This window comes from uncultured Maricaulis sp. (assembly GCF_963975345.1).
Lineage (GTDB): Bacteria > Pseudomonadota > Alphaproteobacteria > Caulobacterales > Maricaulaceae > Maricaulis.
Map to the genome: position 1 here is coordinate 55,630 of NZ_CAXBGE010000010.1, position 56,655 is coordinate 112,284.

General features: G+C 61.9%; 53 protein-coding genes and 1 tRNA gene (2 of these 54 cut by a window edge). 25 read left to right on the forward strand and 29 right to left on the reverse strand.

Annotation, left to right across the window (positions count from 1 at the left end; translation table 11 throughout):
- From AAC029_RS11715 to petA, 4 genes are all read right to left on the reverse strand, one after another.
- A protein-coding gene (locus AAC029_RS11715; RefSeq protein WP_339747906.1) for an S-methyl-5'-thioadenosine phosphorylase crosses the window boundary here: on the reverse strand, positions 1-327 show its beginning. Its footprint begins 549 nt before the window's first position; 327 of the gene's 876 nt are visible here — the first part of the coding sequence; its start codon is at positions 325-327; its stop codon lies beyond the left edge, outside the window.
- Between the two features lie 80 nt (positions 328-407).
- Positions 408-1,211 carry a cytochrome c1 gene (locus AAC029_RS11720; RefSeq protein ID WP_339747909.1) on the reverse strand — a complete coding sequence of 268 codons (804 nt, stop codon included), beginning with the start codon at positions 1,209-1,211 and terminating at the stop codon, positions 408-410.
- Positions 1,212-1,224: 13 nt separating this feature from the next.
- Positions 1,225-2,523: a cytochrome b N-terminal domain-containing protein gene (locus AAC029_RS11725; RefSeq protein WP_339747912.1), complete on the reverse strand. Its 1,299-nt coding sequence runs from the start codon at positions 2,521-2,523 to the stop codon at positions 1,225-1,227.
- Positions 2,520-3,146 carry a ubiquinol-cytochrome c reductase iron-sulfur subunit gene (gene petA, locus AAC029_RS11730; RefSeq protein ID WP_339747915.1) on the reverse strand — a complete coding sequence of 209 codons (627 nt, stop codon included), beginning with the start codon at positions 3,144-3,146 and terminating at the stop codon, positions 2,520-2,522. The genes AAC029_RS11725 and petA overlap by 4 nt, the downstream gene beginning before the upstream one ends.
- Positions 3,147-3,327: 181 nt before the next feature.
- On the opposite strand from petA, the gene AAC029_RS11735 reads away from it, so the two are divergent.
- The 5 genes from AAC029_RS11735 to AAC029_RS11755 all read left to right on the forward strand — a co-directional run bounded on the left by AAC029_RS11735 (position 3,328) and on the right by AAC029_RS11755 (position 8,050).
- Positions 3,328-3,774: a TrmH family RNA methyltransferase gene (locus tag AAC029_RS11735; protein ID WP_339747918.1), complete on the forward strand. Its 447-nt coding sequence runs from the start codon at positions 3,328-3,330 to the stop codon at positions 3,772-3,774.
- Between the two features lie 324 nt (positions 3,775-4,098).
- On the forward strand, positions 4,099-5,388 hold the full coding sequence (locus AAC029_RS11740) for a DEAD/DEAH box helicase (RefSeq protein ID WP_339747921.1): 1,290 nt from the start codon (positions 4,099-4,101) through the stop codon (positions 5,386-5,388).
- Between the two features lie 75 nt (positions 5,389-5,463).
- Positions 5,464-6,375: an oxygen-dependent coproporphyrinogen oxidase gene (gene hemF / locus AAC029_RS11745; protein ID WP_339747925.1), complete on the forward strand. Its 912-nt coding sequence runs from the start codon at positions 5,464-5,466 to the stop codon at positions 6,373-6,375.
- A 74-nt stretch (positions 6,376-6,449) separates the two neighbouring features.
- Complete coding sequence (locus AAC029_RS11750) at positions 6,450-7,262, forward strand: AraC family transcriptional regulator (protein WP_339747927.1); 813 nt, start codon at positions 6,450-6,452, stop codon at positions 7,260-7,262.
- 77 nt (positions 7,263-7,339) lie between these two features.
- Positions 7,340-8,050 carry a CPBP family intramembrane glutamic endopeptidase gene (locus AAC029_RS11755; protein ID WP_339747930.1) on the forward strand — a complete coding sequence of 237 codons (711 nt, stop codon included), beginning with the start codon at positions 7,340-7,342 and terminating at the stop codon, positions 8,048-8,050.
- A 64-nt stretch (positions 8,051-8,114) separates the two neighbouring features.
- Here the strand turns inward: AAC029_RS11755 and AAC029_RS11760 are convergent, their stop codons facing one another.
- From AAC029_RS11760 to AAC029_RS11775, 4 genes are read right to left on the reverse strand one after another with little or no spacing between them, the layout of a single operon-like run.
- Positions 8,115-9,353, reverse strand: coding sequence for a CCA tRNA nucleotidyltransferase (locus tag AAC029_RS11760; RefSeq protein ID WP_339747932.1), 1,239 nt, complete (start codon positions 9,351-9,353; stop codon positions 8,115-8,117).
- Complete coding sequence (locus AAC029_RS11765; protein ID WP_339747935.1) at positions 9,350-9,670, reverse strand: DUF6111 family protein; 321 nt, start codon at positions 9,668-9,670, stop codon at positions 9,350-9,352. The genes AAC029_RS11760 and AAC029_RS11765 overlap by 4 nt, the downstream gene beginning before the upstream one ends.
- A gap of 3 nt (positions 9,671-9,673) precedes the next feature.
- Entirely contained in the window at positions 9,674-10,291 is a 618-nt protein-coding gene (locus AAC029_RS11770) for a CoA pyrophosphatase (RefSeq protein WP_339747938.1), read from the reverse strand.
- Positions 10,278-10,853, reverse strand: coding sequence for a DUF1285 domain-containing protein (locus tag AAC029_RS11775; protein WP_339747940.1), 576 nt, complete (start codon positions 10,851-10,853; stop codon positions 10,278-10,280). Before AAC029_RS11775 ends, AAC029_RS11770 begins: the two co-directional genes overlap by 14 nt.
- 82 nt (positions 10,854-10,935) lie before the next feature.
- On the opposite strand from AAC029_RS11775, the gene AAC029_RS11780 reads away from it, so the two are divergent.
- From AAC029_RS11780 to AAC029_RS11815, 8 genes are all read left to right on the forward strand, one after another.
- Positions 10,936-11,934, forward strand: coding sequence for a MoxR family ATPase (locus tag AAC029_RS11780; RefSeq protein WP_339747943.1), 999 nt, complete (start codon positions 10,936-10,938; stop codon positions 11,932-11,934).
- Positions 11,935-11,938: 4 nt separating this feature from the next.
- Positions 11,939-12,835: a DUF58 domain-containing protein gene (locus AAC029_RS11785; protein WP_339747945.1), complete on the forward strand. Its 897-nt coding sequence runs from the start codon at positions 11,939-11,941 to the stop codon at positions 12,833-12,835.
- Positions 12,835-15,600 carry a DUF4159 domain-containing protein gene (locus AAC029_RS11790; RefSeq protein ID WP_339747947.1) on the forward strand — a complete coding sequence of 922 codons (2,766 nt, stop codon included), beginning with the start codon at positions 12,835-12,837 and terminating at the stop codon, positions 15,598-15,600. Before AAC029_RS11785 ends, AAC029_RS11790 begins: the two co-directional genes overlap by 1 nt.
- On the forward strand, positions 15,597-17,651 hold the full coding sequence (locus tag AAC029_RS11795; protein ID WP_339747950.1) for a hypothetical protein: 2,055 nt from the start codon (positions 15,597-15,599) through the stop codon (positions 17,649-17,651). The genes AAC029_RS11790 and AAC029_RS11795 overlap by 4 nt, the downstream gene beginning before the upstream one ends.
- Before the next feature lie 159 nt (positions 17,652-17,810).
- Entirely contained in the window at positions 17,811-18,512 is a 702-nt protein-coding gene (locus AAC029_RS11800) for a pirin family protein (RefSeq protein WP_339747954.1), read from the forward strand.
- Between the two features lie 68 nt (positions 18,513-18,580).
- Complete coding sequence (locus AAC029_RS11805; protein ID WP_339747956.1) at positions 18,581-18,784, forward strand: hypothetical protein; 204 nt, start codon at positions 18,581-18,583, stop codon at positions 18,782-18,784.
- Between the two features lie 119 nt (positions 18,785-18,903).
- On the forward strand, positions 18,904-19,425 hold the full coding sequence (locus AAC029_RS11810; RefSeq protein ID WP_339747959.1) for a hypothetical protein: 522 nt from the start codon (positions 18,904-18,906) through the stop codon (positions 19,423-19,425).
- A gap of 134 nt (positions 19,426-19,559) precedes the next feature.
- Positions 19,560-19,931, forward strand: coding sequence for a hypothetical protein (locus AAC029_RS11815; RefSeq protein WP_339747962.1), 372 nt, complete (start codon positions 19,560-19,562; stop codon positions 19,929-19,931).
- Positions 19,932-19,938: 7 nt separating this feature from the next.
- On the opposite strand, the gene queE is transcribed toward AAC029_RS11815, so the two are convergent.
- Both queE and queC read right to left on the reverse strand, forming a co-directional pair.
- Entirely contained in the window at positions 19,939-20,568 is a 630-nt protein-coding gene (gene queE / locus AAC029_RS11820; RefSeq protein WP_339747965.1) for a 7-carboxy-7-deazaguanine synthase, read from the reverse strand.
- Positions 20,565-21,284: a 7-cyano-7-deazaguanine synthase QueC gene (gene queC / locus AAC029_RS11825; RefSeq protein ID WP_339747968.1), complete on the reverse strand. Its 720-nt coding sequence runs from the start codon at positions 21,282-21,284 to the stop codon at positions 20,565-20,567. The genes queE and queC overlap by 4 nt, the downstream gene beginning before the upstream one ends.
- Positions 21,285-21,318: 34 nt before the next feature.
- Between queC and cutA the strand changes: the two genes are divergently transcribed.
- From cutA to AAC029_RS11845, 4 genes are all read left to right on the forward strand, one after another.
- On the forward strand, positions 21,319-21,651 hold the full coding sequence (cutA, locus tag AAC029_RS11830) for a divalent-cation tolerance protein CutA (RefSeq protein WP_339747971.1): 333 nt from the start codon (positions 21,319-21,321) through the stop codon (positions 21,649-21,651).
- Positions 21,652-21,836: 185 nt separating this feature from the next.
- Positions 21,837-22,202, forward strand: a complete 366-nt coding sequence (locus tag AAC029_RS11835) for a UrcA family protein (RefSeq protein ID WP_339747974.1) — start codon at positions 21,837-21,839, stop codon at positions 22,200-22,202.
- On the forward strand, positions 22,199-23,257 hold the full coding sequence (locus AAC029_RS11840) for a helix-turn-helix domain-containing protein (protein ID WP_339747977.1): 1,059 nt from the start codon (positions 22,199-22,201) through the stop codon (positions 23,255-23,257). The genes AAC029_RS11835 and AAC029_RS11840 overlap by 4 nt, the downstream gene beginning before the upstream one ends.
- A gap of 140 nt (positions 23,258-23,397) precedes the next feature.
- On the forward strand, positions 23,398-24,222 hold the full coding sequence (locus AAC029_RS11845; RefSeq protein WP_339747980.1) for a sterol desaturase family protein: 825 nt from the start codon (positions 23,398-23,400) through the stop codon (positions 24,220-24,222).
- Between the two features lie 75 nt (positions 24,223-24,297).
- Here AAC029_RS11845 and AAC029_RS11850 read toward each other — a convergent pair whose 3' ends face one another.
- From AAC029_RS11850 to AAC029_RS11865, 4 genes are all read right to left on the reverse strand, one after another.
- Positions 24,298-24,558 carry a hypothetical protein gene (locus tag AAC029_RS11850; protein ID WP_339747983.1) on the reverse strand — a complete coding sequence of 87 codons (261 nt, stop codon included), beginning with the start codon at positions 24,556-24,558 and terminating at the stop codon, positions 24,298-24,300.
- 130 nt (positions 24,559-24,688) lie between these two features.
- Positions 24,689-24,765: transfer RNA gene (locus tag AAC029_RS11855), tRNA-Met, on the reverse strand.
- Between the two features lie 91 nt (positions 24,766-24,856).
- Positions 24,857-26,914: a methyl-accepting chemotaxis protein gene (locus AAC029_RS11860; protein WP_339747986.1), complete on the reverse strand. Its 2,058-nt coding sequence runs from the start codon at positions 26,912-26,914 to the stop codon at positions 24,857-24,859.
- A gap of 132 nt (positions 26,915-27,046) precedes the next feature.
- Positions 27,047-27,343 carry an energy transducer TonB gene (locus AAC029_RS11865; protein ID WP_339747989.1) on the reverse strand — a complete coding sequence of 99 codons (297 nt, stop codon included), beginning with the start codon at positions 27,341-27,343 and terminating at the stop codon, positions 27,047-27,049.
- Between the two features lie 354 nt (positions 27,344-27,697).
- Between AAC029_RS11865 and AAC029_RS11870 the strand changes: the two genes are divergently transcribed.
- Positions 27,698-28,777 carry an Ldh family oxidoreductase gene (locus tag AAC029_RS11870; RefSeq protein WP_339747992.1) on the forward strand — a complete coding sequence of 360 codons (1,080 nt, stop codon included), beginning with the start codon at positions 27,698-27,700 and terminating at the stop codon, positions 28,775-28,777.
- Here AAC029_RS11870 and AAC029_RS11875 read toward each other — a convergent pair.
- From AAC029_RS11875 to AAC029_RS11890, 4 genes are all read right to left on the reverse strand, one after another.
- A complete protein-coding gene (locus tag AAC029_RS11875; RefSeq protein WP_339747995.1) occupies positions 28,762-29,244 on the reverse strand; it encodes a thioesterase family protein in 483 nt (160 codons plus the stop codon). The genes AAC029_RS11870 and AAC029_RS11875 overlap by 16 nt on opposite strands.
- An 81-nt stretch (positions 29,245-29,325) precedes the next feature.
- A complete protein-coding gene (locus AAC029_RS11880) occupies positions 29,326-29,727 on the reverse strand; it encodes a hypothetical protein (RefSeq protein ID WP_339747998.1) in 402 nt (133 codons plus the stop codon).
- 39 nt (positions 29,728-29,766) lie between these two features.
- On the reverse strand, positions 29,767-31,197 hold the full coding sequence (gene lpdA, locus AAC029_RS11885; RefSeq protein WP_339748000.1) for a dihydrolipoyl dehydrogenase: 1,431 nt from the start codon (positions 31,195-31,197) through the stop codon (positions 29,767-29,769).
- Between the two features lie 84 nt (positions 31,198-31,281).
- Positions 31,282-31,824 carry a 2'-5' RNA ligase family protein gene (locus tag AAC029_RS11890; protein ID WP_339748002.1) on the reverse strand — a complete coding sequence of 181 codons (543 nt, stop codon included), beginning with the start codon at positions 31,822-31,824 and terminating at the stop codon, positions 31,282-31,284.
- A 350-nt stretch (positions 31,825-32,174) separates the two neighbouring features.
- Between AAC029_RS11890 and AAC029_RS11895 the strand changes: the two genes are divergently transcribed.
- Entirely contained in the window at positions 32,175-32,627 is a 453-nt protein-coding gene (locus tag AAC029_RS11895) for a peptidase S1 (RefSeq protein ID WP_339748004.1), read from the forward strand.
- A gap of 75 nt (positions 32,628-32,702) precedes the next feature.
- On the opposite strand, the gene AAC029_RS11900 is transcribed toward AAC029_RS11895, so the two are convergent.
- From AAC029_RS11900 to gap, 3 genes are all read right to left on the reverse strand, one after another.
- Positions 32,703-33,749 (reverse strand): class I fructose-bisphosphate aldolase, encoded by a 1,047-nt coding sequence (locus AAC029_RS11900; RefSeq protein WP_339748007.1) that lies wholly within the window; start codon positions 33,747-33,749, stop codon positions 32,703-32,705.
- 121 nt (positions 33,750-33,870) lie between these two features.
- Positions 33,871-35,082 (reverse strand): phosphoglycerate kinase, encoded by a 1,212-nt coding sequence (locus AAC029_RS11905; protein ID WP_339748010.1) that lies wholly within the window; start codon positions 35,080-35,082, stop codon positions 33,871-33,873.
- Positions 35,083-35,106: 24 nt separating this feature from the next.
- Positions 35,107-36,117: a type I glyceraldehyde-3-phosphate dehydrogenase gene (gap, locus tag AAC029_RS11910; RefSeq protein ID WP_339748013.1), complete on the reverse strand. Its 1,011-nt coding sequence runs from the start codon at positions 36,115-36,117 to the stop codon at positions 35,107-35,109.
- A gap of 278 nt (positions 36,118-36,395) precedes the next feature.
- Between gap and AAC029_RS11915 the strand changes: the two genes are divergently transcribed.
- Positions 36,396-37,604 (forward strand): NAD-dependent epimerase/dehydratase family protein, encoded by a 1,209-nt coding sequence (locus AAC029_RS11915; protein WP_339748016.1) that lies wholly within the window; start codon positions 36,396-36,398, stop codon positions 37,602-37,604.
- A gap of 295 nt (positions 37,605-37,899) precedes the next feature.
- The gene (locus tag AAC029_RS11920) at positions 37,900-38,751 is read left to right on the forward strand and encodes an acyl-CoA thioester hydrolase/BAAT C-terminal domain-containing protein (protein WP_339748018.1); all 852 of its coding nucleotides are present in this window, start codon (positions 37,900-37,902) and stop codon (positions 38,749-38,751) included.
- A gap of 125 nt (positions 38,752-38,876) precedes the next feature.
- On the opposite strand, the gene AAC029_RS11925 is transcribed toward AAC029_RS11920, so the two are convergent.
- Positions 38,877-39,137, reverse strand: a complete 261-nt coding sequence (locus tag AAC029_RS11925; protein WP_339748021.1) for a hypothetical protein — start codon at positions 39,135-39,137, stop codon at positions 38,877-38,879.
- A gap of 3 nt (positions 39,138-39,140) precedes the next feature.
- Positions 39,141-40,313 (reverse strand): acetylornithine deacetylase, encoded by a 1,173-nt coding sequence (gene argE, locus AAC029_RS11930; RefSeq protein WP_339748023.1) that lies wholly within the window; start codon positions 40,311-40,313, stop codon positions 39,141-39,143.
- Between the two features lie 121 nt (positions 40,314-40,434).
- Between argE and AAC029_RS11935 the strand changes: the two genes are divergently transcribed.
- From AAC029_RS11935 to AAC029_RS11945, 3 genes are all read left to right on the forward strand, one after another.
- On the forward strand, positions 40,435-41,925 hold the full coding sequence (locus tag AAC029_RS11935) for a pilus assembly protein TadG-related protein (RefSeq protein ID WP_339748025.1): 1,491 nt from the start codon (positions 40,435-40,437) through the stop codon (positions 41,923-41,925).
- A gap of 84 nt (positions 41,926-42,009) precedes the next feature.
- Positions 42,010-43,575, forward strand: a complete 1,566-nt coding sequence (locus tag AAC029_RS11940; protein WP_339748027.1) for a pilus assembly protein TadG-related protein — start codon at positions 42,010-42,012, stop codon at positions 43,573-43,575.
- 183 nt (positions 43,576-43,758) lie between these two features.
- A complete protein-coding gene (locus AAC029_RS11945; protein WP_339748030.1) occupies positions 43,759-45,432 on the forward strand; it encodes a pilus assembly protein TadG-related protein in 1,674 nt (557 codons plus the stop codon).
- Here AAC029_RS11945 and AAC029_RS11950 read toward each other — a convergent pair.
- The 3 genes from AAC029_RS11950 to AAC029_RS11960 all read right to left on the reverse strand — a co-directional run bounded on the left by AAC029_RS11950 (position 45,429) and on the right by AAC029_RS11960 (position 50,943).
- Positions 45,429-46,097, reverse strand: a complete 669-nt coding sequence (locus tag AAC029_RS11950) for an FKBP-type peptidyl-prolyl cis-trans isomerase (RefSeq protein ID WP_339748033.1) — start codon at positions 46,095-46,097, stop codon at positions 45,429-45,431. The genes AAC029_RS11945 and AAC029_RS11950 overlap by 4 nt on opposite strands.
- Before the next feature lie 57 nt (positions 46,098-46,154).
- Positions 46,155-48,995 carry an insulinase family protein gene (locus AAC029_RS11955; RefSeq protein ID WP_339748036.1) on the reverse strand — a complete coding sequence of 947 codons (2,841 nt, stop codon included), beginning with the start codon at positions 48,993-48,995 and terminating at the stop codon, positions 46,155-46,157.
- Between the two features lie 88 nt (positions 48,996-49,083).
- On the reverse strand, positions 49,084-50,943 hold the full coding sequence (locus tag AAC029_RS11960; RefSeq protein WP_339748039.1) for an ABC transporter ATP-binding protein: 1,860 nt from the start codon (positions 50,941-50,943) through the stop codon (positions 49,084-49,086).
- Positions 50,944-51,259: 316 nt separating this feature from the next.
- On the opposite strand from AAC029_RS11960, the gene AAC029_RS11965 reads away from it, so the two are divergent.
- Positions 51,260-54,706, forward strand: coding sequence for a PAS domain-containing protein (locus tag AAC029_RS11965; RefSeq protein ID WP_339748041.1), 3,447 nt, complete (start codon positions 51,260-51,262; stop codon positions 54,704-54,706).
- Between the two features lie 3 nt (positions 54,707-54,709).
- On the opposite strand, the gene AAC029_RS11970 is transcribed toward AAC029_RS11965, so the two are convergent.
- The 3 genes in view from AAC029_RS11970 to AAC029_RS11980 are tightly spaced (each overlapping or abutting the next) and all read right to left on the reverse strand, a layout consistent with a single transcriptional unit that may run on beyond the window.
- A complete protein-coding gene (locus AAC029_RS11970; RefSeq protein WP_339748044.1) occupies positions 54,710-55,948 on the reverse strand; it encodes an ABC transporter permease in 1,239 nt (412 codons plus the stop codon).
- A complete protein-coding gene (locus AAC029_RS11975; RefSeq protein WP_339748047.1) occupies positions 55,945-56,625 on the reverse strand; it encodes an ABC transporter ATP-binding protein in 681 nt (226 codons plus the stop codon). Before AAC029_RS11975 ends, AAC029_RS11970 begins: the two co-directional genes overlap by 4 nt.
- Positions 56,622-56,655 carry the 3' end of an efflux RND transporter periplasmic adaptor subunit gene (locus AAC029_RS11980; RefSeq protein WP_339748050.1) on the reverse strand. The gene runs 1,418 nt beyond the window's last position, so 34 of the gene's 1,452 nt are visible here — the last part of the coding sequence; its start codon lies off the right edge, out of view; the stop codon is at positions 56,622-56,624. Before AAC029_RS11980 ends, AAC029_RS11975 begins: the two co-directional genes overlap by 4 nt.

The window sequence follows — 56,655 nt, forward strand, 5'->3', positions numbered from 1 at the left end:
GTCAACATACTGATCGACGATCACGAAGTGGCCCGGCGGCAGCTCCTCGCGCAGCGAGCCGCAGGCGGAGATCGACAGGATGTCGGAGCAACCGGCCTGTTTCAGCGCCGTGATATTGGCGCGATAGGGAATATCGCCGGGCGGCAGGCGGTGACCCTGGCCATGGCGTGGCAGGAAGACCAGCGGCACACCATTCAGCTCGCCGAACGTCAGTTCGCTGGAAGCCTCGCCCCACGGCGTTTCGATATGTTCGCGACGCAGATTCGTCAGGCCATCGAGCTCATACAGTCCCGAACCGCCGATAATGCCGAGCGTCCATTGGCTCATCGGATCATCCTCCCGTTGGAACACGAAAAAGGGCTGCGAACTTGCGTCCGCAGCCCCAATTCATGCCGCGCAGAGCGCGATCAATGCTTCACCTTGGCCCAGATCTGCCGGTAGGCGATATAGACGAGGATTGCGAAGATGAAGAGGTAGAGCAAAACCATCACGCCCATCTGCTTGCGCGCTTCCATGTGCGGATCGCTGGCCCAGGTGAGGAAGGTGACGATGTCTTCCGACATCTGTTCCATCGTCGCCTCGGTCCCGTCGGCATAGGTGACGCTGCCTTCAAACAAGGGTGGCGCCATGGCGATCACGCCGCCAGGGAAATACGGATTGTAGTGCTTGCCCGGCGCGACATGGACATCCGCCGGAACTTCCTCGTTAAAACCGAGCAGCAGCGAATGGACGTAGTCCTGGCCGTGGTGACGTGCCTTGATGATCAGCGACAGGTCCGGCGGCAGGGCGCCGCCATTGGAGCCGCGAGCCTGCTGCGGATTGGCGAAGGGCGATGGGAAGGCATCGCTCGGCACGCCGGGGCGCTCGAACATATCGCCGGCATCGTCCGGGCCATCTTCGATCATGTAACCGGCTGCAATCTGCATCACGATCGCATTGTCATTGGCATTGGGGAATTCAGCACTCTCGAACGGGCCACCCGCCTCGCCGAGATTGCGGAAATGAATCAGGTCCAGCGAGTGACAGCTGGAACAGACTTCCTGATAGATCTGCAGGCCACGCTGGACCGCTTCACGGTCGAAGGTGCCGAACGGCCCGGCATTGTGCCAGTGGAAATGCTCAGCTTCACGCTGGCCGGCGGTCGAGGCCCAGGCAATGCCCGAGAGGCCAAGAGCTGCCAGAGCAGCGACGAAAATGCGGGTCATCTTCATGATCATCGCTCCCCTATGCCTTGGCCGTGCCGAGAACGGCCGCTTCAATTGAAACGGGACGGTCCAACGGCTTCTCTATCAGTCCCATCACCGGCAAAACGATGAGGAAGTAGGCAAAATAGTAGAATGTCAGGAATTGCGCGAACCAGACGAATTTCAGACCGGTCGCAACACCCTCGGCATTGTGCCCCATCGTAAAGACGAGATCGTCCGGATTATTGGCACCGCACCAGCCCAAACCGAGGCAGGCCAGCAGGAACAGGATGAAGAACACCCGTGTCACCGGACGGAAGCGCATCGAGCGCACTTTCGAAGTGTCGAGCCAAGGCAGGACGAACAGGATCAGGATCGCACCAAACATCGCCGTCACACCGCCAAGCTTGGCATCGATCGGGCCGATATCGAACGTGATCGCCCGCAGGATCGCGTAGAAGGGCAGGTAATACCATTCTGGAACAATGTGCGATGGCGTCGAGAGCGGATTGGCCTCGATGAAATTGTCGGTATGGCCCAGAGCATTTGGCAGGAAGAAAACGAAAGTCGCGAAGATGATCAGATAGACGACGATCGCGAAGCCGTCCTTCACCGTATAAAACGGGTGGAAAGGCAGCGTGTCTTTCTTGGTCTTCACTTCGATACCGACCGGATTGCCATTGCCCGGAACGTGCAGCGCCCAGAGGTGCAGTGCAACGACGGCGGCAATCACGAAGGGCAGCAGATAGTGCAGCGAGAAGAAGCGGCTCAGCGTGGCCTGGCCGACCGAGAAGCCGCCCCACAGCCATTCGCGGATCGCATCGCCAATGAAAGGCAAAGCGCCGATCAGATTGGTGATCACGACTGCACCCCAGTAGGACATTTGTCCCCAGGGCAGCACATAGCCCATGAAGCCGGTCGCCATCATCAACAGATAGATCACGACACCGAGGATCCAGAGAATTTCGCGCGGTGCCTTGTAGGAACCGTAATACAGGCCGCGGAACATGTGGATATAGACAGCAACGAAGAAGAAGCTGGCGCCATTGGCGTGCATGGACTGGATCAACCAGCCAAATTTCACGTCGCGGCGAATGCGCTCGAGGCTGTCGAAGGCCATGCTCTCATGCGGGATGTAGTGCATGGCGAGCACGACGCCGGAAATGATCTGGATGACGAGGAAGATCGCGAGGATCCCGCCGAAGGTCCACCAGTAATTGAGATTTCGCGGTGTCGGGAAATCGACGAAACTGTCATAGCCGAGGCGGATGATTGGAAGTCGCGCATCCATCCAGCGCGTGAAACCGGTTTTCGGCTCGTAGGTCGAAGGACCGCTCATGATGCAACCCACCCTGATTGTGCAGCTTCTTCTGGTGACAGACCGATCTTCACGGTCGTTTCTGTTTCAAAGTAATAATCGGGAACCGCCAGGTTCTCCGGAGCCGGGCCGCGACGGATACGCGCCGAACCGTCATAATGCGAGCCATGACAAGGGCAGTACCAACCGTCGTAATCGCCCATATTAACGCCGATGCCGAGCGGAACGCAGCCGAGATGGGTGCAGATGCCGATCACGATGAGATATTCGGCCCGCAAGACCCGGTTCTGGTCCGCCGCCGAGGCGTTTTCCATACCGGCATTGCGATTGCGCGACACATCATCGACCAAAACATTCAGCGGCACGGCGCGCGCTTCGTCGATCATGGCCTGTGTGCGATGGCGGATAAAGACCGGCCCACCGCGCCACATGACCGTGATTTCAGTGCCGTCGGTGACGGCCGAAATATCAACCCGGATCGAACCGAGTGCGCGCGTGTCAGCGGCCGGGTTCATCTGATCGATGAAAGGCCAGATCGCCAGACCGGCGCCCATCGCGGCAGCGCCTGTGGCCGCGATATAGATGAAGTCGCGGCGAGATGGTTCCTGACCAAGTTCACCGAGCGCGCCGTTCTGTTCCGTCACGAGCCGACCTCTTCTCTTTTCTTAAACGGGGTCACGCGATTGCGCCCCCCTGCCCCAGATAACTTGACGTCCTCGCGGAAGCGAGGTTTGACGCCGTATAACCTAACGCCGGATTGGCTGACCAGTGCATGGCGCAATGCCGCACACTGGATTCGACCATCGGCCTGTAGCGCGGCTTAAAATGCGGATCGTTTTTTTTCAACCTGATATTCCGCAGAACCTGGGTGCGGCCATGCGGGTTGCCGCCTGTTTTGGGGCCGGGCTCGACATCGTCGAACCCTGTGCATTCCCTTTGACAGACAGGAAGATACGCGCTGCCGCGATGGACTATGGTGCGGCAATTACGCCCACCCGGCACAGTTCATGGACTGCATATCAAAATAGTGCAGAAGCTGCGCAAGGCCGGCTTGTGCTGTTCACAACCGCCAGTGCGGACGAGATTTGGGACTTCAATTTTTCTGCAGATGACCGGCTGCTTTTTGGCCGCGAAAGCGCCGGCGTGCCGGAAAACGTCCACGAATCAGCTGATGAGCGGGTGCGAATTCCGATTCGCGACGGCATGCGCTCGCTCAATGTGACGGTTTCCGCGGCTATCGCACTGGCCGAGGCGAGCCGGCAAATGCGTTAACTCGCCGGCGGGGCATCTAGCCACCAGCGCCGGCCTCGAACCGGCTCGCATCAATTATGCCTTGCGCTGCAGTGCAACATGTGACCATCTCCCCCTGCCTGCGCACCACGCGTAGACGCCATGGTGAGTCAAGGCGCGCAGGAAGTACCGGCAGACGGCTGCTTTTTCGCTTCCGACCGCCATCAGCGCCCCCGGGCATTGGCCACTTGCTGGTCGGTGTCGCAGGAGCATCGCCGAGCGGCTGACCTACGCAAGCTTCTTTTAAAATTTATTCGGTGCAGCGTGCGGACGAATCCGTGCGCGCGCCTCAATATGAGTGTCCATTTGACCCAATTTGCAGATCTCGGCCTCGCCGAACCCGTCCTGCGCGCCATCACGGCCGCTGGTTATGAAACCCCTACCCCCATTCAGGCGAAAGCCATCCCCACCCTGCTCGAAGGGCGCGACCTGATCGGTATCGCCCAGACCGGTACCGGCAAGACCGCCGCTTTCGTGCTGCCTTTGCTGACGCGCCTGGCCGAGGCCAATGAGCGCGCCAATCCGCGCAATTGCCGTGCCCTGATCCTGGCGCCGACCCGCGAGCTGGCCGCCCAGATCGACGATTCCATTCGCGACTATGCCAAATTCATGAAGCTCAGCCATTGTGTGGTTGTCGGCGGCGTGAAGCCTCGCCCGCAGATCAAGAAGCTTGAGGGCGGCGTCGACATTCTTGTCGCCACGCCGGGCCGCCTGCTTGACCATGTCTCGACCGGCGCGCTGCGCCTCGATGGCGTCAAGACCGTGATCCTCGACGAAGCCGACCAGATGATGGATCTCGGCTTCATGCCGGCGATCCGCCAGATCATGTCCAAGCTGCGCAAGACGCGCCAGACGATGCTGTTCTCGGCCACAATGCCGGCCCAGATCCGCAAGCTGGCCAGCGACTTCCTCAATAACCCAGCCGAAGTCAGTGTCGCGCCGCAATCCAAGCCGATCGAACGGATTGAACAGCATGTCATGCTGATGGATGCCTCAGCCAAGCGCAACGCCCTGCGTGACATCCTGAAGGCCGACGACGTCAAACTCGCCATCGTCTTCACGCGCACCAAGCGCGGCGCCGACCGTGTCGTTCAAAATCTGGAAAAAGACGGGCTGCGCGCTGCCGCGATCCACGGCAATAAGAGCCAAAACCAGCGCGAGAAAACGCTCGCCAATTTCAAGAATGGCTCGACCAATATCCTGGTTGCGACCGACATTGCCGCGCGCGGCATTGATGTCGACGGCATCACCCATGTGGTGAATTACGAAATGCCGACCGTGGCGGAAGTCTATGTCCACCGGATCGGCCGCACCGCGCGCGCCGGCACTGATGGCATCGCGATTGCCCTCGTGGAACCGGACGAACGCACCATGCTGCGCGAGATCGAGAACCTGATCGGCAAATATCTGACGGCTGAAGGTGCTGCCCTGCACATTCCAAAGCCGATCAAGAAGCCCAATGGCGGCAATCGCGGTGGCGGTGGTGGCGGACAACGCCGCGGCGCCCGTCCGCAAGGCCAGACCGTGACTGCAACCGGCTCACGCAAGCCTGGCGGTCGCCGCCCGGGCCAGAGTGGCCAACGCAAAGCGGGTTAAACCGCTACGAGTTGTCGCGGGCCGCAAATGGCCCGCGACCTTGCTCTTCGCGTCTGGCCCCGTATTGATGGCGCCATGATGACGACAGACACACAACCCACACCCGATCTGACCGCCGAACTCGACAGCCGCCGCGCCAAGGCCCGCGCCTGGTTCGAGCATTTGCGCGATTTGATCTGCACCGAATTTGAACGCCTCGAAGACGAGGCCCCCAGCGCGCTCTGTCCCGGCCAGCCCGGACGTTTCGAACGCGAGGCCTGGTCGCGCGGCGATGGCTCATCCGACCAGGGCGGCGGCGTCACCTCGATCATGAAGGGCCGCCTGTTCGAGAAGGTCGGGGTGCATGTCTCGACCGTTCATGGCGAGTTTTCCGAACAATTCCGCGCCCAGATCCCCGGCGCCAGCGAAGACCCGCGTTTTTGGGCCTCGGGCATTTCGCTGATCGCCCACATGTGGAACCCACATGTCCCGGCGGTGCACATGAATACGCGCTTCATCACCACCACAAAGGGCTGGTTCGGCGGCGGCATGGATTTGACCCCGGTGCTCGACCGCTATCGCAATCAGGACCATCCCGACAGCCTCGATTTCCACGCTGCCTGCCAAGCGGCCTGTGACAAGCACGACGCCGATTTCCATGCCCGCTTCAAACAATGGTGCGAGGAATATTTCTTCCTGCCGCACCGCAATGAACCACGCGGCATTGGCGGCATTTTCTACGACCGTCACGATACCGGTGACTGGGGCAAAGATTTCGCCTTCACCAAGGATGTCGGCCTGGCTTTCCTCGACATCTACCCGCAACTCGTACGTCGCCACATGGCGACGCCCTGGACAGCGGCGGAACGCGAGGAACAGCTGGTTCGGCGCGGTCGCTATGCCGAGTTCAACCTGCTGTATGATCGCGGCACCAAGTTTGGCCTCGAGACCGGCGGCAATGTGAAGTCGATCCTGTCATCCATGCCGCCCGAGGCCAAATGGCCGTAAAGGCACAGTCTGCTGCATCCAATCCGCGCGCCCACGCATCTAACTGATGTCAGCGGAAACGAAGTGAACGCATTTTGCCAGAGACTCAAAGCGATAGCGGGATCAGGCGGTTTGAGGCCTGCATCGGTGACACCGCTTTCTCGCCGCACCGCCATGATGTTTACACGCTCGGCCTGACGATGCGCGGTGTGCAGTGCTTCAATTATCGCGGCGCGGCGCGTCAATCCCTGCCGGGCGAATTGGTGGTCCTCCACCCCGACGAACTGCATGACGGACATGCCGGCACGGATGACGGCTTCGCCTATCGTGCCCTCACCATCCAGCCCCACAGCATCAGCGCCATCCTGCCCGGGCAGGACCTGCCCTTCATTGCCGGCGGACAGTCATCGAGCGCCCGTCTGATACAGGCCGTCAGCGCCATCCTCGCCGACCTCGACGAAGCCCTCGATCCGCTGCACGCCGCCGACGCCCTGTTCGACATCGCCACCGCCCTTCATGCCGCCGCCGGGCACACACCGCCAAGCGGTCATCTCGATGCCCGCGCCACCGAGCGTGCACGCTCCTATATCCACGAGCACCTGGACGAGCAGGTCTCGATGGACGATCTGGAATCTGTCGCCGGGCAGGATCGCTGGCAGCTCTCGCGCGATTTCCGCCGCCTGCACGGCACCAGCCCTTATCGCTATCTGCTGATGCGGCGGCTCGATGCGGCGCGCGACCGCATTCAGCGCGGCGAGAGCTTCGCCCAGACTGCCTTGGCTTGCGGCTTCAACGACCAGAGCCATATGACCCGCCATTTCAAGGCCGCCCACGGATTGAGCCCATTCCGCTGGAAGCGCAGCATCACCCCGGACGCCCGCATGGCCCGCACAATCATACAAGATTGAAACCGGAACCCATGGGAAAAGAGAGCCTGTTCGCAACTCGGCGAACCGGCTCAACCCTCAACTCCCATGGTATCAAGATGTCTGTCTACGCCCCTCACAAGCCCCGCTTTCTCGTCCTCGAGCTGGCTGCGGTAATCGCCTGCCTGATCCTGACGAAGCTGGCCTTTGATCCGATCGCCTGGCGTTTTGCCGGCCCGATGTCGATGGCCTGTACGATCACCTTCATCGCCCTGCTTGCCCGCATGCGCTCCGAAACATGGTCCGATTTCGGACTGCGCGGCCTGCCGGGCATGAAATCAAAACTCTGGTTCCTGCCTCAGGTCTTGTTGGGCGTGATCGCGATCATGGGGTCCGGAGCCGTGGTCACCTTTGGCGGTGACGCGTTGGGGCTTTGGGACGTCAATGCGACACCCGCCGGTGTCGAAGATCGCTTCGCCGGTGTCACAGGCAATCTGCCGCGATATTTGATGTGGATGGGGTTGGGGATTGTCAGCGGTGGCTTTGGCGAAGAAATCTTCTTCCGTGGCTATCTGATGCGCCGCGTTGAGGGCATCCTGCCTGCTTCCGTGCTGCGGCCGGTGTTGATGGTCGTGCTGCCGGCGCTGATGTTTGGCGCCGTGCACTTTTACTATCAGGGCCTGCGCGGCATGCTCTCCATTGCCGCCATCGGATTCGCAATGGGCACGCTTTACCTGCTCTACAAGCGCAATCTCTGGCCGCTGATCATCGCCCATGCCATTGTCGATTCGATCGGCTTCACAGCGCTTTATCTCGGAGTTGAGGCCTAGCCGCCCAAACAAAAGCCCCGGTCGAAGACCGGGGCTTTTTCGTTCGCGGGAATGATTGCGAAGCCTAGTGTTTCAGGCGCGCAATGAGCGCTTCCTTGGTTGGCTCGAAGCGTTCGGAAATCCAGTGTGCCTTGAGCGCATCCATCGCATCACCGAGCATCGGACCGGGCTCATAGCCGAGCAGAATGAGATCGCCGCCGGAAACCGGGAAATCGGGCTGTTGCCATTCGCGGGCGAATTTGGCCAGCAGGGTCCAGTCGCGCGGCGGCGGCGCGACATCACCGGCGGCGCTGAGCCGCACCTGGTCTTCAAACGCCCGCGCGCCGAGCGACATGATCGCCCGTTCCGCTGCGGCCATGTCGGTGAATGCTGCCTCGACCTCGCCGCACAGCGACGGATCAACCGCGCCCTGCATGCGTTGGCTCTCGGCATTCGACATTTTGAGTTTGGCTGCCATGATCCTGATCCTTTCGGGCCCGCCGCCGACCAGAGCCACAAACCGCAAGAGCGGATCGGGTTCCAAGCCAGCTGAGATATCTTGGTCTATAATACCTACAAGGATTCTTAAGGATCCGTTCACCCCCAAAATTTCGGACAGTATTTCATGTGTCGCCATCAGCGCCACGGCAGGACCGGGATTGGGGGCTGAGAGCAGTTTTTTCAGTTCCAACCAGACCCGCTCGGCCGACAAAGTGTGCAATCCCGCCTTCAGGCGCTGCGCCGCCGCCAAGCCTTCAGCGTCGGGCGCGCCGGTGCCGTACCAAGCCTCAAAGCGGAACAGGCGCAGGGTGCGCAGATAGTCCTCGCGTATCCGGTCCTCGGCCGAGCCGACAAACACGAACCGGCAGGGGTCGAGATCGGCCAGCCCGCCGGTCGGGTCATGAATTATGCCGTCATTGTCGGCATAGAGTGCGTTGAGACGAAAATCGCGGCGCCGGGCGTCTTCGCTCCAGTCATCGGTGAAAGCGACAACGGCGCGGCGTCCATCGGTCTCGACATCGCGGCGAAGGGTCGTGACTTCAAACGGGCGTCCGTCGGCCACCACCGTGATCGTGCCGTGGCGAATGCCCGTCGGCACCGGTTTCAGCCCTGCAGCCCTTGCCGCCGCCATCACCTGGTCGGGCAAGAGCTGGGTCGCGATATCGACATCGGCGACCGGCTTGCCCAGCAGGGCATTTCGCACACAGCCGCCGACATAGCGGGACGCACCGGCCCGCGCGGCATCAAGCGCGGCCATCACGGCCCGCGTCGCCGGATCGCGCATCCAGGCTTGCGCCGCTGGATCGAGGCGGGGCAGTGTCATTGCGGGTCTGTGACGTCACCCGTCTCGGGCTCGGTCGCCGCCGCCGTCTCTTCGACCGGGATGAAATAGCCGGGAACGACCTGGCCATCGACCATACGCGATGGCACATAAAGCTCGCCCTCATGCCCGCCCTGGCTCGATTCCAGCAAGACGAGCGAAACCAGAACCAGCACCGAAAGCCCGGCCCCGATCGCCGCCAGCCGCAGCGTTGGCGTGGGCTTGATCGGCGCGTCGGTATTGGCCTGCCAGCGCCAGATGAAGAAAATCAGGAAGGGCAGGAGGAAGGAGGCAATTTCGATAATCGTGATGCGGATCATGTCTTATCCATACAGCTTGTCGTGTAGCGACTTCAGCAAGCCTGCCGTGACTCCCCATATATAGCGATCCTGCCAAGGCATTGCATAGAAATGACGCTCCTGCCCCTGCCAGACACCCGAGCGTTGGTGGTGATTGTGCGGATCCATCAAAAACTCGAACGGCGCTTCGAACACGCTGGCGACCTCGCCGGGGTCGGGCCGCAGGCGATAGCCGGGCCGTAACACGCCGACGAAGGGCGTGATCTGAAAGCCGGTGCCGGTCTCATAGGATTCAAACCGGCCCACCAATTCGACATGTTCAGGCCCGACGCCGATCTCTTCCTCGACCTCGCGCAGGGCGGCTTGGGCCGGGCCGGCATCGCCGGGATCGAGACTGCCGCCGGGAAAGCTGATCTGGCCGGGATGCTTGAGCAAATGACTGGCGCGCTCGGTAAAGAGCAGACGCGGCGGGCCGTCATGCAGGATCAGCGGCGCCAGAATGGCCGCCTGGCGCAGCTTGCGGCCGCTCGGAGAGGGAAGGCCATTAAGGTCGCCATCGCCGCGGAAGCTCACGCCGCTATCGTCATCGACCGGGTCGAGCCGCTGCCGCATCAGATCGAGCAGGCCCTCAATCACGGGCATCGGCCCGTTCCAGGGCAAAGAAGGCACCGCCGCTCCAGACACCGGTCACACCCTCATGCTCGACCGCCAGTTCGGCCAGTTCGTAAAACACCGGCCGGGTCATCAGCGCATTGAGGCGCCCACGTATCCGCACCAAAGGCGTCGGCTCGCCTGTGGCCGGGTCAATCCGGACATCAATCGGATGATCCGGTCCGGCTTCGGCCAGATCATCGAAATTTGTCGTAAATATCAGCGATTGCGCCTGCCCCTCGCCGGCGGCGTCGACTCGCACGGCCACAAAGGGCGCGAGCTCGACCTGGATGGCGATTTTTTCAGCTGGCGTCACAAGATAATGAACGCCGTCGTCATCTTTTCGCAAGATTGTGGAAAACAGCCGTGACAGAGGTTGGCGGGTGATCCGCTTTCCCTCATGCCACCACGAGCCATCCCGCTTGATGACCATATCCATCTCGCCACAATATTCCGGGTGCCAGCGCTCGACCGGCGGCAGGCCGTCGCCGGCGCTGCGGGCCGCTTGCAGCAGGGACTGCATTGCATCTGGCATTTCAGGGCTTGAGGCCATGGACAGCTTTCATGCGTGACGCCATGCTCACAACGAGCAAATTGGCATATGAACCATCTGTATCGCGAAGGATTTTAGGACGATGACCGAGATGAATGAAGCCGGTACAGAGTTAATTGCCCAAGCAGACGCAGCTACGGCGCGTTTGCAGCAGGTTCGCGACTCAATTGGGCGTGTGATTTTCGGCCTCGAAAACGAGATCGAACTCTGCCTTGCCGCCATCCTGTCAGGCGGGCACGCCCTGCTGGTCGGCGCACCGGGCCTCGCCAAGACGCGCCTTGTGCAGGCGATTGCGACGGCGACCGGGCTGGAGACCAAACGCATCCAGTTCACACCCGATCTGATGCCGGCCGACATCCTCGGCTCGGAAATCCTCGAAGAGGGTGATGACGGCAAGCGCCATTTCCGCTTCCTGCCCGGTCCGGTCTTTTGCCGCCTGCTGATGGCGGATGAGATCAACCGCGCCAGTCCGCGCACCCAGGCGGCCCTGTTGCAGGCGATGCAGGAGGGTCATGTCACCATTGCCGGCGAACGCCATGACCTGCCCCAACCCTTCCACGTGCTGGCGACCCAGAACCCGATCGAGCAGGAAGGCACTTACCCGCTGCCCGAAGCCCAGCTCGACCGTTTCCTGCTGCGCGTCGACATACCCTATCCGACCCGTGAGGCCGAACGCCAGGTCCTGCTCGCCACCACGGGTGCCAACGAGACCGATGCGGTCAAGATTCTCGACGCGGCCGAAATTCTCAAACTCCAGGCCCTTGTCCGCGCCTTGCCGGTCGGCGAAAAAGTGCTCGATGCCATTCTCGACCTGCTGCGTCTGGCGCGACCTGAGGAAACCGATGTCGATGCCGTCCGTACCGGCGTCTCCTGGGGGCCCGGCCCGCGTGCCGGTCAGGCCCTGATGCTGGCTTGCCGCGCCCGCGCTCTGTTGCAAGGCCGTCTGGCGCCATCGACCGAAGATGTCGCGGCGCTGGCCGAGCCGGTGCTGAAACACCGCATGGCGCTGTCCTTCGCGGCGCGCGCTGACGGCCACACACTGGAAGGCCTGATCAAATCCCTCGCCGAGCGGGCGGCCTGATCCCATGAGTGAGGGCGTCGATCGCCATTCGGAATCGCGGGTTGTGCAGCTGCGCCATCAGGGCGAGGCGGCCGCTGCGACCTTGCCAGCCCTGATGGCCGAAGCGACGCGCATCGCCGCGACGGTTGCCCAAGGCGTGCATGGACGGCGCCGCGCCGGTGTTGGCGAGAGCTTCTGGCAGTATCGCCATCATCGTCCCGAGGACGGCCGCGCTGCGGTCGACTGGCGCCAGTCGGCGCGCAGCGATCAGCTCTTCGTACGCCAGAATGAGTGGGAGGCCGCCAATACCGTCTGGCTCTGGCGCGACGGCTCGCCCTCGATGCGCTTCTCCTCCTCAAGAGATCACGCCAGCAAGATCGACCGGGCCGCCGTCTGTCAGATCGCGATGGCGGCCTTGCTCACTCAAGGCGGCGAACGGGTCGCGGTGTTGGGCGAATCGGCGGTTGCCCGCACCGGGGCGCTCGGACTGGAACGCACCTCGCGGCGTCTGGCGCTCGGGCCGGGCGACATGACCGCCGTCGAAGCGCCAAATATCGGCCGTTTCGGACGCGTCGTGCTGGCGAGCGATTTCCTCGATCCTCCGGAGACTTGGGCTGCGCGGCTGTCACGCTTCTCCGGCATGGAGGCGGAAGGCGTGCTGCTTCGCATTGTCGATCCAGCCGAGGAAGACTTCCCCTATTCCGGCCGCACCCGATTTGAAAACCCTGCGGGCGGCGAAGGCCTGTTATTTGGCCGCGCCGAGGAAGCGCGTGTCACCTATCGCAAACGCTGGGCCGAACAGGGCGACGCACTGGCAGCCCTGGCGCGCCAGTTCGGCTGGTCGCTCGTGACCCACCGCACAGATCGCACCGCGACCAGCGCCGTGCTGGCGCTATACCGTGCCCTGGCGAGGGACGCGTAATGTTTGCCCTCGGCCCCCTCTCCTTCGGCGCACCGCTGGCCCTCATCGGCCTGTTGAGCCTGCCGATTCTTTGGCTGCTGCTGCGCGCAACGCCGCCGGCACCCAAGCGCGCCATCTTCCCGCCGCTGCGTCTACTGTTCGGCGCGCCGGATGATGCCGAGACACCGCAACACGCACCCTGGTGGTTGATCGTGTTCCGCCTGCTGATCGCCGCCCTGGTGATCCTCGGCCTGTCGCGCCCGGTCTGGACACCGGCGGCTGTGGTCGACGAGACGCGTCCCGAGCTGATTGTGGTCGATAATGGCTGGGCCGGCGCCGCCAGTTGGGGCGAAACCAGCCGCGAGGCGATCCGCCTGCTCGACGAAGCGGAACGCGATGGGCGCCTTGCAGCAATCATTTTCACCGCCAATAGCGGCGAAGCTCCAGCGCCACTGCGTCTGGACCGGCCGGACGCGGCGCGGCGCCTGCTGGCTAGCGCCAGCCCAATGGCCTGGACGGTCGACCGCAATGGCGCCGCCAGCCGCATCGCGGCCGCCCTTGATGACGGCGCTTTGACTGATGCGATGGCGATCACTTGGCTGAGCGACGGTATCGACAGCGATGGCAGCCGCGCCCTCGCCCGCGCCCTCGCCCGCGCCCTCGCCCGCGCCCTTTCAGGGCTCGGCAGTGTCCGTGTAGTCGAGCCGGACAATGGACGCGCCGCTCTGGCGATGGCGCCGCCGGAGCCGACCGCCTCTGGCTTGGCCATCGAATTGCGCCGGGTAGCAACCGGCCTGCCGCGCACCGCAGCAATCACCGCCTTGGGCAATGATGGCCGCGCCATCGCCCGCACCGATCTGACCTTTGAAGCCGATAGCGGCATCGCCCGCTCCGAACTCAGCCTGCCGCTCGATCTGCGTAACCGGATCGCCAGCCTGCGCGTCGAGGGCGTCGGCAGCGCCGGTTCCGTGCGGCTGATGGGTGATCAATGGCGCCGGCCTCGCGTCGGGCTGATCGATGCGCCCAATGAGGACGGTCAGCCACTCCTCTCCGACCTGCATTATGTCGAAAGCGCCATCGCGCCCTTCTCTCAGCCGGTACGCGGCACGCTCGATGACCTGCTCGAAAGCGAGCCCGCCGCCCTGGTGATGGTTGACGATGCCCGCACTGACGACGTCCGGATCGGCGAATTCGTCGCCAATGGCGGCCTGCTGATCCGCTTCGCCGGACCGCGACTGGCCGCACGCGGTGACAGTCTTTTGCCGGTCGACCTTCGCGTCGGCGGGCGTTTGCTCGGCGGTGCGCTCAACTGGGAAGAGCCCCAGCGCATTGCCGCCTTTGGCGATGATTCGCCCTTCGCCGGCCTGCCGCCCGATGCCACGGCCACGGTTGATCGTCAGGTTCTGGCCCAGCCGGGCACCGCGACGCCAGACCGCGTCTGGGCGCGGCTTGAAGACGGCACGCCGCTGGTCACCGCTGTACGGCGTGGGCGCGGCTGGATCGTGCTGTTTCACGTCACCGCCGGACCGGAATGGTCAGACCTGCCCCTGTCGGGCCTGTATCCACGCATGCTGCAACGCGTCCTCGGCCTCGCCCAGGGCGGAGCAGCGACCGGCCCGGCCAATGGCGCCTGGGCTCTGGATCGCGCTCTCGATGCGGGCGGACAATTGACCAGCGCGCCCAATAGCGCCCGCCCCGTGACCGTCGCCAACTGGGAGGCCGCAAGCGCCAGTCCAATCTCGCCGCCCGGCCTGTATCGGCTGGGCTCGGCAACCGCCGCGCTGAATGTGATCAAAGCAGACACCGTCATTGCCGCCCTGCCACGCGATCTGCCCGGCGTTCAATTCGCCGGCCTCGACGGCCCACGGCCGCTTCGCTTTATTGCCGCCCTGCTGACGCTCGCGCTGATCATGCTGGCGCTGGACGTGGGGCTGGCGCTCGCTTTGGCAGGCCGGCTGCCGCTGCGTCTGTTTGGCGCCACCGCGACCGTCTGGCTGATCGCCCTCGCCCTGCCGCTCGCGCCGCCGGCCGATGCGCAACCGACAACGACCCCGCCGCCACCGGTCAGCGATGACAGTTTCGCACTCGAGGCTGCACTCGATCTGCACTTTGCCTATGTCATCACCGGCAACGCGGCCGTCGATGCCCGCAGCCAGGCCGGCCTGACCGGGTTGAGCCAAGAGGTCACCCGCCGCAGCGCCATTGAACCGGCACCGCCCATGGGCATTGATGTCGAAACCGACCCGCTGATCTTCTTTCCTTTGGTCTACTGGCCAGTGGCACGCGATGCTCACGCCCTGTCGCCAGCGGCCGCCGCGCGGGTGACGGATTACCTGCAATCGGGCGGACTGATCGTATTCGACACCCAGGATGCCGATGTGGCGATGTTGCGCGCCGGAGCGCCGCATCCCGGCCTGGTGGCCTTGCTGGACAGTCTCGACCTGCCCCCGCTCGGTCCGGTTCCGAGCGATCACGTGCTGACCAAATCCTTCTATCTGCTGCAAGAATTTCCCGGCCGTTTCTCAGGCAGTCCAGTCTGGGTCGAAGCCAATCCGGACGGTACATCGCGCGACGGCACCTCCGGCGTCATCATTGGTGCCAATGATTGGGCCTCGGCTTGGGCCGTCGACGCTGCCGGCCGGCCTTCGGCGCCGGTTGAAGGCGGCGAACGTCAGCGTGAGATGGCGATCCGCTTCGGCGTCAATATCGCGATGTATGCGCTGACCGGAAATTACAAGGCCGATCAGGTCCACGTCCCCGACATTCTCGAGAGGCTGGGCCAATGAATGCGACCGCCCTCGATTTCGCACCACTGATCCCTTGGTCTTTGCTGGCGGGACTGACCGGTTTTGCCCTGCTGACCATCCTCGCTGGCGCTTGGCAAAAGCTGGACGGTTGGCTGTGGCGCAGCCTCGCCGTGGCCGTGCTGGCTCTGGCGCTGGCCAATCCATCCCTGGTCGAGGAAGAGCGTGACCCGCTGACCGATATCGCCGTGCTGGTGACCGATCGCAGCGCCAGCATGGAGGTCGGCGAACGTGCCGAAGCCGCCGATGCCATGGCCGCCGCAGTCCGGCAATTGGCCGACCGCGATCCTTTGCTCGATCTGGTCGAGGTCGGGGCCGGCACCAGTCCGGACGGCACGCGCTTGTTCGAAGCGCTCAATGGCGCCCTCGCCAGCGTCCCGCCGGACCGGCTGGCCGGGGTGATCCTGACGACGGACGGGCAGATCCACGATGCTCCGGCCGATCCGGACACACTCAATCTCAACGCTCCGGTGCACCAAGCCATGGCCGGGGATCGCAGCGCCGGCGACCGGCGGCTGGTGATCGAGGAAGCGCCACGCTACGGCATTGTCGGCCAGACCGTCGCCTTCGTCCTGCGCGTCGAGGACGATGCGATGGAGGGCACGGCGATGGTGTCCTTCCGCTTTGAGGGCGGCGAGCCGCAAACCCACCGCATCCCGATTGGCCGGTCCACTCGCGTCGAAGTGCCGATTGAACGCCGCGGCCAGAATGTGATCGAGGCCGAAGTCGAGCCCGGTCCGCAAGAATTGTCGCTGATCAACAACCGCGCCGCTGTCTCGGTCAATGGCGTGCGCGATCGCTTGCGCGTGCTGCTGGTGACCGGCGAGCCGCATAACGGGGCCCGCGCCTGGCGCAACCTGCTCAAATCCGACCCATCGGTCGATCTGGTCCATTTCACAATCCTGCGGCCGCCGGACAGGCGTGACAGTACGCCGGTGGAAGAACTCGCCTTGATCGGCTTCCCGGTGCAGGAACTGTTCGTCGAGCGTCTGAGCGAATTCGATCTGGTGATTTTCGACCGCTATCGCCGCCGCAATATCATGCCGCCGATCTATTTCGACTATATCGCGCGCTATGTCGAAAATGGCGGCGCCTTGCTGGTAACAGCCGGACCACCTTTCGCCGGACCACCGAGCCTCTACCGGACGCCACTCGCCGCCGTGCTGCCGGTGCGTCCGACCGGCTACATCACCGATGGCGGATTCACGCCGCAGACGACACCGACCGGCATGCGTCACCCGGTCACCGCCGGGCTTGAAGGCGGCGGCGAACATCCCACTTGGGGCCGCTGGCTGCGCGAAATTCATGGTGTCTCGCTGGGCGGGGAAACCCTGTTGCAGGCACCGGACGGCAATCCGCTACTGGTGTTGCAGCATTCGGGCGAAGGCCGCGCCGCCATCGTGATGAGCGATCAGACCTGGCTCTGGGCGCGCGGTTTCGAAGGTGGCGGCCCCTATGCCGAAATGTTCCGCCGTGTCGCCCACTGGCTGATGAAAGAGCCCGAGCTCGACGAAGAAAGGCTCACAGCCTACGCCAATGACGGCTCGCTGCATGCCAATCGCGTCACCCTTGCCGATACCGCACCGCCGCTGCAGATCACCTGGCCCGATGGCGAACAGCAAATCGCAAGCATGAGCGAGGATGCAGACGGGCGCTATTCTGTCGCCGTACCGGCCAGCGGGTCCGGCTTGGTCCGGCTGCGCTCCGGCGATTTGACGACGGTCGCGGCCCTGGGCCCGCTCAATCCGCTCGAATACGCCGATTTGCGGCCGACACCTGAGCGGCTCGCCCCGGTGCTCGATGCCACGGGCGGTGGCCTGTTTGCGATTGGCGAAGGCAGTGAGACCCGCTTGCCGGATCTGCGCCGTACCCGCCTCGGCGCCGACCAAGCCGGCCGCGGCTGGCTCGGCCTGCAGCGCAATGAACGCTATATCGTGCGCAGCTCCCACGCTCGCCCGGTTCTGCCCGCCCTGATCATCGCCCTGCTGATCGCGGGCTTCATGGGGCTGGGCTGGTGGCGTGAAGGCAAATAGCCACAGGGCATCGATCTGACTGGCGGCGGGGCGTTGAGCGTCTGGAACAGATCGATCGATTAGTTCCAGACTGGAATGACTCACCCGCCACATCGCCTGTTATTCCCACCTGTCAGCGGACCCATCTATGCGGTCAACACAGACAGATGGAGATCGATCATGATCGAGAAACGCGCATTTGACGGCCTTGGCCGGTTCAGAACTGACTGGCTCAACGCCCGGCATCATTTCAGCTTCGGGGGCTATCATGACCCGGACCGGATGGGTTGGGGTGCCTTGCGGGTCTGGAATGATGACGAAATCTCCGCCGACGGTGGTTTCGCGCCGCATCCGCACGAAAACATGGAAATCATCACCTATGTCCGCGAAGGCGCGATCAGCCATCGCGACAGTCTCGGCAATGCAGGCCGCACGATGGCGGGTGACGTCCAGGTGATGTCGGCGGGCAGCGGGATCCGGCACTCGGAATTCAACCAGGAAGCCGAATCCACCTCGCTATTCCAGATTTGGATCCTGCCGCGCGAAGCCGGCGGCGAACCGCGTTGGGATAGCGCCGCCTTCCCGACTGGCGACCGTACCGGCCAGCTGGTCGTGCTTGCCTCGGGCGATCCTGAGACGGATGGCGGCTTGATGATCCGCCAGGACGCCAAGGTGCTGGGTGCAACGCTATTGGAAAGCCAGTCGGTCACCCATGCGATCAAGCCCGGTCACCGCGCCTATCTGGTGCTCGCCATCGGCAGCGGCACGGTCAATGGGGTCGAACTCGACGCTCGTGATGGCGCCGCCATCCGGGACGAGGCTGAAATCACCATCTCGGCGACGACCGCGCTTGAGCTGGTGATGGTGGAGGTGCCAGAATAAGCTGGCGCGTTCACCCTAATGCAAGGCCTGTGGGCGAAGGGTGGCGGTGCCGATATCTGGAGACTGCCATGAAATACCTTCGCCCCATCCTGCTTCTCGCCCTGCTTGCTCCGGCGCTGTCGGGCTGCGTCGTCATCGGTGCGACGGCGCTGGTGGCCGATGTAGCCCTCGGCACAGCCGGTGCCGCCGTCAAGACGGTCGGGGCCGTCGGCGGCGCCGCCGTTGATCTGGTGCTGCCAGACTCCGATGATGACTCCGACGACAATCGGTAAGCCTACGAGAATTTAATCTGGTTTCCGGACGCGCTGACTACCAGCCCTCTAACAAATCCGCGCCTGACCTGCTATGTTGGTGGCTTGGGGAATATGGACTTGGATTTATGGAGGCGCACATGTTGCGGCTAATGACGACGACACTCTCCCTCGCAGCCCTAACGGCACTGTCTTTGACGGCCGGAGCGGCACTGGCAGCAGAACCTGTCACCATCGCCCCGATCCAGATCGGCGCTGAATTGGCCGACAAGGCCGACGATATCGGTGAACGTGAGTTTGATCGGCTTCGGCAGATCCTGCGCGGTGATCTCGAGCGCGAACTGGCCGGTCATCTCGGCGAGAATGGTTCGACCCTCTATGTCACCATCCTCGACGCGACCCCTAATCGTCCCACCCTGGAACAATTGAGCGCCACACCCGGCCTGAGTATGGAAAGCATCAGCATTGGCGGCGCGAGCATCGAGGCCGAGCTGGTTTCCGCATCGGGCGAAAAACTTCAGAACTTCAGCTATTCTTGGCAATCCTATAATATCGTCAACGTGGTCGGATCCGGCACCTGGACCGATGCGCGCCGCGCTTTCAACCGCTTTGCCGGCGATGTCGGGAATGGGGTTGAAGCCCGCGACGCCAACCCGTCCTGAACACGAACCAACGCGGAACTTGCCCAAGACTTGCAATGAAAGAGGCGCGTCAGCAATGACGCGCCTTTATCTTTGGTGGACTCAAGGCGCCCATGGCGCGATGATCCTGCCAGAGCCGGTTTGGGGGAAACGGCATGTTGGCCACGAGTTTGATTCCATTATTTGCGTTGTTTTTGGTGTCTGACGCGGCGGAAGCCCCGTCACGCCAGACGATGACGCGTGAAATCGTGCGTTCCTGCGTCGCCCAGGTCGGCACCCAGTCCCACGACCCGGTTCCGTCCTGCGCCTGCACAGCCGGTTGGCTCTCGGCGCAGCTGAACTATCGCGATTTTTACGTCGTCGGTCGCATGTACCGCTTTGCAACAGACCCGGCAGGGATGGAAACCGAAGTCGCCCGCCTGGTGCGCGAGAGCGGTTATGCGCCAGCGGAAATCCTGCGCATCGCGCGTTTCCTGCAGGACTCCGAGGCAGACATGACGGCCGCCTGCGGCTTCCTCGAACGCTGAACCGTATTCAAGGCGCCCCGATCCACTTATGCGTCTGCAGGCTGAGCGTCCATTGCGGATGCGCGATGCAATATTCAAACGCCGCTTGGGCATTCTCCATCATCGTGGCGCCATCCATGGGCTGCAACGAAAAGCGTTTGAAATCCCACCCGAGATAGTCGGCCGGATCGAGACCGGGCTGGGGGAAGACCAGTTTCAATTCATGACCGCTGCGCTGAACCACCGGTGCCTTGCCCTTCGGACTGACGGTGATCCAGTCAATCCCCTCCGGCGCGATCAGCGTACCATTGGTCTCTATCGCGATTTCAAAGCCCGCCGCATGCAGGGCATCAATCAGGCGCGCGTCGAGCTGTAGCAGGGGCTCACCGCCGGTACAGACCACCAGCGGCTTGCCGCCACCCGGCCACATCGCCGCGACCGCCGCCACCAGCTCGGCCGGTGTCTCAAAGCGTCCGCCGCCCGGCCCGTCCATGCCAATGAAATCAGTATCGCAAAAATTACAAACAGCGGTCGCGCGATCCTGTTCGCGGCCACTCCACAGATTGCAGCCGGCAAAGCGCAGAAAGACCGCCGGCCGGCCGGTCTGACCGCCCTCGCCCTGCACCGTCATGAAAATCTCTTTGACCGAATATTTCATGCTGCGGCCCCACTGCGCCATTGGCGCCAGCCGGCAGCGCGCAGATCGCAGGCCGGACAATCGCCGCAGCCATAACCCCATTCGTGCAATTCGCTGCGATCACCACGATAACAGCTATGCGTGCGGGTGCGGATGATCTCGACCAGCGCCTCGCCTCCCAGCTCCTGCGCCAGAACCCAGCTCTGCGCCTTGTCGAGCCACATCAATGGAGTCTCGATGCCGATATCGCTCGCCAACCCGAGGCTGAGCGTCTGCTGCATCGCGTCAATCGTGGCGCGGCGACAATCGGGATAGCCGGAGAAATCAGTTTCGCACATGCCGCCGACCATGACGCCATGCCCACGGCGGTAGGCGAGCGCCGAAGCGACGGTCAGGAACACCAGATTGCGGCCCGGTACGAATGTGCTCGGCAGACCATCCGCCGCCATCTCGATCGCCCGGTCGGCGGTCAGCGCACTCTCGGCGAGGGCGCCATAACCGGACAGGTCAACGACATGATCCGCGCCCAGCCGCGCCGCCCAATCGGGAAATGTCTCAACCAGTGCGGCGCGGACATCGAGCCGCGCCTGCATCTCGACATGATGACGCTGGCCGTAATCGAAGCCGACCGTCTCGACACGCTCGAAGCGTGCCAAGGCCCAAGCCAGGCAGGTTGCGGAATCCTGGCCGCCGGAGAAGAGTAGCAGTGCAGAGCTGGAGGTCGGTCGCGTATCCATGGCCGTTCTATAATCGCGCGAGCAGGGGATGGCCATGAGCAAGTATCGCTGGATCTACACCACATGGCCCGAGGCGGCGCTGGCGAAGCAGGTGGCTCAGACCCTGGTTGGCGAAGGCCTGTGTGCCTGCGCCAATATCCTGCCGGGCATGACGAGTGTCTATCGCTGGCAGGGCACAATCGAGACGGCAAGCGAGGTCGTCATGATCTTGAAAGTCAGCGAGCAGGCATCGAATCGCCTTCGCGCGCGTGTCCTCGCCCTGCACCCGGCGACCACCCCGTGCTATCTTGCCCTCGACATCAATACCGACGAGAGTTCGGATGATTTTCTCGTCTGGATTTCAAACCAATCAGCCGAAGCTCCGTAGGAAAACGCCACGGACCATCCGAGCTGTGCCTTGGGATAGGTCGAGTGTTTGGGCATGCGCGCCCATTCCAGAACATTTCCGAAAATCTCAGCGCGATATCCAAAACCATCGCGCAATTTCAATTTCGCGGAGATCGCCTCACCAGAGAAATGCGAACTGGCCTCCTCAAACCAAAGGAGAGTCTCATGTCTGCATTCCACACCCGCCCCATCCTGTCGGCGCTCGCCGCTTCCATGCTGCTGTCCGGCCCGGTCTCGGCACAGGCGCGATCAGTCAGCTTCGACCGCTCAGAGCTGAACAGCGAAGCCGGCGCAGCCCGCGTTCTCGAAAAGATCGACAGCGCCGCGCGCGCGGCCTGTCGCACCGAGAACCGCAATAGTGCCATGGAGGCACTCTCAAACCGTATCTGCGTCCGCGATACAGTGGCCCGCGCGGTTGCCGAAATCAGGTCACCCTGCCTCACCGACCTGGGGTCCGGATTGCTGACGCAACGAATATTGCTACTCTGCGCCGTGTCCGTCGTGCCCCGTGCCAATGAGGAGGTCCAGTGATCACAGAGCAAGCAGACGTTCTGGAACTTCTGGCGAGAGGGGCAGCCGCGGGCTTGTCCCTCCTGCTGGCAATCGTATTCTTCACACTGCGCAACGGCAATTGGGCCGCCAGGCTCGGAGGGCTATTTGCTTTGGGGACCGCGAGCTACTCCGTGTTCGGGTCTCCCTTGATCGCTGCAGCGCTTGCGCCCGCAGACCTGTTGCTCGCTCCGCTTTCGATCTTCAATGCCGTCTTCTTCTGGTGGTTCACGACCGCCCTCTTCGATGATCATTTTCAATGGCGCGTCTGGCGTTTCGTGCCGTTGATACTGGTGGCGATCCTCGCAACGGCGTTTTTCACAATACCGGCGCCTTCCGTTGCAGCGACCGCCGTAACGATCGCGTGGCAAATTCTGACTTTGGCCATCATGACCCATGCCGTTCTGCTCGCGATCCGCGATCTGCGCGATGACCTCGTCGAGCCTCGGCGGCAATTTCGCATTGCACTCACCGTTCTGGTCGCACTGGTCGGGATGGCCACCGCGATTATCGAAATTCTTTATTCCGATGGGAACATCCCCCCTAGAGCCGCTCAATTGCAGTCCGCCGCCCTGTTTGGCGTTTCACTGGCATTGTCTACCTGGATCCTGCAGGCGCGACCCAGTCTGTTCGCCGTGCCGCCACGGGGCAGGCCCAGAGGGTCACATCAAGCCAATATCGCGCCCGAGGACATCGCCCTCTCCCGACATCTGACCGAGTTGATGGCCGCTGGGATCTATCGGGAGTCGGTATTGACCGTTGGCGCGCTGGCAGAACGGTTGAAGACTCCTGAGCATCGGCTGCGCAAGTTGATCAACCAAGGGCTGGGATACCGAAACTTCTCAGGCTTCCTCAACACCTACAGGATTGCAGATGCTCAGGCCGTGCTTGCGGATCCCGAGCGAGCGCGCGATCAAATCCTCTTGATCGCTCTCGACCTTGGCTTCGGCTCGATCGCCCCGTTCAACCGGGCCTTCCGGGAAGCTACTGGCCAGACTCCGACCGCCTATCGCCGCAAGGCGCTGACGGAGGCATAGCGAATTTGAAATAGTCGCGTCATTTTTGCGAAGCATTGCGCACATTCGCAATCGCCGCGACCGCCCCAACACAAACCTTATCCTGAGTTCGACTTTCTCAGCCGGCCGTCGGTGGCCCGGAAATGAACACAGGAGTTTGCATGACGGACACTCTTCTATCACCCCCCGGGGTTCGCGCAGCTCTCGCCGAACTCGCACCGCAAATCCCAGAGTTCATACAAACCGACCTGATGCGATACATTCTCGGCGCGGGCGCGGTATTCCTGATTGTGAACATCGGGTTGGCAGGGCCGCTGCGATCTCGCAAGATCCGAGCGGACACGCCCGGTTGGCCGCAGATCGTTCGTGAAATTTTCGCCTCGCTACGCACGGTTCTTGTCTTTGCACTATTCGGTCTAGCCACAGCATTCGGCTACAGCATGGGGTGGGTGCGGATATATGAGGACGCTGGTGAGCTGGGCTGGCCCTATTTTGGCGTCTCGGTTCTGGCTATCATCGTGCTTCACGATGCGTGGTTCTACTGGACACACCGCATGATCCATCACCCCATCCTCTTCCGCAGATTACACCGCTTGCATCACCGCTCTTTCAACCCAACGCCCTGGACGTCCTATGCCTTCAACACGGGCGAAGCGGCGTTAAACGCGTTGTTCCTGCCTGTCGTGCTGACTGTGCTGCCCGTCTCATTTTTGGGAGTTGTCATATTCGTGACCCACATGATGATCCGCAACGCGATCGGGCATTGTGGTTATGAACTATTTCCCGCTGACCGTGACGGAAAACCGCTGTTCGGCTGGCTCACGACGGTGACGCATCACGATCTCCACCACTCGCAGGCCGGGTGGAATTACGGTTTGTATTTCTCGTGGTGGGATCGATGGATGCGGACGGAAAACCCGAGCTATCTCGAAACATTTGCCAGCGCCGTGTCGGCCAAACCAGTCGAGTCGCCCGCCAAGGCATGATGGCGGATCAGGCGTCGCTCTGCGATTTTGCGCCTGGATCGAACGAGCCGTCAGCGACCATGCTTGAGCGGGAAATCAGGTCTCAGGGTCGGTATCGATGACGGCGTCATGGGCCGATTCGTCGAAGCCACGGCGGCGGCCGATGATGAAGACGGTCGACAGGACGACACCGAGTATTGTGGAGAACGTGACGCCAAGCCCAAGCGCGAACCAGCCATGCCCGCTCATATGCATGGTCGGCAGTTCAGCATAGCCGAGAACGAGATAGACGATCAGCGCGATGACGACGATGCCGACCATGCCGATCAGCAGCCGATTGGATGAAAAGAGTCTCATGGGACCACCTCTTTGATTGTCCTATGGTCTAGTCTTTTCAGCGCGGATGTCACGGCCTGTCAGGCCAAGCGCGCGCAAATGCCACAGCCCGATGGGCGCGCCGGTCCTGCCGTATCGGGAGAGAAGATGTTGGTAGCGGGAGGGAGACTTGAACTCCCGACCTCAAGATTATGAGTCCTGCGCTCTAACCAGCTGAGCTACCCCGCCACACCCTCTGCAAGCAGAGAGGCACGCCCTATACGCGGACCGCCCGCAGCTGACAAGCCACGGGCGGTCCCTGATTTCAGTTGACTGCAGATCAGGCCGAACGGACCTCGGTGAGGAATTGCTCGACGGAGGTTTTCAGGCTGCCGGACTGACGTGAAACTGCCAGCGAAGCTTCAAGAACCTCGCCCGCACTTTCGCCGGTTTCCGAGGTCGCCCGATCGACTTCCTGGATATTGGCGAACACGTCTCGCGTACCGTCGGCGGCTTCCTGGGCCGAGCGGGTGATCTCGCCGGCCGCAGCACGCTGCTCTTCCATCGCCGCAGCAATGGCCGTCGCGATTTCGCTCATCTCGTGGATCGTGCTGCCGATCGAGGACATCGCCTCGACCGCCTTTGAGGTCGCACTCTGGATGCCGGAAATATGCTTCGAGATATTCTGCGTCGCCGCACCGGTCTGACTGGCCAAGGCTTTCACTTCGGAGGCCACCACGGCAAAGCCCTTGCCGGCTTCACCAGCACGGGCCGCTTCAATCGTGGCGTTGAGCGCGAGGAGATTGGTCTGCTCGGCGATGTCGCTAATCAGGCCAACAATGTCATTGATGCTCTTGGCGGCGTCGTCGAGGCGTTGCACATCGCCATTGGTGCGTTCAACCTGATCGACGGCGCTGCCGGCGATCTGGGTCGAGCGGGCGATCTGCTGACTGATTTCACCGATCGAAGACACCATTTCTTCTGCCGCCGCCGCGACGGTCTGGACGTTTTGTGACGCGCCTTCAGAAGCATGTGCCACGGCGGCGGATTTGCCGGTGGTGGCCGCAGCGGTTGAACTCATGGTGCGAGCGGCCGCTTCCATCTGGGTCGCGGCGGCGCTGACCTGACCGATGGCGTCGGCAGACGCTTCTTCGAACGCCTGGATCAAGCTCTCGACCGCAGCCGAACGCTTTTCTTTCATCCGACGCTCGGCTTCGGTTTCTGATTCCAGACGAGCGCGCTCAATCGCATTCTGACGGAAGACATCGACCGACCGGGCCATATCACCGATTTCGTCATTGCCGGGCGTGAAGCCCAGATTGACGTCGCTATTGCCCTCGGCCAACGCTCTCATCGTGCGGGCCATGGCGCTGATGCGCTTGAGCAGGGTCATATTGACGTAGAACCAGCCAATACCGGCCGCAATGACAAGCCCGACAGCAGCAATGACGATCAGCAGGATGCGGCCGGTAACGACGGCAGAATTGGCGGCATAGGTCGCCACATCAACCCGACCGGCAACCTCTCGCTTGAAATCACTGACATGCGAGACGAGTGAGTCGGCGGCAGCACGCGATTCATCCGAGAAGCTTTCAGCTTCAGCGATCGCATCCAACTCGGCCTTGCGCAGTTCAAATACACCTTGAGCGCCGTCGCCGTAACCGATCAAAATATCCGCTTGGTCGCGGATCGCGGGCGAGACTTCACTTTGAAGGATTGCCAGATTGACGTCGAGCTCGCCAGCAGCTTCGTCATAACGATCATAAATACTGTCGACCTCTTCATCACTGGCCGCGACGTCGAGTTCATTATACTGGATCAGCATCTGGTTTGCCGCGAGCAAGGCGCGAAGCAGGCTCTCGATATCGGCATCGTCGCTGACGTCAAGCGCACCTTCGATGCTACTGGCCAAACTCGCTCGCGTCTGACGCGCTTGGTTGGTTGCGTCGCGCCGCAGATTTCGAACGCTGAGCCGCTGGTCGACCACAGTATTCATACCCTCGACCATGCCCGACAATTCGGTGACCGCGCCAGTCAAGGTCGCAATCTCGGCCTCACTCGACAAGACGCGCAGCGCTTCCAGCTGGGGTGCCATGCCGTCGCGAAGCGTAACAGCGCGGTTGAAATTTTCGACCCGGACCACAGCGGTCGGCGATAAGGCGAGTTCCTGCAGCACAGCACTGACGCCCTGGCTGGATTCGCTGAGCGCATCGACCGCCAGTGTTTCGGGAATGGCGCGACTGGTAATCTGACCAACCGCTGAATTGGTTGAGTTGAAGCCCGTCACACCAACGATCACAGCGACGAGTGTCATTGCGGAGGACAGGGCGAAAGCGGCCAAGAGCCGAAATTTGACGCTGGACGTTTTTTCAACAAGTCCGGCAAATACTGAAGTCATGACTTCGGCCCTCTATGGTTAATGGCCTCGATGAAAAGTTACGGGCGACGCTAACGCGCCGCCCGTAAATGAAACCTTATGATGCTGCAGATCGCCGGATTCTTTTGTCGGCTGACCTTGCTTCCCGGGTCGTTAGCCGCCCAGGTTGAAGTCGAAACGTGTGGTCAGGCCTTCGGTCGAAACCGCAGCAGGCGCATAGCTCCAACCCTCGATGGCGTGCAGGACGGCGCGGTCGAACACGCCCTCGGGCTGAGCCTCAACGACTGTCGGATTTTCAACAGTGCCATCCGGCGAGACCGTGTACTGGACGACGGCATAACCCTCGACGCCGCGACGCTCTGCACCGCGTGGATAATCTGGCGCTTCAACACTCGTACGTTCGCGGTCCTGAGCGAACGCCGGAGTCGCCGAAAAGGCCATGGTGGACATTGCCACCGCCAAAATCATGGTTCCCGTTTTATACATCGACTTACCCTTCATCCATTTTGCATACGCCGCCCGGAATTTTTTCCGTGTCCGGCACCGTGTTGATGTCTTCCAGGCAGGTCTTGCCCGGCACGAGGACAATGCCCCAAACCGGTTGCGAAACATTTAAGTACGCCACGAACATTTGACGCAGTGCTGATTTTTTTTCACGTAGGAGGAAGAATTCGGCGCGTGGTCACGCTTGCAAGGCGCGGGATGGCCGATCCGGCTCGCATCATCTGTCGCGACTGGCTATGGTCCGAGCGTGACTGTGCCCAGGCTGGCGGTCACGACCCGTCATCGCCGAGGTGAAACTGTATGAACGCCAAGGATATCCGACTGCCCGCTGCGCAGATGACCGCCTTTGCTGCCGCACTGTTGCAAGCGGCCGGAGCGCGACCCGCTGATGCAATAGCCGTTGCGGAGCATCTGACGGCGTCCAGTCTGGCCGGGCATGACAGCAATGGTATTGACCTGCTGCCGGCCTGGCTCGACCAGACCGACAAGAAATTCGTCAAGCTCGACAGTGCCGAGCGAGTCTTGGCCGAAACGGCGATCATTCTGCGCGTCGATGCTGATGGCGGCTGGGGCCCACCCGCCGCGACAAAGTTGATTGAGCGAGCCGGCGCCAAGGCGATCGAACACGGTTTGGCGGCAGCGACGCTGGGCGATGTCCATGATCTCGGCCGCATTGGTGCCTATGGTGAGCAGGCTGCGGCCGCCGGTCTGGCGGCAATTCTGTTCGTCAATGTCACCGGCCAGCCCCCCATCGTGGCACCATTTCACGGCTCGGACGCCCGCTTCGGCACCGATCCGATCTGCATCGCCTTTACGGCCACGCCGCAGCGTTCAGCCTTCGTACTCGACATGGCGACTAGCCGTATCTCGCTGGGCCGGCTGAAGATGGCCGCCGCCCGCGGCCAGGACATCCCGTCCGGCTCTTTGATCAATGAGCATGGCATGCCGACCACCGACCCGTCGGGCATGAGCGGTGATCCACGCAAGGGCGCTCTCACCCCGATGGGACGCCATAAAGGCTATGGTCTCGCTCTGGCGTGCGAACTGCTGGGGGGCGTCTTGTCCGGCGGCGGCACGATCCAGCCGGAGCAACCGCGTGAGGGCGCCGTGCGCAATGGCCTGTTCGCGATCCTGATCAATCCGGCCCTGTTCGGCGAGGCCGGATGGATGGAGCATGAGATCGAGGCGATGGCCGATTACGCCCTCGGCTCGCCGCCGATGGATTGGGACAGTCCGGTTCTCTATCCCGGCGATCCGGAACGGGCCCTGCGCGGCAAGCGGCTGCGGGACGGGATTCCGGTAGACCCTGAGCTTGTGGCCGAGCTCAATGAGACAGCGGCGGCCAGAGGCCTCAAGCTGAGGCTTCAGCCCGGCACCTGAAACAAATCCAGCACATCGCGGCCGATCCGCATCGGGCGGCGGGTGGCGCGGTTGATGCGGCACCATTCGGTAACCGCCCGGGCGGAGAAGCGTTTGGCGCCGGGTTTGCGGATGTCGACATGGCGGTCGAAGCGCGGACCGCGAACCTCGCCGAGCCAGGTGCGGATTTCGGCACTCTCGCCGGGCAGGATCGGATCGCGGTATTCGATCGTGTGCTTGAGCGCGATCCAGACCTCGGCCTCGATCATCTTCGGCGTGGCAACGGCGTGCCAGTGGGTCACGGCGATATCCTGCACCCAGCGCAGATAGACGACATTATTGACATGACCGAGTTCGTCGAAATCAGACGCCTGCGGCGTGATCTGACGCAGCAGCGCGGTCTCGAAGGAGACACAGCCAAATCCCTCGCCCTCGGGCGTATTCTCCAGCGGCGCAATGACGCCAAAACCTGCTGACCCGTTCGTCATTCCACCCATACCTTCTCGCAAGGCCCTATCCATACGCGCCCGCCATCCCGGATGGGAAGTGTATGGCCGTTATGCGTCCGCCTAGATCGCACCCTTCTTGAGGTCCAGGGCATCTGAAATCCGCTCCAGCGCGCCCGCTTCCTGGGCGACGATCGCATTGTCGGCCACCACCGCGATTTGCGCAGCATGGATGACGGCGCGCTTGGCAATCCCGTTAGCGCTGACCGAAGCAATGAGTTCCAGGACGCGCTTGGCAGCGGTCTCGTAATCAGCCGCAAAAGCGCGTTCAATGGCTGGAAGCGCCGCTTCAAGGTCCGCTTTCGCGACCCCGGCCGGGACGTTCTTCGAGAGCAGCCCGTGAACCAACCGGACCTTTTCGGACTGCACATATTTGCCGTCTGAAAACGCGACCATGAGATAGGCCCCGCACAGGGCATGGGCGATGATCCCGGCCTCTGTCGAGGGCTTTTCGAAATTTGCCATTGGACCCGCTACTCCCCTGGTTCGCGCCCGGCGCGGCCTTTATTTCTTCGGCGCCGAAATATGGATCGGGTGCCCCAGTGCGGTCAGCACGCTTTCGGCGAAGCCTTCGGTCAGGGTCGGGTGGACGTGGATCGTGCCGGCGATGTCTTCCAGACGCGCGCCCATCTCGATGGCCAGGGCAAATTCGCCCGACAGCTCGGAGACATGGGTGCCCACAGCATGGATGCCGAGGATGACATGATCGCTTTCCCGCGCCGTGACGCGGACGAAACCGCCATCCGCTCCGGCTTCCATCGAGAGATAACGGCCCGAAGCGGCGAGCGGGAATTTGCCGGTGATGATCTCTTCGCCCTTGGCCTTGGCTTCGTCGGGCGTCATGCCGACACCGACGATTTCCGGCTCGGTGAAGCAGACGGCAGCAATCGAGACCGGATCGAACACCCGGCGATGGCCAGCGACCAGTTCGGCCACCATCTCGCCCTGGGCGGTGGCCTTGTGGGCCAGCAGTGGTTCGCCAATCACATCGCCGATCGCCCAGACGCCGCGCATGCCGGTGCGGCACTGGTCATCGACCTTGATGAAGCGGCCATCGACCAGCTCCAGCCCCATCGTCTCGACACCCCAGCCTGCCAGACAGGCCTTGCGGCCGACGGCGACGAGGATCTTGTCGGCTTCGATGCGCTGGGCCGCGCCCTTGGCGTCTTCGTATTCGAGGAAGGTCTTCTTGCCTTCGGTCACCACGCCCTTGGCCTTGCAGGACAGGTTCACATCAACCTTGTGCTTCTTCAGCCACATCGTGATCGGACGCGTGATTTCCTTGTCATAGATCGGCAGGATGGCCGGCGCGGCCTCGATAAAGGTCACCTCCGAGCCGAGCTTGCGCATCGCAATGCCCAGTTCCAGACCGATATAGCCGGCCCCAACAACGACGAGCTTTTTCGGCAGCTCGGTCAGATCGAGCGCCTGGGTCGAACCGATCACCGCGTCGCCAAACGGCAGGAAGGGCAGTTCGACCTCAACCGAGCCGGTGGCGAGAACGACATTCTCGGCGGTGATTTCGATCTGGCTGCCGTCCTCACAATCGACGACACAGGTCTTGGCGCCGGTGAATTTGGCCCAGCCTGAAATATGTTCGGCACCGGCCGCCTTGAGCAGGGTCGCGACGCCGCCGGTCAGCTTGGTGACGATGCCGTCTTTCCAGTCGGTCAGCTTGCCCATGTCGAGCACGGGCTTGGACGCGAGCGAGATGCCCAAGGGCGCGCCCTCGGCATGATCGCCCATATGCTCGAACTTGCTGGCCGCGTGGATGATCGCCTTCGACGGGATGCAGCCGCGATTGAGACAGGTGCCGCCCAGTCCGTCCTTGTCGACGATGACGACATCGAGCCCGAGCTGGCCGGCACGGATCGCCGCCGGATAGCCGCCGGGACCGCCGCCGACAATGAGAAGCTGGCAATTGCGTTGTTTCATCGTGAAGGCTCCATGGCGGCGGCAGTGATCATGAGCCGGGATTTAGCCGCTCGGCGCACAAAGGGAAAGGCCTGCACTGAGCCCTCAGCGCTCGCGGCCCAGCTCGATGCGTTCCAGCAGCTTCACCCGCTCGCCCTTCTGGCGGACGATCTGTACTGCACTGGCCCGGCAGCGCATCGAGAGGCCGGCCTCATTAATATCCCTGACCCGCACCTGCGAGGCCGCACCGTCCGAGCCGCGTCCGATGGTGATGTGCGGCATTGCGGCCGGGCCGGCACGCCGCTCCGGCGCAAGGGCACCGGCATAGAGCCGGTCCTGCAAGGCGCTCAGCGCCTCGCGACCTATGGTCGGAACCAGCCACTCCATCACGTCTTCGCTGTCGGCATTGGAATGTGAGACAGCCCTGTCCAACACGATCTCGAAGGGTTTCTGGCCCTCAAGCCGGGTCTGGGTTTCGCGGATGAGATCACCCGGTTTCCAGCCGTCTACCGGAAAGACGAGGGTGAAATGCGGCAGGACCTGATCGGCCAGGGCAGCGTCATGCTCGCGCCGCCAGAGCTGGATCTGCTCATAGTCCGCTAGCGCGAATTCGGGACATACCAAGGCGAGAAAGGTGGTGGCGGGCATGGTCAAGCCTACAAAAAGGGGGAGGAATGATGAGCGCGAAGGCGCCACAGTCCCATTTGCTGCACGCCGAAATGCCTGCGCGCGAATTATTCTTGTCCCCATTGCGTCTGCGAGTCCAGAAATAGGGAATGTCACCCCACCAAGCGGACACAGCGACATTGTCTAACCCTCCCGTCCGGAAAGCTTTGATGAAAGCGACGCGGTCTCGATCCAACCGCCCGTCCAATGCTCAGTGCCAAATGTAAGGTCAGTCGAGCCGTTCATCGTGCCGTCATCATGGACAGGCCACTGTGCAATGCATCAACCAACCGCCTTGTTCCGGCTGTCTTCTCCAGGGGAATCTCATGTCCATGAAAACTCTACTTGCCGCCGCTATTGCTGTCGCGGCGCTGACCGGTATCGCCTCAGCGCAGAACGTCTCGCTTGCGCCAACCTATGGCTCGGTCGCCCTCAATCCCGGCTTCATGCCTGACCCCTACCAGGCCCAGGTCGTGGCTGGCGGCTCGATCGACGCCTCATCGATTGACGGTAATTGTGTCGGCCTGATCGCCGATGCACCGGATTTCCGCCTGCAATACGGCGACGGCGGCTCGCAACTCTTCATCGGCGTCACCTCCGCGGCAGACACGACGCTGGTCGTCAACGGACCGGACGGCACCTGGTTTTGCGATGATGACACCAATGGCTTCAACCCGCTGATCGGCGGTCAGGGCGTCATGGCAGGCCAATATGATATCTGGGTTGGCACTTATGGTGACAGCACAGCACCCGCCACGCTCTTCATCACCGAATACGACCAGTAAGACTGCCGCATTGCGAAACGAGAACGGGGCCCGCTTGCGGGCCCCGTTTTTTATGGATCGATCAGTGCGGGCGCGTTACGACCCGGCCAATTCCTGTTCCATCGCGGCATCATATTCACCCAGCGCGGCGAGGCTGTTCATTTTGGCGCGGTGGTTGAAGGCAGCTTGAGCCGCTTTGACGTTGGCGGACTTGCCGCCCCAGGCTTTCAGCGGTGCCGCCTGCAGCGCACGGCCATAGGAGAAGCTGACCGGCCAAGGCAGGTCATAGCTCGACGTGATCGCATTGAGGTGCGCGGTGGCTTCCTCGTCGGACTGACCGCCGGACAGGAAGGCGATGCCGGGCACAGCGGCCGGGACGCAATTGGCCAGGCATTGCATCGTCATGTCGGCGACTTCCTCGATGCTGGCGCGGTCGTCATTCTTCGTCCCCGAGATCACCATATTCGGCTTCAGGATCGTGCCTTCGAGGATAACGCCCTGGTCGAACAGCTCGCGATACAGGGTCTTGAGCGCGAATTCGGTCACTTCATAGCAACGCTCGATCGAGTGATCGCCATCCATGATGACTTCCGGCTCAACGATCGGAACGATATTGGCTTCCTGGCACAGCGCCGCATAGCGGGCGAGCGCGTGCATATTGGTGTTGATGCAATACTGGCTCGGCATGGATTCATCGCCATCGCGGCCGATATTGATCACCGAGCGCCATTTGGCGAAGCGGGCGCCGAGCCCGTAATAGTCGGCGAGCCGCTCACGCAGACCATCGAGGCCTTCGGTGATCATCTCACCATCACTGCCGGCCAGCCCCTTGGCACCGGCATCAACCTTGATGCCCGGGATCGCGCCAGCGTCCTGGATCAGCTTGGCCAACGGAGTGCCGTCCTTGGCTTTCTGGCGGATGGTCTCGTCATAGAGGATGACGCCGGAGACATATTGGCTCATCGCAGGCTCGGTGCGGAACAGCATTTCGCGCCAGTCGCGGCGATTATCGGCCGTATTTTCCAGCTTGATCGAGGCGAAGCGCTTGCCGATCGTCCCGGTGGATTCGTCGGCTGCCAGCAGGCCCTTGCCGGGCGCCACCATGGCACAGGCGGTTTCGTTGAGTTGGTCGAGATCCATCATGTCATCCCCAGCTTGGTTCGATCTTTATCATCAGCATCGTCTGTTTCGCCCCTTCTATACGGGGCGCGGCCAAATCCCAATACGGGAAAGGGCGCGAATTCCTGTTCTTGTCGCTGCCGGTTCAGGCGCCAACGCTATCGCGCGCCATCAACGCCTCGACACCCGGCAAGACCTTGCCTTCCATCCATTCGAGGAAGGCACCACCCGCCGTCGAAATGAAGGTGAAATCATCAGCGACACCGGCCTGGTTGAGCGCTGCGACCGTATCGCCGCCGCCACCGACGGCGACGAGACCCTGCTCGCGCGCCGCGCGGGCAACATGCTCGGCCACCGCCATCGTTGCGCCATCGAAGGGAGGCGTCTCGAACGCACCCAGAGGGCCGTTCCAGATCAGCGTCCGGCAATCATCGATCACCTGGTTGAGGGCAACCACGGTGCCGGGACCGCAATCGAGGATCATCTCGTCCGCGCCGACATTGTGCACCGCCGTCAATCGCGTTTGCGGGTTGGGCTTGAATTCGGTTGCCAGCACGACATCGCTCGGCAGGATCAGCCGGCAGCCGGCCTCTTCCGCCGCGACCAGGATCATCCGCGCCGTGTCGGCCAGATCCGCCTCGCACAGGCTGGCCCCGACCTTGATGCCCTGGGCATGCAGCAAGGTATTGGCCATGCCGCCACCGACGAAAAGGATGTCGACCTTCTTCACCAGATTCTTGAGCAAATCGATCTTGGACGAGACTTTGGCGCCGCCGACCAGCGCGATCAGCGGTCGGGCCGGCTCATCAAGCGCGGCCGTGAGCTGGTCGATCTCGCGTTGCATCGCCAGACCGGCATAGGATGGCAGAAAATGCGTCACGCCTTCGGTCGAGCCATGCGCGCGATGGGCGGCGGAGAAGGCGTCGTTGACGTAGAGATCGCCGAGCCGGGCCAGAGCGGCGGCGAAACCGGGATCATTGGCTTCCTCACCGGCCTCGAAACGCGTGTTCTGCAACAGGATCACATCGCCATTCGCCATCTCTGCAACGGCAGACGCGGCATCATCGCCGACGATGTCATCGACGAAATCAACGGCATCGCCAATCAGATCGGCCAGCGGCTGCGCCACAGGCTCCAGCGACAGGCCGGTGACGCGGCTGCCCTTGGGGCGACCAAAATGCGCCAGCAGGATCACTTTCGCGCCGGCTTCGCGCAGGAATTCAATCGTCGGCAGGGCCGATTGCAGACGGGTATCGTCGGTCACGACGCCATCGCGCATCGGCACATTGAAATCGACACGCACGAGCACGCGCTTGCCACCCAATTCAGCGTCCTGGATACGGCGGATCTTGGTCATGATGCGGTCCCTGTCTGGTCGGGCTTACTGAAACTTGCCCATCGCCACGGCCGTATCGACCATGCGGCAGGCGAAGCCCCACTCATTGTCATACCAGGTCATCACCCGGACCAGGCGCTCATCGATGACGTTGATCTTGTCGATGGCGACGATCGAGGAGCGCGGATCGTGATTATAATCGATCGAGACCAGCGGAATGCTGTCATAGCCCAGAATGCCCTTCATCGGGCCATCGGCGGCGGCGATGACGGCGTCGGAAAGCTCTTTCGCCGTTGTCGGGCGCGAAGGCACGAACACCATGTCGATCAGCGACACATTCGGGGTCGGCACGCGCACGGCGGCACCATCGAGCTTGCCGATCAATTCGGGGATCACCAGGCCAACCGCCTTGGCGGCCCCGGTCGAGGTTGGGATCATCGACATCGCAGCGGCACGGGCGCGGTGCAGATCCTTGTGATTGCGGTCCAACGTTGGCTGGTCGCCGGTATAGGCGTGGATAGTGGTGACATGACCGCGCTCGATACCGACGGCGTCATTGAGCACTTTGGCAACTGGTGCCAGGCCGTTCGTGGTGCATGAGGCGTTGGAAACGATGATGTCGGCGGCGGTCAGCTGATCGTGATTGACGCCATAGACGATGGTCTTGTCGGCATTCTTGGCCGGGGCCGAGCACAGTACGCGTTTGGCGCCGCTCCCGATATGCGCCATCGCGGCGGCCTTGTCGTTGAACTTGCCGGTGCATTCCATCACCAGATCAACGCCCATCGCCTTCCAGGGCAATTGGGACGGATCGCGATTGGAGACTTTCATGATGCGGCCGAAACCGGCATCGAGCCAGTCTTCGCCGACTTCGATCTTGCCGGGATAGCGGCCATGGACACTGTCATAGGTCAGAAGGTGGGCATTGGTCTCGGGCGTCGAACTGTCATTGATCGCCACGACTTCAACTTCGCCCCAGCGCTGGTTCTCCAACACTGCACGCAGTGCCAGACGGCCGATACGGCCAAACCCATTGATTGCAACCCGAAGCGCCATGGCTTGTCTCCTCGATACCCGTCACCGCGACCGGCGGACATCTCACCGGTCATGCTCTAAATTGGCGCGGACTTACCCGCCTTTAAGGTCGTAGTCCACCAGAGGTGTGCGGCAAAACAGCGCTGCGACACATTTATCGGCATTCGCCGGGCAGGTTGGATGTGTGCCAGCGCAGTGCTTCACCTGTCCGACCGCAGACCGGGGACTTGAAATGAAACTGTACGCCTGCGAGAAGCAGAGTAGACATCATACAAACTTCTTGGGCGGGTGCCGGTATTATGAAAGTTATCGTTCTTGGTGGGGACGGCTTCTGCGGATGGCCGACAGCCCTTTACCTCTCAAATCTCGGACATGACATCGTCGTCGTCGACAATCTCTCACGCCGCAAGATCGACGTTGAACTGGAAGTGGAGTCTCTGACCCCGATCCGGCCGATGACCGAACGTCTCGCCGCATGGAAAGAGGTTTCCGGCCGCGACATTCGTTTCGTGAACATGAATATCGGCAAGGATTTCCAGGAATTCATCGATCTGATCGAGGAAGAAAATCCCGACACGATCGTGCATTTCGCCGAACAGCGCGCCGCGCCCTATTCAATGAAGTCGGCCCGTCACAAACGCTACACCGTCGACAATAATCTCAACGCCACCAATGACGTGCTCGCCGCGATCGTCGAAAGCGGCCGCGATATCCATCTCGTCCACCTCGGCACGATGGGTGTTTATGGCTATGGCACGGCGGGCATGAAGATCCCTGAGGGCTATCTCAAGGTGAAGGTACAGACGGATAACGGGCTGCAGGATCAGGAGATTCTCTATCCGGCCAATCCGGGCTCGATCTATCACATGACCAAGACCCAGGATCAGCTTTTCTTCCATTTTTACAACAAGAACGACAAGGTGAAGATCACCGATCTCCACCAGGGCATCGTCTGGGGCACCCAGACCGAAGAGACCAAGCGCGATGAGCGCCTGGTCAACCGGTTCGATTATGATGGCGATTACGGCACAGTGCTGAACCGTTTCCTGATGCAGGCCGCCGTCGGCTATCCGCTCACCGTGCACGGCACGGGCGGCCAGACGCGCGCCTTCATCCACATCCAGGACACGGTGCGCTGCATCCAGCTGGCGATCGAGAACCCGCCAAAGGCTGGCGAGAAGGTCCGCATCATCAACCAGATGACCGAGACCCACCGGGTCCGCGATCTGGCCGCGATGATCGCTGATCTGACCCATGCCGAAGTGCAACTCGTCCCCAATCCGCGCAATGAGGCGGACGAGAACGACCTGCATGTCGAAAACGACACCTTCCTGCAGCTGGGCCTGAAGCCAATCACCCTCGCCGCCGGCCTGATGGAAGAAGTCACCGACATCGCCCACAAATATGCCGCTCGTTGCGACAAGGCGAAAATCCCCTGCATCTCCTATTGGGGCAAAGGCCGCGAAGAAGCCGCGACGCCACCGAAGCCGGTGAAGGTTGCGGGGTAAGGCTTTCCGGTCTGACGAATTGAAAAGGGGCGCCTCTCGGGGCGCCTTTTTTTGTCGTGGTCCGCCGATGAAGCGGGTCCCAGCGAGGTGGGTCGCGCCAGCATTGCGTTTGCGATAGCCTCTAGCGCGAACTCGGCGCCGGCATCGGGTTGAGCGTGCCAAGGAGCAGACGATCCCACTCAATCCACATCATTTGTTGGCGACCCTCGTGATTGCAGCCTTGGCAGTGTCTGCGAGTTCTGTGGACGCCCAGGACACCTCTGATGTACTGGGAGCGCCCTACGAAATTGTCGTCATGCCACCCATGTCCCATGCCGATGTCGTCGTACAGCTGGTCGAAATCGATCCGGATGGTGAGCGGATACCGCCACTCGTCATCCTGCTTGGCGGTTCAAACGGGGGCCTGTGGTTCGGTGACTTCCTGCACGATCTGACGGCTCGACGGATTTCCTCCCTGGGCCTTTCCTATTTCGGCCATGACGGACAACCTGACCAACTCGTCGAGCGACCTCTCGAACCAATCGCAGCTGTCATCGAGTTGGCCCGCGAAACGCGGGGCGCGCAACACAGATGCCTCGCTGTCATCGGAGTCTCAAAAGGCGGAGAGCTAGCGCTTCTGCTTGCCGCCCACGAACAGGAGTTTGTAGATCCCGGGGATCGGCTGATGGATGCCACGATCGCCGCTTCACCGAGTCATGTCGCCTGGCAGGCCCCCCACATCCGGCTGGGCGCTCGTTCGAGCTGGTCCCTGGCAGGCAGGCCGCTGGATTTCGTGCCCTACCCCTGGTTATCGACCCACCTGCCGGACGTGTTTTTCAATCGCTATGAGGTGGGGGAATACCATCTCGACGCCCTTCAAAACGAACGCGCTGTCGAAGCGGCGGCGATACCGGTTGAACGCGTTACGCACCCGACCCTGCTCATCGCCGGGCAGAATGACGCCATGTGGCCTGCGGTCCGGATGGCACAAGCGGCACTGGACCGCGCGCGCCGTCTGAACCCGGATACGCCCGTGCAGCTGGAGATCCGCGATCTGGACCATTTTGTTTTGTCCGATGCCGCTACACGTCAGCTCGCGATTGATTTTCTGATTGAAGCCTTGCGCGACGCGGCGGCCGCCGGCGACTGCCAAGCCGATTTCGAGTGAGACCGGTGAAGGTCGCGGGCCGATCCCTTCGATCCGCTGAAATGAAAAGGGCGCCTTTCGGGGTGCCCTTTTTTGTCGCCAACTTCAACAGATGGCCAGAATTTATGGCCGTCGGACTGCGCGCCTCAGTCGATGCCAACTGCCGAGTGCGCCCGGGCAGCCTCGTCCGCGATCGTGAGCAATACGGCTATGCCGGCCTTGGAACACCAGTGGGACGGATTGTCCGAGGGATAATCCAAATTCACCCGACCAGCACGCAAACGCAGGGCATTCACCGCTGGATCGGGGTCACTCACCGAGACAAAATCATCCCAGCCCCATTTCCCCAAAGCAGGGTCGCCCGTCGCAAACATCCGGATTATTTCACTCGCCTCAAGAAGCGTCATTTCCTACCCCTCCAGCACCCGCACCAACCGCTCTATAAACCCGCAACACTGATCGAGCTGATCAATCGCCACAAACTCATCGGGCTGATGCGCCTGGGTGATCGAGCCGGGGCCACAGACGACGACGGACAGGCCCGCAGCTTGGAATTGGCCAGCCTCGGTGCCATAGCTGACGACGCGGGTGGAATTATCACCGGTGAGCTGGCGCGCCAGACGTTCGGCAGAGCCGTCGGCCTCGCGGGCGAAGGCGGGGACGTTTGAGCGCACGGTCACAGTCACGCTGGCTTCGGGCGCGGCTTGGCGCATCTTCGCCTCGACCGCTGCGGCGCGCTCCCGCAAGCCTGCCTCGATTTTGTGTGGGTCATCCCAGGGTGCGGGGCGGATCAGGCTGGCGAATTGGGCATCAAGGGCGAGGATGTTGAGCGCGGTGCCGCCCTTCATCTCGCCGATCGTCAGCGTGCCGAAGGGCGGGGTGTAGGGGCTGTCAGCGGGCGCGGCGGCTTCCATTTCGGCGGCGCAATCGACCAGGTATTGCATGAGCGGCACCGCATGGGTGACGGCGCAGGCACCGTCGCGCACGAGGCTGGAATGGGCCTCACGGCCGCGCAGTTTCACCACCATCGAGAACAGGCCCTTATGGGCCGTGACGACTTTCATGTCGGTCGGCTCTCCGACGATGACGCTGGCGGGTTTGACTGGCCCCGCCATGATTTTCTCGATCATCGCCGGCGCGCCGATACAGCCGATTTCCTCGTCGAAGGAAAGTGCAATATGGAGCGGGCGTTTCAGCTTGGCGGCGGCGAACATGGGCGCCAGGGCGAGGATACATGCGGAGAAGCCCTTCATGTCGCAAGTGCCGCGCCCATAGAGCTTGCCATCACCCTTGTCGGTCAGCGTCCAGGGATCACTGGTCCAGGGTTGTCCATCGACCGGCACGACATCGGTATGGCCTGACAGCACAACACCACCATCGACCATCGGGCCGAGAATCGCGTGCAGATTGGCTTTGCGACCATCGCTGCTGGGAATGCGTTCGCAACGGGCGCCGAGCGCGCTCAGCCGCTGCTCAACATGGTCGATCAGCGGCAGGTTGGAATTGCGCGAGGTGGTGTCGAAGCTGATCAGATCACGCAATTCATCAATCGCGGTCGCAAGGAAGGGCGATGGCTGGGACATGAAGCACCTCGATCAGTTTGTCCGCTCGGTGTTAGCCGGTTTTTTACCGCAATTCCAAAACTCAATGCCCAAGCGGCAGGCCAGCGCGCAGTATCGTGCGGTTCTGAGGATTGTGAACCCGATGCCATCGTGCCTGATCTCATATCTGCGGAGCTGGGCCGCTGACCGGCGCGGCAATGTCGCACTGATGTTCTCGATCCTGTTGATGCCCTTGATGGTGCTGACGGGCGGGTCGGTCGATCTCAACCAAGCCCTCAATGCCCGCACCCGGCTGGCCCAGGCGCTCGACGCGGCGGCACTGGCCGTCGGGGTGCAGACATCGCTCAGCGAAGCAGACGCGGCCGCGTTCGCACTCGGCTTCGTGCGCGCCAATTACCCCTCGACCGAGATCGGCGAGATTGGCGGGCTGACCGTGGCGCTCGACACCGTCAACGACATTGTCACCGTCAGCGCCGAAGCCCGTGTCACCACGCATATTCTCTCCCTGATCGGGATCGATTCCATCACCGTGCATTGGGAAAGCGAAGTCCAGCGCACCCGTCGCCGGCTCGAACTGGCGATGGTGCTCGACAATACCGGCTCGATGGGCGGCTCGAAAATCTCCAGCCTGCGCGATGCCGCCCGTCTTCTGACCGACATATTGTTCGAAAGCTCTGATCCGGGCCGACTCAAGATCGGCCTCGTGCCGTTCGCCGCAACGGTGAATGTCGGCACCCGGTATGAGCGCGCCTGGTGGCTCGATCCCAATGCGCTCTCGCCGCTGCATTCGGAGAATTTCATCCCCGCCGCCAATCGCTGGGACCTGTTCGACACGATCACCAATCGCAATTGGACGGGCTGCGTCGAGGCGCGCGCCATTCCTCATGATATCGAAGACACCCCGCCCAGCGCCTCAACGCCGGAGACGCTCTTTCTGCCCTATTTTGCACCCGACGAGTCGAGCTATGGCTCCTATCCCAACAGCTATATGAGCGATCAGATGTCGGGCTCTGACCAGCGCGCCCGGATGCGCAACTCACCCAAATATACCGGCAGTTCGGTCTCTTACGGCGCCGGTCCCGGCTGGGGCTGTACCGCACGGCCGATCACGCCGCTGACCGGCGATCAAACCCTGATTAATGGCGGGATTTCCGACATGATCGCCAGCGGCACGACCAATATCCCGATCGGTGTCAGCTGGGGCGTGCGGGTCTTGTCGCCGGCCGAGCCCTTCACCGAGGGCGTGCCTTGGGGGCAGGGCGACACGATCAAGGCGATGGTCGTGCTCACCGATGGAGAAAATTATCTCAACGGATCGGGCAATAGCAATTACTCGGACTATTCGGGCTATGGCTATATGCGCGATGGTCGGCTCGGCATCGTCTCGTCCAATGACAGCACGATCCGCAATGCCCTCAATAGCCGCACCGCGGCGGCCTGCGAGTATGCCAAAAGCCTCGGAATTCGGGTTTACACCATCACCTTTCAGGTCAATTCCAGCTCGACCCGCAACATGATGCAGGCCTGTGCGACCCACCCAGGGCTGTATTTCGACTCCCCCTCCTCGGATGCGCTGCGCGATGCATTCGAGATGATCGCCGGCGATTTGAGCAATCTGCGCCTCTCGCGATAACTCACTCAAAATTAACCTGGAATTCTAACTCCGTTTTAACTCAGATCGAGTAGAGGATGAGCGAATAGATGATGGTGCCCCTGCATGTGCCTGACCCGCTTCCTCACAATTCTGTCCGGTTTCGCGAACAATCGCCGTGGCAATGTCGCGCTTATTTTTGCCCTGTCTCTAATGCCGGTGACCTTGCTCGCGGGCGGATCGGTTGATCTCAGCGCGGCGATGAATGCCCGCAGCCGGCTGGCCCAGGCACTCGACGCGGCGGCGCTGGCAGTGGGGGTCAACTCCTCGATTTCCAACGCCGATGCGCTGGTGATCGCCAATGGCTTCATCAATGCCAATTATCCCGAACGCGAACTGGGCACGATCACCAGTGTCAGCGTGACGGTCGATCCGGTTACCGACAGCGTTACGGTGCGCGGCGCGGCCGAAGTGCGCACCACCATGCTCGGCCTGGTCGGCATCCCGACGATCACCGTGCATTGGGAAAGCGTGGCCCAACGGGCCCGCCAGCGTATCGAGCTGGCGATGGTGCTCGACAACACCGGTTCGATGGGTGGGTCTAAAATCAGGGGCCTGCGAGACGCGGCGCACCTGCTATCGGAAATTCTGTTCGAAGGCGCCAATGACCCTGGCGACGTCAAGATCGGCCTTGTGCCCTTCGCTGCGACGGTCAATGTCGGGACCGGCTTCGCGCGCGATTGGTGGCTGGACCCCGATGCGACCGCGCCGATCCATGCCCAGTGGGCGGGTGGCGACCAATCAACCGAAGTCTGCACCGGGCGTGGCAATAAGCGACGCTGTACGACCACGACCATCCACCCCAATCACTGGGATTTGTTCGACGATTTGCGCAACACAAGTTGGGGCGGCTGTGTCGAGGCGCGGGCTTTGCCAATGGATATCGACGACACCGCCCCCTCGATCGGCCGGCCCGAAACCCTGTTCACCCCCTATTTTGCACCCGACGAGCCGGATCTTTCCGGGTATTCCAACAGCTATCTGAGTGACGACCTATTGAGCGGTGTGCTTGGGAGCATTCTCAACCGATTGCGCAATTTGTTGAAGTATGACGACGCCCAACCCGGTTTTAACGGGCCGAATGCGGCCTGCACGGTGACGCCAATCACACCGCTGACAACATCGCGCCCACGGGTCGACACAGCGATCTCTGCGATGGAAGCCAGCGGCAATACCAATATCGCCAACGGCATCAGCTGGGGCGTGCGCGTTCTGTCGCCACAAATGCCCTTCACCGAGGGCGTTGCCTATTCTGACCGCACGGTGCTGAAGGCGATGGTGATCCTGACCGATGGCGAGAATGTATTGTCGGGTCAGGGCAATGATTTCATGTCGCGTTACGAGGCCTACGGTTATATCAGCGATAATCGGCTCGGTGTGCGCACATCAAACAATAGTCTGCTCGCCGCCGCGCTCGATGCCCGCACCGCGGCGGCCTGCGCCTATGCCAAGGCGCAGGGGATCCGCGTTTACACGATCACCTTCCAGGTCAATTCGAGCTCGACCCGAAATCTGATGCAGGCCTGCGCAACCAGTCCAAGCCTGTATTTCGACTCGCCCTCATCTTCTGCGCTGCGCGATGCCTTCGAGATGATCGCTGGCGATCTGGCCAATTTGCGCCTTTCGCGTTAGTGCCGCCTTCGACAGGCATTTCTTCGCCGCCGATCTGCGCGGTGCCTTTGAAATGATTGCCAGTAATCGCGCCTGCTCGCTCATATCGAGATAGCTGCAGTTTGTTAACCAAACAATCTAACGTCACTTTAACTCCGAACCGCTAGAGTTTTAGCGAATGGATGGTGGTAGCCGCTTATGTTTATGGCCAGTTTTATAAAGAAGATCATTGGGTTCGCAGCAAATCGAAGCGGCAATGTCGCGGTGATTTTCGCTCTGGCACTCGCCCCGGTCACGCTGCTGGCTGGAGGTTCGGTTGATCTCAGCACGGCGATGAATGCCCGCAGTCGCCTGGCCCAGGCACTCGACGCGGCCGCCCTCGCCGTCGGCGTCAATTCCTCGATCAGCGATGCAGACGCGCTGGAAATCGCCAATGGCTTCATCAATGCCAATTATCCGGAACGCGAGCTGGGCGATATCACCAGTGTCTCGGTCACGGTCGATCCGGAGACCGACAGCGTCACCGTGCGCGGCACGGCCAAGGTTCGGACGACCATGCTCGGCTTGGCCGGCATTCAGTCGATCGATGTTCACTGGGAAAGCGTCGCCCAACGGGCCCGTCAACGTATCGAGTTGGCGATGGTGCTCGACAATACCGGCTCGATGCGGGGCTCGAAAATCAGCGGTCTGCGCGATGCGGCCCATCTTCTGTCGGAGATATTGTTCGAAGGCGCTAACGATCCTGATGACGTCAAGATCGGCCTGGTTCCCTTCGCCGCGACCGTGAACGTCGGTACCGGCTACGCGCGCGACTGGTGGCTCGACCCCGATGCGATCTCGCCAATCCACGCCCAATGGGCCGGTGGCGACTTCGTAGGTGAGACCTGCACCGTGGTCGAAACCATCGTTTCGGGTGGGCGCGGGCGTGGGCGTGGGCGTGGCCACAACAATGATGATGACGATGACGACGACGACGACGACGACGACGACGATGATGGTGGCAGCAGCGGCAGCGGAAGCACCGTCTGTACAACCACATCGATCCATCCCAATCATTGGGACCTGTTTGACACGTTGCAATATACCAACTGGGGCGGCTGCGTTGAAGCGCGATCCCTGCCAATGGATATCGACGACACGCCTCCGAATACCAGTCGGCCGGAGACACTTTTCGTGCCCTACTTCGCACCCGATGAGCCGGATATCTCAAACTATTCGAACAATTATCTTGATGACAGCCTGTTAGGTAACAGCGGCGGCGGAATTATCGAGCGCATGCAAAACCTGGTGAAATACGACAATGCCCGACCTGACTTCAACGGAGCCAATGCCGCCTGCACAGTGACGCCAATCACACCCCTCACCGAGACGCGCTCGCGCGTCGACAGCGCGATTTCTGACATGGAAGCCAGCGGCAATACCAATATCGCCAATGGTGTCAGCTGGGGCGTGCGTGTGTTGTCACCGCAAATGCCCTTCACCGAAGGCGTTTCATATGATGATCGGGATGTGCTGAAGGCGATGGTGATTTTGACCGACGGCCAGAACGTCCTCAACGGCCAGAACACTGCCTTCATGTCTCGCTATGAAGCCTATGGCTATATCAATGACAACCGGTTGGGCATCCGAACGTCGAGCAGCAATCGTCTCAGCGGCGCCCTCGACGAGCGCACCGCCGCGGCCTGCGCCTATGCCAAATCGCAAGGCATCCGCGTTTACACGATCACCTTCCAGGTCAATTCCAACTCAACCCGGAACATGATGGAATCTTGCGCGTCCAGCCCGAGCATGTATTTCGACTCGCCGTCATCCTCGGCCTTGCGAGATGCCTTTGAAATGATCGCCGGCGATCTCGCAAACCTGCGTCTTGCCCGCTAGCGCCCGCCTGGGACGTCGATCAGTTCAAGCTGGAAGACAAGCGCCTCGTCGGGGCCAATCGGACCGCCCGGCGTGCCACGGCTGCCGTAGGCCAGGTCCGGCGCGATGAACAAATCCCACGCTTCACCGACCCGCATCAGTGGCAGGGCTTCGACCCAGCCGGCGATCAGACGATCGGAGGGGAAAGTCGCCGGTTCGCCGCGGGCGTAGGACGAGTCAAACTCGCCGCCATAGGTGAACATGCCGCGATAATGGACCGTAACGAGATCGCCCGAGACCGGCGAAATGCCCGCATTGACGGGTTGGCGGATCCGAAACAGCAGGCCTGACGGCAATTCAAACACGCAAGGCTCGGCCCGGACCGCGTCGAGATAGGCGGTCGCAGCGGCGGCATTAACCTCGGCATCTTGATTGCCGTCTGCCGGGGCATCGCCGACCAGAATGGCCGTATCAGCCGCACCGACGCAGGTACGAGCCTCAGCCACGATGGCCCGTTCGGCGGTGTCCACGACTGGCGCCGCCGGCGTTGCGGCGTCTGGCGCAGCGCTTGTTTCGCTGGTGGCAGGAGCTTCGGTCGACGACGTATCGCTGACGTCAGAACTTCCATTCGAGCAGGCCGCAAGCGTCAAAGCGAGGGCTGCAGTAGTCAACAGGGCAAGTTTCATTTCCAGTCTCCATTCCGGGCCTTCAGGCCCGATCGGTAAGTGCGTGCGCGGCCAAGTTTATTCGGTCTCGCGCGGCAAAATCGTCACCCGCCAGCTGGCTTGCGGGCGCAGATAGGTCGCGGCCATGTCCACCAGCTCATCGCGGGTTATGCTTTGATAATCCGCTGTCAGGCCGCGGATCCGGTCGAGCCGCTCGGGCTTGGACCAGGATTGCGACAGCCAGTTCAACCAGGCACCATTGCTCTCGAACGCGTCCTCGACCTGTTCGAGCAGTGGCCGGCGAGCGCGCAGCACCTCATCGTCGGTGATGTCACCAGCCGCCATTCCGGCTGCCAGTTCGTCGATGGCGGCATAGGTCGCCGCGACATTCTCGACCCGGACATCAACCCCGACCCAGAGGTAGCCGTAATCGGGATAAACGTCAGAATTGGTCGAGTTGTTGAAGGCCGAATAAGTGAAGCCTTCGGCCTCGCGCAGGCGCTCGGTCAGCTTGAGATCGAACACCGCCCGCAGCAGGGAGAGCGAACGGGTGCGATGTGCATCGCTGTCATCGAAGGTCGGCCAGTACACATTCGCCATCGCCTGATAGTCAGGCCCGTTATGGCGCAGGGTCACCGGCTCGGTCGTCGGAGCGGGGAAGTGGATATTGCGCGCCTCATCATAATCCGGCCAGCTGGCGGCACGCGCCGGCAAGGCACCGAAGGTCGCAGCGATTGCCGCCGTCGCGTCTTCCTCGGAAATATCGCCGACAATCGTAATCTCGATCGGTGCGTTTTCCAGGGCCGGGCTGAGAAAGGCCTGCATGGCAGCGATATCAACACCGGCCACCTCTTCCGCGTCGGGAAAGCCATATCGCACATCGCCGCCATGTAGCATGCGTGCGACTTCCGCCTGCAGGATGCCGGTTGGTGAGGAGTAGAGATTGCGCCGAATTTCCGGAGCCTGGCCGCGATATTGTGCCAAGCCTTCCGCACGCCAGCCTGGATCGGTCATGAAGGCGGCAATCACGTCCATCTGCACCGCGAAATCTACTGGTGTCGTGGCGGCCGAGAAGCTGAAATTATCGTCGGCAACCCCGAAACTGATCCCGACTGAACGGCCCGCGAGGACGCGGGCGAGATCGTCGGCACTATGGGCACCAAGCCCGGAGGCCGTGAAGACGGAACTCGCCATGCTGTCGACGACGGGCACCGGCCGGGGTTCCAGTTCACCGCGTCCGAACTGGACCCGGACGAGAACGCTCTGGTCGGAGAAATCGGTCTGCTTCAGCGTCACGGCGACGCCATTCTCGAAGCGCAAACGCACCAGGCCGAGATCTTCGATCTCCGTCCGCTCGGCGACCGTGCCGGCGGGGCCGAAATCGGTATAGGCGAAGCTCTGCGCGCCGGTATCTTCGGGCGCCGCGACGGGCTCGGCAGCACTCGCATCCCAGACCGCGCGAATCGTCGCCTCGGGATCAGGAATTTGCTCGGAGGTTGCCAGGAAGAGCAAAGGCTCGGCCCCGCTCCATTGTTCGCGCCAGGCCGCATTGACCGCATCGAGTGTGACGCGATCAACGCTGGCTTCAAACCGGGCCAGGCTGGAGGCTGGCGTTGTGTACACTTGGTCGCCGCGCCAGCTGGACCAGATCGCATCCGATAGATCAGCGCTCTCCCGTGTTGCAGCCTGATCGGCCGAACTTTGCAGGCTGGTGCGGAAATTGGCGATCTGCTCATCGAGTTCACCCTGGGTGAAGCCGTATTCGGTCGCGCGGCGCAATTCCTGTTCGATCACGCCCACGGCCTCTTGCCAGCGATCCGGCGTCGCGACGGCGATCACGCTCGCCTCGTCCGACAATTCATAATTGGACGTATGGCTGGCACCGGCCTGCAGGAGCGGCGAAACGCCTGAATTGACGATGGTCCGCAGGCGGCGGGACAAGATGGCGTCGCCGAAATTCGCCAGATTGTCACTGAAGCGATTCTCGGTGGTATCGGGGCGCGCCTGGTAGGGCTTGATCGTGTTGACGGTGAAGATCGTGTAGACTTCAGGGTCGTTGAAATACCCGACCGAGAAGGGCCGCGTCGCCAGCACCGAGCCGAGATCCGGGTCCGGACGGGCATCCTCACGCGGCTGCCAGTCGCCGAAGACTTCGTGGATTTTGGCTTCAATGGCATCGGGATCCACCGAGCCGACCACCACGATCATGCCACGCTGCGGCACGTAGAAATTCGCGTAATAATCGACAAACTGGTCGCGCTGCGCCGTCTCAAGTGTTTCGATCGTGCCGATGGGGTCGCGCTCAGGGACCAGCGTGCCAGGCAGCTGGAAATATTGCAGCGCCGAGCCCCAGCGCCGGATCGCGGTATTGCGGAAGCGTTCTTCTGAGAGGACGACGCCGCGCTCGCGGTCAATCGCCTCGGGGTCGAGCAGCAGCTCGCTGGCGGTTTCGCGCATCAGGAACAGCGCCGTATCGATCGATTCCTCGTCAACCTCGGGTAGGTCGAGCTGGTAGCCGACCGTGTCCCGGCCCGTGAAGGCATTGGTATCGGGGCCGAATTGCAGGCCATGACGCTCGAGCAGCGGCACCATCTCGCCCTCGGCGACATGGGTCGAGCCGTTGAACGCCATGTGTTCGATGAAGTGCGCGATGCCGCGCTGTTCATCGTTTTCACCGAGCGAGCCCATATTGAACACCATCCGCACCGAAGCGACATTGGGCGGTGTCTGATTGACCAGAATGGCGTAGCGCAGGCCGTTATCCAGCTGGCCGTAACGGACCGCAGGATCGGCTGGCAGATCGCTGACATCCTGCGGCCAAACCGCCTCTACGGATTGATCCGCCGGCTGACAGCCCGCGAGCAAGAGCCCCGTCAACAGTGGCAGAAGTGCAATCCTGATAAGGGCTTTGACCGTCATATTGTTCACCATTCCTGGTTTGATTGGATCGGCACCATAACGAGCGGTGCGGCCCAGTCGATTTAATTGAAGGTAAGGCCGCCTCGCATCAGCCCGTCAGCTGTTCGAACGGGTCGTGCTCGGCGACCCAATGACCCGGCTCGACCTCGATCAATTGCGGCTGATATTGCTCGGCATCAGGGTCGTCGATCAGTTTCGACCGCATGAAGCGCAATTGCGCCCGCGTATCCATTGGCGACGGCAATTCGCCGTCAAGCTTCAGCCGCTTGCGGTTCTTCTCGATCAGCGGGTCGGGCACCGGCACCGCTGAAATCAGCGCCTGGGTATAGGGGTGACGTGGATCCTCATAGATCTGGTCGCGATCCGCCATTTCGACGATCCGCCCGAGATAGAGCACCATCACCCGGTGTGAAATCTCGCGCACCACGGACAGATCATGCGAGATGAAGATCATCGACAGGTCGAGATCCTGTTGCAGCTTGATCAGCAATTCAACAATCTGGGCCTGGATCGAAACGTCGAGCGCCGAGACGGCCTCGTCACAAATCACCAGTTTCGGATTGAGAATCATGGCGCGGGCAATGCCGACGCGCTGGTTCTGACCGCCGGACAATTCGTGCGGATAACGATTGATCATATTCCGCTCGAGACCGACCCGATCCATGATCTTGCGCACTTCATCCTGGCGCTCATCGCGGTTCATTTTCTTGCGGAAGGTCTGCATCGGCTCGGCGATCGACGCACCAATCGTCATGCGTGGATCGAGCGAGGCCATCGGGTCCTGGAACACGATCTGAAGGTCCTCGCGCGACTTGCGCATGTCCTGGCGGTTGAGGCCAAGAAGGTCACGACCGATCCAGGTGACAGCGCCCTGCTGGGCCGGCACGAGGCGCAGTACGGCACGGGCCAGGGTCGACTTCCCGCAACCGGATTCGCCCACCACGCCCAGCGTCTCGCCCGGTTTCAGATCAAAACTCACGCCGTCGACGGCCCGCAACACCTTGTAGGTCGGGCGCAAGCCGCCACTGACGCGGATCGGGAACTGGACCTTGATATCATCGACGCTCAGCAGCGGCTCAGCGCCTTGCTGATCGGCCACGGGCTTGAGCTGGACATGACCCGGCCGGTCTGGCGCGTCGATGCGCGGCATCGCGTCCAGCAGCATGCGGGTGTATTCGTGTTTCGGATTGGCAAAGATATCTTCGCAAACACCGCCTTCGACATATTCGCCGTGGCGCATCACTTCGACCCGGTCGGCCATCCGTGCCACCACGCCCATATCATGAGTGACGAAGGCGAGCGCCGCACCGGTATCGCGCTTGAGCTCGTCCATAATGTCGAGCACCTCGGCCTGGACCGTGACGTCGAGCGCTGTGGTCGGCTCGTCGCAAATCAGCAGATCAGGCTCGCACAGCATCGACATCGCGATCATGACGCGCTGGCGCATGCCGCCGGACAATTCGTGCGGATACTGGCTCAGCCGGCGCTGTGCCTCGGGAATTCGGACCCGGTTCAGCCATTCCAGTGCCCGCTGCTCGGCTTTCTTGCCGTGCATTTTGAGGTGGATACCCAGCACTTCGCGCATCTGGTCGCCGATCCGCATATGCGGGGTCAGTGAGGTCAGCGGGTCCTGGAAGATCATCGTCATCTTGCGGCCGCGCACGCGATTGAGCTTGTTCGGCGCCAGGCCCAAAATCTCTTCGCCACGATAGCGGATCGAACCGGTGGCGCGACCGTTCGAGGCCAAAAGGCCCATCGCCGCGAGGAAGGTCTGGCTCTTGCCGGATCCGGATTCGCCAACGACAGCGAGACATTCGCCGGCTGCGATCTCAAGCGAAATCCCCCGGACGGCATTCACTTCGCCATCGGGCGTTGCGAAGCGGATGTCCAGATTGTCCACCTGCAGGATCGGCGACGTATCAGCCGGTTTCTTTCCGCTCTGCAACAAAATCAAACTCCTCACACACGGAATTGGGGCCGCGAAGCATATCGCCGATACCGCGTAAGACCAGCGCGAGCATCACCCGCTACTGCGGTCATATCAAATGCACTTGGTTGCCATTCCGGCCAGAAACCGTAAACCGGCGCAGTCAGCAACTCCATGTCACCGCCTGCATGATTTGATGGGGGCCCGTAAAACCGGGCCATCAAAGCCGATTCGGCTCTGAGGCATGAGACATGTCTGCTGACTAAGCGCGCTGACTGGGGCAAGCTCGCCCCCCGGACGACCCGATTCTGGCCATCGGACGCAGGCAGAAACCAAAATGATGAATGCCCCCAAGGACATGCTGCGGACACTTTACCAGAATTCACCGATGGCGGTGATTGTGACGAATACCCAACGCGAACTGGTGTCGACCAACCCGGCAGCCGAGCGGCTATTCGGCTACCCTCAGGCCGCCCTCACCGGCGCCACCGCGCAGCTGCTTTACTCGGACCCACGCGACTTTGACCGGCTCGGCGAAACCCATTTCAATCACAGCTCGCCTGACGATACCCGGTCCTACACGACGCGATACCGCACGAAGTCCGGGCGTACATTCGATGGTGAGACCATCGCCAGCCCGATCCTTTCCTCCACCGGCCAACGCACCGGCTTTGTCTGTATTGTCCGCGATGTCACTGCAGAACTAAGCCTGTCCGCCAAGCTGGAGGCCAGCGACGTGCAGCTCCGGGTGGCGTTGTCCTCGGCCAATGAGGGAACATTCTCGCTCAACCTGGCGTCCGGATTGGGCTCGACGCGGGGCTTTATCAATGAATTCCTCGGCATCAGGGCGACCGATGCCACCATCAGCCTCGTCCGCTGGAGCGAAGCCCTGCACGAGGCTGATCGGGCCGGCTTTCATCGCGCCCTCAACCTGCTCGTGAAACGCCCAACGATGAAGCTTGACACCGTCTACCGTGCCCAACGCGCTGACGGTGTTTGGCGCTGGTTACAAACACGCGGGCGGATCAGCGAGTTCGACCGCGAAGGCAAACCGCTGCGAATTTCCGGCGTCATCGCCGACGTCACCGAGCGGCGGGAGCTGGAAATCAGGCTCGCCGGGCGCGAACAGCAGCTGGAAAACGCCATTGCGGCTGGCTCGTGTGGCATTTGGGAGATCGATCCGACTTCTCCCGGCATCCTGGCCATCGGCACAATCCGCGCCATGCTCGGCATTCCCACTGCGCCCGAAAAAATCGATATGGAGCTTTGGCTCGCGAGGATCCATCCTGATGAGCAGGATACTGTCATCACAGCGACCGAAGCCTTGATGCGTGGGGAAACGTCTGACGTTGATGTCGAATACAGGCTGCGCGATACCCGGTCGGAAGAATGGGTCTGGTTGCGGTCTCGCGGCCAGCTGATCAATCAGGATGGCGACCGCCCGATCATGGCGGGCGTGCTGATCGATATCTCGGAACAGAAAGCACTTGCGGTGCGCCTCGCCCGCAGCGAGCAGCTGGTCCGCGAAGCGCTGGAATCGGTCAAGGATGGGGCTTGGAGCATCGATATTGCCCACGAAACCGTCCGGATTTCAGGCTTCCTGGCCGAGTTGACACCGTCCGGGAAGACCAACGACGAAATCCCCATCGCCACTTGGCTGGAAATGCGCCCGCCCGAGGATCGTCAGCTCGGCTTTGAACGGCTTGCCAAGCTGAGGCAAGCACCCTTGCCCGGTGAGAATGCCAGCATCGTCAGCGTATTCGATTTCCGCATCATGGACCGCAATGGCGAAATCGTCTGGGTGCGCAGCCGGGGCCGGGTCATTGAATGGGATGAAGAGGGCAAGCCTCTGCGCGCTGCGGGCACGCATTCCAATATCACCGAGGAAAAACGGCTTGAGGCTGAACTGGCCGACCGGGATTTGCAGTTCCGCGATGCCCTGCAAGCGACAAACGAAGGCGCCTGGCGGATCAATCTGAAAACCCGGATATCCGACGTCACGGCAGTGATCAGTGAAATGATCGGCCTGCCGCCTCGCGATGCCCGCATTGCCCGCGACGAGCTGGTATCGCGCATTCATTCCGACGACCGCCCCATCGCCGAGGCGGCCTTCGCGAAACTCGATTCAGGCGTGGTAGACACGGTAGATTACACCGTCCGATTTAACTCCCACAAGGCAGGCTGGATCTATATCCACAGCCGCGGCCGCGTCAGCGGGCGCGATCCGCAGGGCAACCCCCTGATCGCGACCGGCTTCCTATCGGATGTCACGGAAAGGCTGGAAACCGGCAAACGCCTGCAGGAACGCGAAGATCAATTGACCGATGCAATCACGGCGACCTCCCTGGGTCTCTTCCGGATTGATGTCAGCAACGGTCAGCTATGGCTGCGCGGGAATGTCGCCGAGGAATTGTTCGCCACGCCCGCCGAAGTGCGGGTTTCAGCCAGCGACTGGCTCAAGAAGGTCCACCCGGACGAACTACAGCTGGTCACCGGGACAACGTCAGCCATGTTCCGCGGCACGCAACTGCTCGCCGACATCAGCTATCGCATGCAGACCTGCAACGCGGGCTGGGCCTGGTATCAGGTGACGGGCCGAGTCGTGGAACGCGATGAGGACGGACGCCCCCTTTCCATCAGCGGCGTGCTCTGGAATATCGACTCACAGAAGCGGCTCAATGACGCCCTGTTCGAAGAACGTCAGCGCTTTGAGGCCATCTTCCGGGCCACGCCGGCGATGATGCACACCATTGATGCCGATGGAGCGATACGCGACGTCAGCGATTACTGGCTTTCCCATCTGGGATATGAGCGCGAAGAGGTAATAGGGCGAAAATCAACTGACTTCCTTGACGCGGAATCCCGCCAACGGGCGATTGAGAAATCCCTGCCGGACCTATTCCGCGTCGGCCGAAATATGGACATCCCCTATCGGTTTGTCCGCAAGGACGGAACCAAGCTCGACGTCTTGCTGTCATCCTTCCTCGAACGCGATGAGACGGGTCAACCGCTGCTCAGCTACGCGGTTGTAACCGATGTCACACCGCTGCGGGCCGCCTACGCCCAGCTTGAGCGCACCAATGCGGAGCTCGACCGCTTCGCCACCGTTGCCAGCCATGATCTTCAGGAACCGCTCCGCAAGGTCTCAGCCTTCGCCGGCCTGGTCCGGCGGCGCTATGCCTCGCAGATCGACGAAGAGGGCGCCCGCAGCCTCGACTATCTCGTCGATGCCGCTCAACGCATGCAGCGCCTGATCGACGACTTGCTGAGCTATTCGCGCATGTCGAGTCAGCCGCTTCAACTGCAACCTGTCGACCTGCGGGCCTTGACCAACGACGTGATCGACCAGCTCGGCACCTCGATTGCCGAATGTGGGGCGCAGCTGGATATCGGCGACTTGCCGAGCGTGTGTGCCGATCCGCTGCTGATGCGACAAGTGGTGCAGAATCTGATCAGCAATGCGCTCAAATATCGTGGCACTGAACTGCCCCGGATTGAAATCGCGGTTCGGTCCGATGCGGGGACCTGGACGTTCTCGATCGCCGACAATGGCATCGGCATTGATCCGAAATTTTTCGACAAGATTTTTGCGCCCTTCCAGCGCCTGCACTCGCGCGAGGAATATAGTGGCACCGGCATCGGTCTCGCCATTGTACGCCAGGCCATCGAGCGGCATGACGGTCGGATCTGGGTCGAATCGGCGGAAGGTGAAGGCGCTAAATTCAGCTTCTCAATCCCGATCCGCAAACCGGAGCCCGGCAGCGGTGCCGCCGACCAGGCCTGATCGCTATTCGAAGCGCAGCGCCTCGATCGGATTGAGTCGGGAAGCGCGGTGTGCCGGGTAGAGACCGAAGAAGACGCCAACGAAGGCGGACGCCCCGATCGCAATCGCCACAATCCCCGGATTGACCGCAATTTCGAGGTCACCGACATTGGCATAGGCGATGGTGCCGCCGACGCCGACCACCAGCCCGACCAGCCCGCCGGTGACACACAGCACGATGCTCTCGATCAGGAATTGGTTGCGGATGTCACTGCCGCGGGCACCGACTGCGAGGCGCAAGCCGATCTCGCGTGTGCGCTCGGTGACCGAGACCAGCATGATATTCATGATGCCGATGCCACCGACCAGCAGCACGATCGCAGCGCCAACCGCGAGCAAGAGGCCGAGCTGGCTTTCGGTTTCATTACGAGCGCGGATGAATTCGGCCAAGCTTGAAACGTTGAAATCATCATCGGCACCGGGTGCAATATTGCGCCTGACCCGCAGCAAGTCCTGGATATCGGCGATGACGCGACCGGTCGATTCGCCGGCTCCAACCTCAACATAGATCGTCTGCACCGGATCACGGACGGTTGGCGAGACGCCAGCCCCAAAGCGCTGACGCACCGTCGATAGCGGCAAAAACACGATATCGTCCTGGTCCGACCCATAGGAGGTCTGGCCCTTGGCGGCGACGGTCCCGATAACGGTAAACTGTTGGCCGGCAATCCGCAGCGACTGGCCGACCGGGCTGGCACCGTCAAACACTTCGTCGACGATGGTCTGGCCGACGACGGCAAGCCGGCGCGCCGCCTGTTCCTCTTCCGCGGAGAAGGCGCGGCCTTCCTCGATCACCCATTCACGAACACTGAAATAGGCCGGGTTGACGCCGGAAATCCGCGTCGACCAGTTGACGCCGCCGAAGACGACACTCAGCCCGAAAGCGCTCACCTCGCCAGAAACGCCGCCGATACCGGCCACCTGGTCACTGATCGCCACTGCATCGGCGTCGGTCATCGGCGTCCCGGAGCCCTCTGCGCCGCGGCGGCCACCGAACATCGAGGCGCCCGGACGGACAATCAGCAGATTGGCGCCGAAACTTGCGATTTGGGCCTCGACGGCCTGTTTGGTGCCCTCACTGATCGAGACCAGAACGATCACCGAAGCCACGCCGATGATCACGCCGAGCATGGCGAGCGAGCTGCGCAGCGCATTAATGCGCAAAGCGGTCAGCGCGACGCGGATGGAAGCGAGCCAATTCATGTCCTGTCCTCCACCACCCGGCCATCGCGAAACAGGATCTGGCGGCGGGCATGATTGGCGACTTCCTGCTCATGGGTGACGAGGATCACGGTTATCCCCTCGCGATTGAGCTGGTCGAAAATTGCCATGATGTCTTCCGATGTCTTGCTATCGAGCGCGCCGGTGGGTTCGTCGGCGAGCAGAATTTTCGGATCGTTGACGAGGGCTCGGGCGATAGCGACGCGCTGCTGCTGTCCGCCGGACAATTGGGAGGGATGGTGGTCGGTGCGCTCGCCAAGGCCGAGCTGCTCCAGTCGTGCCAGCGCACGCTGGCGCCGCTCGGGATGCGGCATGCCGGCATAGACCAGTGGTAGCGCCACATTCTCCGCCGCCGACGTGCGCGGCAAGAGGTTGAATTGCTGGAACACGAAGCCGATCGTGCGATTACGGAATCGCGCCACGCCCTCGGGGCCCAGGCTGGACAGGTCCTCGCCGGCCACCTGCAACAGCCCTGATGTCGGCCGGTCGAGGGCACCGAGCAGGTTCATCAAGGTCGATTTGCCCGAGCCGGAACTGCCCATGATGGCGACATAGTCACCCGCTTCGATCGTCAGCGAAACGCCATCCAGGGCGCGGATCGTCATGTCGCCCATCGTATAGGTTTTCACCAGATCGCGGCATTCGATCAGCGCTGTCATTCACGCACCTCACGGGCCCGCGTGACCGCC

What these genes read in the sequence shown, in the direction of transcription:
- gap (WP_339748013.1), bottom strand. Translation starts at nt 36,117, where the DNA reads ATGGCGCTTCGGGTTGCAATCAATGGGTTTGGCCGTATCGGCCGTCTG.
- hemF (WP_339747925.1), top strand. Translation starts at nt 5,464, where the DNA reads ATGATGACGACAGACACACAACCCACACCCGATCTGACCGCCGAACTC.
- AAC029_RS11955 (WP_339748036.1), bottom strand. Translation starts at nt 48,995, where the DNA reads ATGACGGTCAAAGCCCTTATCAGGATTGCACTTCTGCCACTGTTGACG.
- queC (WP_339747968.1), bottom strand. Translation starts at nt 21,284, where the DNA reads ATGGATACGCGACCGACCTCCAGCTCTGCACTGCTACTCTTCTCCGGC.
- cutA (WP_339747971.1), top strand. Translation starts at nt 21,319, where the DNA reads ATGAGCAAGTATCGCTGGATCTACACCACATGGCCCGAGGCGGCGCTG.
- AAC029_RS11765 (WP_339747935.1), bottom strand. Translation starts at nt 9,670, where the DNA reads ATGATCCGCATCACGATTATCGAAATTGCCTCCTTCCTCCTGCCCTTC.
- AAC029_RS11735 (WP_339747918.1), top strand. Translation starts at nt 3,328, where the DNA reads ATGCGGATCGTTTTTTTTCAACCTGATATTCCGCAGAACCTGGGTGCG.
- AAC029_RS11860 (WP_339747986.1), bottom strand. Translation starts at nt 26,914, where the DNA reads ATGACTTCAGTATTTGCCGGACTTGTTGAAAAAACGTCCAGCGTCAAA.
- AAC029_RS11965 (WP_339748041.1), top strand. Translation starts at nt 51,260, where the DNA reads ATGATGAATGCCCCCAAGGACATGCTGCGGACACTTTACCAGAATTCA.
- AAC029_RS11950 (WP_339748033.1), bottom strand. Translation starts at nt 46,097, where the DNA reads ATGAAACTTGCCCTGTTGACTACTGCAGCCCTCGCTTTGACGCTTGCG.
- AAC029_RS11810 (WP_339747959.1), top strand. Translation starts at nt 18,904, where the DNA reads ATGTTGCGGCTAATGACGACGACACTCTCCCTCGCAGCCCTAACGGCA.
- AAC029_RS11770 (WP_339747938.1), bottom strand. Translation starts at nt 10,291, where the DNA reads ATGCCCGTGATTGAGGGCCTGCTCGATCTGATGCGGCAGCGGCTCGAC.
- AAC029_RS11850 (WP_339747983.1), bottom strand. Translation starts at nt 24,558, where the DNA reads ATGAGACTCTTTTCATCCAATCGGCTGCTGATCGGCATGGTCGGCATC.
- lpdA (WP_339748000.1), bottom strand. Translation starts at nt 31,197, where the DNA reads ATGAAACAACGCAATTGCCAGCTTCTCATTGTCGGCGGCGGTCCCGGC.
- AAC029_RS11880 (WP_339747998.1), bottom strand. Translation starts at nt 29,727, where the DNA reads ATGGCAAATTTCGAAAAGCCCTCGACAGAGGCCGGGATCATCGCCCAT.
- AAC029_RS11900 (WP_339748007.1), bottom strand. Translation starts at nt 33,749, where the DNA reads ATGATGGATCTCGACCAACTCAACGAAACCGCCTGTGCCATGGTGGCG.
- AAC029_RS11790 (WP_339747947.1), top strand. Translation starts at nt 12,835, where the DNA reads ATGTTTGCCCTCGGCCCCCTCTCCTTCGGCGCACCGCTGGCCCTCATC.
- AAC029_RS11920 (WP_339748018.1), top strand. Translation starts at nt 37,900, where the DNA reads ATGCCACCCATGTCCCATGCCGATGTCGTCGTACAGCTGGTCGAAATC.
- AAC029_RS11935 (WP_339748025.1), top strand. Translation starts at nt 40,435, where the DNA reads ATGCCATCGTGCCTGATCTCATATCTGCGGAGCTGGGCCGCTGACCGG.
- AAC029_RS11845 (WP_339747980.1), top strand. Translation starts at nt 23,398, where the DNA reads ATGACGGACACTCTTCTATCACCCCCCGGGGTTCGCGCAGCTCTCGCC.
- AAC029_RS11780 (WP_339747943.1), top strand. Translation starts at nt 10,936, where the DNA reads ATGACCGAGATGAATGAAGCCGGTACAGAGTTAATTGCCCAAGCAGAC.
- AAC029_RS11870 (WP_339747992.1), top strand. Translation starts at nt 27,698, where the DNA reads ATGAACGCCAAGGATATCCGACTGCCCGCTGCGCAGATGACCGCCTTT.
- AAC029_RS11865 (WP_339747989.1), bottom strand. Translation starts at nt 27,343, where the DNA reads ATGTCCACCATGGCCTTTTCGGCGACTCCGGCGTTCGCTCAGGACCGC.
- AAC029_RS11725 (WP_339747912.1), bottom strand. Translation starts at nt 2,523, where the DNA reads ATGAGCGGTCCTTCGACCTACGAGCCGAAAACCGGTTTCACGCGCTGG.
- AAC029_RS11815 (WP_339747962.1), top strand. Translation starts at nt 19,560, where the DNA reads ATGTTGGCCACGAGTTTGATTCCATTATTTGCGTTGTTTTTGGTGTCT.
- AAC029_RS11975 (WP_339748047.1), bottom strand. Translation starts at nt 56,625, where the DNA reads ATGACAGCGCTGATCGAATGCCGCGATCTGGTGAAAACCTATACGATG.
- AAC029_RS11720 (WP_339747909.1), bottom strand. Translation starts at nt 1,211, where the DNA reads ATGAAGATGACCCGCATTTTCGTCGCTGCTCTGGCAGCTCTTGGCCTC.
- AAC029_RS11760 (WP_339747932.1), bottom strand. Translation starts at nt 9,353, where the DNA reads ATGACACTGCCCCGCCTCGATCCAGCGGCGCAAGCCTGGATGCGCGAT.
- AAC029_RS11905 (WP_339748010.1), bottom strand. Translation starts at nt 35,082, where the DNA reads ATGACCAAGATCCGCCGTATCCAGGACGCTGAATTGGGTGGCAAGCGC.
- argE (WP_339748023.1), bottom strand. Translation starts at nt 40,313, where the DNA reads ATGTCCCAGCCATCGCCCTTCCTTGCGACCGCGATTGATGAATTGCGT.
- AAC029_RS11835 (WP_339747974.1), top strand. Translation starts at nt 21,837, where the DNA reads ATGTCTGCATTCCACACCCGCCCCATCCTGTCGGCGCTCGCCGCTTCC.
- AAC029_RS11915 (WP_339748016.1), top strand. Translation starts at nt 36,396, where the DNA reads ATGAAAGTTATCGTTCTTGGTGGGGACGGCTTCTGCGGATGGCCGACA.
- AAC029_RS11775 (WP_339747940.1), bottom strand. Translation starts at nt 10,853, where the DNA reads ATGGCCTCAAGCCCTGAAATGCCAGATGCAATGCAGTCCCTGCTGCAA.
- AAC029_RS11945 (WP_339748030.1), top strand. Translation starts at nt 43,759, where the DNA reads ATGGCCAGTTTTATAAAGAAGATCATTGGGTTCGCAGCAAATCGAAGC.
- AAC029_RS11875 (WP_339747995.1), bottom strand. Translation starts at nt 29,244, where the DNA reads ATGACGAACGGGTCAGCAGGTTTTGGCGTCATTGCGCCGCTGGAGAAT.
- AAC029_RS11895 (WP_339748004.1), top strand. Translation starts at nt 32,175, where the DNA reads ATGAAAACTCTACTTGCCGCCGCTATTGCTGTCGCGGCGCTGACCGGT.
- AAC029_RS11890 (WP_339748002.1), bottom strand. Translation starts at nt 31,824, where the DNA reads ATGCCCGCCACCACCTTTCTCGCCTTGGTATGTCCCGAATTCGCGCTA.
- AAC029_RS11925 (WP_339748021.1), bottom strand. Translation starts at nt 39,137, where the DNA reads ATGACGCTTCTTGAGGCGAGTGAAATAATCCGGATGTTTGCGACGGGC.
- AAC029_RS11755 (WP_339747930.1), top strand. Translation starts at nt 7,340, where the DNA reads ATGTCTGTCTACGCCCCTCACAAGCCCCGCTTTCTCGTCCTCGAGCTG.
- AAC029_RS11785 (WP_339747945.1), top strand. Translation starts at nt 11,939, where the DNA reads ATGAGTGAGGGCGTCGATCGCCATTCGGAATCGCGGGTTGTGCAGCTG.
- AAC029_RS11800 (WP_339747954.1), top strand. Translation starts at nt 17,811, where the DNA reads ATGATCGAGAAACGCGCATTTGACGGCCTTGGCCGGTTCAGAACTGAC.
- AAC029_RS11805 (WP_339747956.1), top strand. Translation starts at nt 18,581, where the DNA reads ATGAAATACCTTCGCCCCATCCTGCTTCTCGCCCTGCTTGCTCCGGCG.
- queE (WP_339747965.1), bottom strand. Translation starts at nt 20,568, where the DNA reads ATGAAATATTCGGTCAAAGAGATTTTCATGACGGTGCAGGGCGAGGGC.
- AAC029_RS11795 (WP_339747950.1), top strand. Translation starts at nt 15,597, where the DNA reads ATGAATGCGACCGCCCTCGATTTCGCACCACTGATCCCTTGGTCTTTG.
- AAC029_RS11970 (WP_339748044.1), bottom strand. Translation starts at nt 55,948, where the DNA reads ATGAATTGGCTCGCTTCCATCCGCGTCGCGCTGACCGCTTTGCGCATT.
- AAC029_RS11940 (WP_339748027.1), top strand. Translation starts at nt 42,010, where the DNA reads ATGTGCCTGACCCGCTTCCTCACAATTCTGTCCGGTTTCGCGAACAAT.